Origin of the sequence: Algibacter pectinivorans (genome assembly GCF_900112595.1) — a bacterium.
GTDB classification, from domain to species: domain Bacteria; phylum Bacteroidota; class Bacteroidia; order Flavobacteriales; family Flavobacteriaceae; genus Algibacter_B; species Algibacter_B pectinivorans.
In genome coordinates, this window is sequence record NZ_FOMI01000006.1 from 1 (window position 1) to 46,819 (window position 46,819).

43 protein-coding genes, 1 tRNA gene and 2 pseudogenes are annotated in these 46,819 nt (G+C 34.2%); 29 read left to right on the forward strand and 17 right to left on the reverse strand.

What is annotated here, in order from left to right:
- A pseudogene (locus tag BMY96_RS09805) lies at window positions 1-349 on the forward strand (xylose isomerase); the annotation flags it as partial.
- Window positions 350-486: 137 nt separating this feature from the next.
- Here the strand turns inward: BMY96_RS09805 and BMY96_RS09810 are convergent.
- Entirely contained in the window at window positions 487-1,557 is a 1,071-nt protein-coding gene (locus BMY96_RS09810) for a substrate-binding domain-containing protein (protein ID WP_092851692.1), read from the reverse strand.
- Between the two features lie 186 nt (window positions 1,558-1,743).
- Between BMY96_RS09810 and BMY96_RS09815 the strand changes: the two genes are divergently transcribed.
- From BMY96_RS09815 to BMY96_RS09865, 11 genes are all read left to right on the forward strand, one after another.
- A complete protein-coding gene (locus tag BMY96_RS09815; RefSeq protein ID WP_349267210.1) occupies window positions 1,744-2,574 on the forward strand; it encodes an SDR family oxidoreductase in 831 nt (276 codons plus the stop codon).
- 18 nt (window positions 2,575-2,592) lie between these two features.
- Entirely contained in the window at window positions 2,593-3,768 is a 1,176-nt protein-coding gene (gene uxuA, locus BMY96_RS09820) for a mannonate dehydratase (RefSeq protein ID WP_092851696.1), read from the forward strand.
- Between the two features lie 20 nt (window positions 3,769-3,788).
- On the forward strand, window positions 3,789-4,631 hold the full coding sequence (gene kduI / locus BMY96_RS09825) for a 5-dehydro-4-deoxy-D-glucuronate isomerase (protein WP_092851698.1): 843 nt from the start codon (window positions 3,789-3,791) through the stop codon (window positions 4,629-4,631).
- 3 nt (window positions 4,632-4,634) lie between these two features.
- Window positions 4,635-5,429 (forward strand): gluconate 5-dehydrogenase, encoded by a 795-nt coding sequence (locus BMY96_RS09830; RefSeq protein WP_092851700.1) that lies wholly within the window; start codon window positions 4,635-4,637, stop codon window positions 5,427-5,429.
- Window positions 5,430-5,520: 91 nt separating this feature from the next.
- Window positions 5,521-6,702: a BT3233 family polysaccharide utilization protein gene (locus tag BMY96_RS09835; protein ID WP_092852062.1), complete on the forward strand. Its 1,182-nt coding sequence runs from the start codon at window positions 5,521-5,523 to the stop codon at window positions 6,700-6,702.
- 9 nt (window positions 6,703-6,711) lie between these two features.
- Complete coding sequence (uxaC, locus tag BMY96_RS09840) at window positions 6,712-8,118, forward strand: glucuronate isomerase (protein ID WP_092851702.1); 1,407 nt, start codon at window positions 6,712-6,714, stop codon at window positions 8,116-8,118.
- Between the two features lie 124 nt (window positions 8,119-8,242).
- Window positions 8,243-9,139: a TRAP transporter substrate-binding protein gene (locus BMY96_RS09845; RefSeq protein WP_245750594.1), complete on the forward strand. Its 897-nt coding sequence runs from the start codon at window positions 8,243-8,245 to the stop codon at window positions 9,137-9,139.
- A 2-nt stretch (window positions 9,140-9,141) separates the two neighbouring features.
- On the forward strand, window positions 9,142-9,633 hold the full coding sequence (locus BMY96_RS09850; RefSeq protein ID WP_092851706.1) for a TRAP transporter small permease: 492 nt from the start codon (window positions 9,142-9,144) through the stop codon (window positions 9,631-9,633).
- A 2-nt stretch (window positions 9,634-9,635) separates the two neighbouring features.
- Window positions 9,636-10,940, forward strand: a complete 1,305-nt coding sequence (locus BMY96_RS09855; protein ID WP_092851708.1) for a TRAP transporter large permease — start codon at window positions 9,636-9,638, stop codon at window positions 10,938-10,940.
- A gap of 239 nt (window positions 10,941-11,179) precedes the next feature.
- Window positions 11,180-12,160 carry a thioredoxin-disulfide reductase gene (gene trxB / locus BMY96_RS09860; protein ID WP_092851710.1) on the forward strand — a complete coding sequence of 327 codons (981 nt, stop codon included), beginning with the start codon at window positions 11,180-11,182 and terminating at the stop codon, window positions 12,158-12,160.
- 99 nt (window positions 12,161-12,259) lie between these two features.
- A tRNA-Pro gene (locus BMY96_RS09865) sits at window positions 12,260-12,334 on the forward strand.
- Between the two features lie 225 nt (window positions 12,335-12,559).
- Here the strand turns inward: BMY96_RS09865 and BMY96_RS09870 are convergent.
- The 5 genes from BMY96_RS09870 to BMY96_RS09890 all read right to left on the reverse strand — a co-directional run bounded on the left by BMY96_RS09870 (window position 12,560) and on the right by BMY96_RS09890 (window position 17,350).
- Complete coding sequence (locus BMY96_RS09870; protein ID WP_092851711.1) at window positions 12,560-13,396, reverse strand: GIN domain-containing protein; 837 nt, start codon at window positions 13,394-13,396, stop codon at window positions 12,560-12,562.
- Between the two features lie 147 nt (window positions 13,397-13,543).
- A complete protein-coding gene (locus BMY96_RS09875) occupies window positions 13,544-14,272 on the reverse strand; it encodes a head GIN domain-containing protein (RefSeq protein WP_092851713.1) in 729 nt (242 codons plus the stop codon).
- A 153-nt stretch (window positions 14,273-14,425) separates the two neighbouring features.
- Complete coding sequence (locus tag BMY96_RS09880) at window positions 14,426-16,213, reverse strand: PspC domain-containing protein (protein ID WP_092851716.1); 1,788 nt, start codon at window positions 16,211-16,213, stop codon at window positions 14,426-14,428.
- Window positions 16,210-16,551 (reverse strand): PadR family transcriptional regulator, encoded by a 342-nt coding sequence (locus tag BMY96_RS09885; protein WP_092851718.1) that lies wholly within the window; start codon window positions 16,549-16,551, stop codon window positions 16,210-16,212. The genes BMY96_RS09880 and BMY96_RS09885 overlap by 4 nt, the downstream gene beginning before the upstream one ends.
- Window positions 16,552-16,903: 352 nt before the next feature.
- Window positions 16,904-17,350, reverse strand: coding sequence for a DUF4870 domain-containing protein (locus BMY96_RS09890; protein WP_092851720.1), 447 nt, complete (start codon window positions 17,348-17,350; stop codon window positions 16,904-16,906).
- Window positions 17,351-17,509: 159 nt separating this feature from the next.
- On the opposite strand from BMY96_RS09890, the gene BMY96_RS09895 reads away from it, so the two are divergent.
- From BMY96_RS09895 to BMY96_RS09935, 9 genes are all read left to right on the forward strand, one after another.
- Window positions 17,510-17,965 (forward strand): DUF4442 domain-containing protein, encoded by a 456-nt coding sequence (locus tag BMY96_RS09895; RefSeq protein WP_092851722.1) that lies wholly within the window; start codon window positions 17,510-17,512, stop codon window positions 17,963-17,965.
- Between the two features lie 119 nt (window positions 17,966-18,084).
- Window positions 18,085-18,885 (forward strand): TIGR00266 family protein, encoded by an 801-nt coding sequence (locus tag BMY96_RS09900; protein WP_092851724.1) that lies wholly within the window; start codon window positions 18,085-18,087, stop codon window positions 18,883-18,885.
- Between the two features lie 97 nt (window positions 18,886-18,982).
- Window positions 18,983-20,566 carry a helix-turn-helix transcriptional regulator gene (locus BMY96_RS09905; protein WP_092851726.1) on the forward strand — a complete coding sequence of 528 codons (1,584 nt, stop codon included), beginning with the start codon at window positions 18,983-18,985 and terminating at the stop codon, window positions 20,564-20,566.
- Window positions 20,567-20,759: 193 nt separating this feature from the next.
- On the forward strand, window positions 20,760-23,429 hold the full coding sequence (locus BMY96_RS09910) for a T9SS type A sorting domain-containing protein (RefSeq protein WP_092851728.1): 2,670 nt from the start codon (window positions 20,760-20,762) through the stop codon (window positions 23,427-23,429).
- A gap of 310 nt (window positions 23,430-23,739) precedes the next feature.
- Window positions 23,740-23,937, forward strand: a complete 198-nt coding sequence (locus BMY96_RS09915) for a hypothetical protein (protein WP_092851730.1) — start codon at window positions 23,740-23,742, stop codon at window positions 23,935-23,937.
- 217 nt (window positions 23,938-24,154) lie between these two features.
- Window positions 24,155-24,532, forward strand: coding sequence for a hypothetical protein (locus tag BMY96_RS09920; RefSeq protein WP_092851732.1), 378 nt, complete (start codon window positions 24,155-24,157; stop codon window positions 24,530-24,532).
- A 123-nt stretch (window positions 24,533-24,655) separates the two neighbouring features.
- A complete protein-coding gene (locus BMY96_RS09925; protein ID WP_092851734.1) occupies window positions 24,656-25,456 on the forward strand; it encodes an MbnP family protein in 801 nt (266 codons plus the stop codon).
- A 125-nt stretch (window positions 25,457-25,581) separates the two neighbouring features.
- A complete protein-coding gene (locus BMY96_RS09930) occupies window positions 25,582-26,628 on the forward strand; it encodes a cytochrome-c peroxidase (RefSeq protein WP_092851736.1) in 1,047 nt (348 codons plus the stop codon).
- Window positions 26,606-27,610 (forward strand): transporter family protein, encoded by a 1,005-nt coding sequence (locus BMY96_RS09935; protein WP_175473551.1) that lies wholly within the window; start codon window positions 26,606-26,608, stop codon window positions 27,608-27,610. The genes BMY96_RS09930 and BMY96_RS09935 overlap by 23 nt, the downstream gene beginning before the upstream one ends.
- Before the next feature lie 114 nt (window positions 27,611-27,724).
- Here the strand turns inward: BMY96_RS09935 and BMY96_RS09940 are convergent, their stop codons facing one another.
- Window positions 27,725-28,663, reverse strand: a complete 939-nt coding sequence (locus tag BMY96_RS09940) for a LysR substrate-binding domain-containing protein (RefSeq protein ID WP_092851738.1) — start codon at window positions 28,661-28,663, stop codon at window positions 27,725-27,727.
- Window positions 28,664-28,765: 102 nt separating this feature from the next.
- Here BMY96_RS09940 and BMY96_RS09945 point away from each other — a divergent pair, with 102 nt between their 5' ends.
- Window positions 28,766-29,248, forward strand: a complete 483-nt coding sequence (locus tag BMY96_RS09945; protein WP_092851740.1) for a Dps family protein — start codon at window positions 28,766-28,768, stop codon at window positions 29,246-29,248.
- A gap of 127 nt (window positions 29,249-29,375) precedes the next feature.
- Here the strand turns inward: BMY96_RS09945 and BMY96_RS09950 are convergent, their stop codons facing one another.
- From BMY96_RS09950 to BMY96_RS09975, 6 genes are read right to left on the reverse strand one after another with little or no spacing between them, the layout of a single operon-like run.
- A complete protein-coding gene (locus tag BMY96_RS09950; RefSeq protein ID WP_092851742.1) occupies window positions 29,376-29,765 on the reverse strand; it encodes a hypothetical protein in 390 nt (129 codons plus the stop codon).
- Between the two features lie 55 nt (window positions 29,766-29,820).
- Entirely contained in the window at window positions 29,821-31,152 is a 1,332-nt protein-coding gene (locus BMY96_RS09955) for a DUF58 domain-containing protein (RefSeq protein ID WP_092851743.1), read from the reverse strand.
- Window positions 31,153-31,209: 57 nt separating this feature from the next.
- The gene (locus BMY96_RS09960; RefSeq protein ID WP_175473552.1) at window positions 31,210-32,280 is read right to left on the reverse strand and encodes an AAA family ATPase; all 1,071 of its coding nucleotides are present in this window, start codon (window positions 32,278-32,280) and stop codon (window positions 31,210-31,212) included.
- A 2-nt stretch (window positions 32,281-32,282) separates the two neighbouring features.
- Window positions 32,283-33,488, reverse strand: a complete 1,206-nt coding sequence (locus BMY96_RS09965; RefSeq protein ID WP_092851744.1) for a DUF4350 domain-containing protein — start codon at window positions 33,486-33,488, stop codon at window positions 32,283-32,285.
- The gene (locus BMY96_RS09970) at window positions 33,488-34,147 is read right to left on the reverse strand and encodes a hypothetical protein (RefSeq protein WP_139205237.1); all 660 of its coding nucleotides are present in this window, start codon (window positions 34,145-34,147) and stop codon (window positions 33,488-33,490) included. The genes BMY96_RS09965 and BMY96_RS09970 overlap by 1 nt, the downstream gene beginning before the upstream one ends.
- A 59-nt stretch (window positions 34,148-34,206) precedes the next feature.
- The gene (locus BMY96_RS09975; protein ID WP_092851747.1) at window positions 34,207-35,196 is read right to left on the reverse strand and encodes a stage II sporulation protein M; all 990 of its coding nucleotides are present in this window, start codon (window positions 35,194-35,196) and stop codon (window positions 34,207-34,209) included.
- Between the two features lie 24 nt (window positions 35,197-35,220).
- Here BMY96_RS09975 and BMY96_RS09980 point away from each other — a divergent pair, with 24 nt between their 5' ends.
- Entirely contained in the window at window positions 35,221-35,940 is a 720-nt protein-coding gene (locus BMY96_RS09980; protein WP_092851749.1) for an RDD family protein, read from the forward strand.
- Between the two features lie 252 nt (window positions 35,941-36,192).
- The gene (locus tag BMY96_RS09985; protein WP_092851750.1) at window positions 36,193-36,801 is read left to right on the forward strand and encodes a trimeric intracellular cation channel family protein; all 609 of its coding nucleotides are present in this window, start codon (window positions 36,193-36,195) and stop codon (window positions 36,799-36,801) included.
- Between the two features lie 109 nt (window positions 36,802-36,910).
- Here BMY96_RS09985 and BMY96_RS09990 read toward each other — a convergent pair whose 3' ends face one another.
- Window positions 36,911-37,615: a peptidylprolyl isomerase gene (locus BMY96_RS09990; protein WP_092851752.1), complete on the reverse strand. Its 705-nt coding sequence runs from the start codon at window positions 37,613-37,615 to the stop codon at window positions 36,911-36,913.
- A 5-nt stretch (window positions 37,616-37,620) separates the two neighbouring features.
- On the opposite strand from BMY96_RS09990, the gene BMY96_RS09995 reads away from it, so the two are divergent.
- The 5 genes and pseudogenes from BMY96_RS09995 (at window position 37,621) to BMY96_RS10015 (ending at window position 44,280) form a co-directional block, all read left to right on the forward strand.
- Complete coding sequence (locus BMY96_RS09995; RefSeq protein ID WP_092851754.1) at window positions 37,621-38,262, forward strand: NUDIX hydrolase; 642 nt, start codon at window positions 37,621-37,623, stop codon at window positions 38,260-38,262.
- A gap of 78 nt (window positions 38,263-38,340) precedes the next feature.
- Entirely contained in the window at window positions 38,341-39,138 is a 798-nt protein-coding gene (locus BMY96_RS10000) for a lysophospholipid acyltransferase family protein (protein ID WP_092851755.1), read from the forward strand.
- A 40-nt stretch (window positions 39,139-39,178) separates the two neighbouring features.
- Window positions 39,179-41,322: pseudogene (gene recQ / locus BMY96_RS10005) on the forward strand (DNA helicase RecQ).
- Between the two features lie 89 nt (window positions 41,323-41,411).
- A complete protein-coding gene (locus BMY96_RS10010; protein WP_092851757.1) occupies window positions 41,412-43,703 on the forward strand; it encodes a type IA DNA topoisomerase in 2,292 nt (763 codons plus the stop codon).
- Window positions 43,690-44,280 (forward strand): pseudouridine synthase, encoded by a 591-nt coding sequence (locus BMY96_RS10015; RefSeq protein ID WP_092851758.1) that lies wholly within the window; start codon window positions 43,690-43,692, stop codon window positions 44,278-44,280. The genes BMY96_RS10010 and BMY96_RS10015 overlap by 14 nt, the downstream gene beginning before the upstream one ends.
- A 221-nt stretch (window positions 44,281-44,501) precedes the next feature.
- Here the strand turns inward: BMY96_RS10015 and BMY96_RS10020 are convergent, their stop codons facing one another.
- The 3 genes from BMY96_RS10020 to BMY96_RS15995 all read right to left on the reverse strand — a co-directional run.
- On the reverse strand, window positions 44,502-45,143 hold the full coding sequence (locus BMY96_RS10020; protein WP_092851759.1) for a DUF8845 family protein: 642 nt from the start codon (window positions 45,141-45,143) through the stop codon (window positions 44,502-44,504).
- Between the two features lie 4 nt (window positions 45,144-45,147).
- Complete coding sequence (locus BMY96_RS10025; protein ID WP_092851761.1) at window positions 45,148-45,642, reverse strand: RNA polymerase sigma factor; 495 nt, start codon at window positions 45,640-45,642, stop codon at window positions 45,148-45,150.
- A gap of 217 nt (window positions 45,643-45,859) precedes the next feature.
- Window positions 45,860-46,819 (reverse strand): hypothetical protein (locus tag BMY96_RS15995; protein ID WP_217639594.1); only part of this gene is annotated, 960 nt, incomplete at its 5' end.

The window sequence follows — 46,819 nt, forward strand, 5'->3', positions numbered from 1 at the left end:
TATGTTAGTATTTCTAAAAGCCGGAGGTTTACAAGGTGGAGGTGTTAATTTTGATGCTAAAATTAGAAGAAACTCAACCGATATGGAGGATGTTTTCTACGCACACATTGGTGGAGCAGATACTTTTGCTAGAGCTTTATTAATTGCCGATAAAATTATAACAAATTCTCCTTACGATACATTAAGAACAGAACGCTACAGCTCATTCGATTCAGGAAAAGGAAAAGATTTCGAAAACGGAAAATTAGGTTTACAAGACTTGTACAAACTAGCTCAGGAAAATGGCGAGTTAAAACTACAAAGTGGTAAACAAGAGTTGTTCGAGAATATTATTAATCAGTATATTTAATCGTACAAATTAGTATATAAATTTTAAGCCTCTTCAAAAACTAATTTTTGAAGAGGCCTTTTTTTTTATCTAATCAGATAAAAAAAGATTGTTTATCGGTACTAATTGAGTCTAGTTCGGTGTTATAAGACTTTATACTATTTATCAACGATATTAAACTCATGTCGTTCGTTGTACTTTACGTTTTCCTTAATTAGTATATCAATAGGAACATAATGTTTAGGGTTCAAAATTTCATTTTTAAGCAAGTACTCCGTTAAAAGTCGTATAGCTTCATAACCTTGATCAAAAGGTTTTTGAGATATTAAAAAGGATACCTTATCATGTTGTAAGCATGCTATGTTTTGCGGTGTATTATCAAAGCCAATACATTCTAATTGGTTTAAATAGTCTTGTTCCATACAATCTACCACAATATAAATTCTACTCGAAGGAACAAAAACACCTTTGATTTCGGGGTGTCTTTTTAAATATGAGTTAATTTTTTCTCTGGTTTCGTTAGAGCTATCTAAGTTCTCAATTTTTAAAGTTTGAGTTGTGGAGTTTAAATTGTTTTTAATAAAAAAATCATTAAAGCCCTTAATTCTATTAGATACTGCGTTGTTTTTTGTAATATTATGTCTGGCCTGTATAATTAAAAATGCATCGGGTTTGGGTAAGCTTAAATGCATAAGTTTACCGGCAATATAGCCAGCTTTATAGGAGTCTTGTCCCACAAACGCAATATTGTTAAAACCGTCAATATCTATGTTAACAAAAAGATACGGGATGTTAAGGGATTCTAATTGATTTACAATCTTTTTGGTTTCTGTCGAAAAATTAGGAACCATTATTACAGCAGTTGGGTTAGTTTCAAGTAAGGCATTAAAAGTGTTTAAATACGAGTTTGGGTCGTATTGATTGTAGCCAAAATTAGTGACTTGAACACCAAAACTTTTTACATCTTCTGCGCCTTTTAAAATACCTAAATGAGGAGACTTCCAAAATAAATCTAAATCATTATGTTCAGGAATTAAAGTAGCAATAACATATTTGTTTTTCATTGCTAGTGCACTTGCAATGGGATTTACGGTAAAGTTATGATGCTTTAATATTTTTTTAATTCTAGCTTCTGTTTTTTTAGATACTCCACCTCGATTGTGTAACACTCTGTCTACCGTCCCTTCAGATACTTGGGCTTCTTTGGCGATATCTTTAATTGTAATCATATAAAAAATATTAATGGCTCTACTTTTTCAATTACAAAATTGAATAATAACGTTTTGTAATTTTAAGCAATTTAGGTATAAAATTTAATATTTTGTGTGCGCACACTATTTTTTTGTTATATTTGTGTGTGCGTACACGAAAACAATTAGGTTTTTACGTTGTAAAGCTTTAATAAATACAAGAAAATAATGAGTAAAGTAGTAGTTTTAACAGGTGCAGGAGGTGTTTTATGTAGTACTTTGGCCAAAGCTTTAGCTAAAGAAGGACACAAAATTGCAGTTTTAGATTTAAGAAAAGAAGCAGCAGATGAAGTTGCTAACGAAATTAATAACGCTGGCGGAACTGCTATTGGAGTTGCTGCTAATGTTTTAGAAAAGGAGTCTTTAGAGTTGGCTAAAACAGAAGTTAATAATAAATTGGGGGCTTGCGATATTTTAGTTAATGGAGCAGGAGGTAACCATCCTTTGGGTACAACAAGTAACCCGCACTTATTAGCTAAAGATCTTGAGGATACTACCGAAGGTTTTAAAACTTTTTTTGATTTAGATCCTTCCGGAATTCAATTCGTATTTAATTTAAATTTTATTGGTACACTATTACCAACGCAAATTTTTGCTAAAGATATGGTAGGCAAAAAAGGATGTAGTATTTTAAATATCTCGTCTATGAATGCCTTTACGCCATTAACAAAAATACCGGCATACAGTGGTGCAAAAGCGGCGGTTTCTAATTTTACACAATGGTTAGCTGTACATTTTAGTAAAGTGGGTATTCGTGTAAATGCATTGGCCCCTGGGTTTTTCTTAACCGACCAAAACAGAAGCTTATTAACCGAAAGCGATGGTAGTTTAACACCGCGCGGAAATCAAATTATAGACCAAACGCCTATGGGTAAGTTTGGCGAGCCTGAAGACCTAGTAGGAACGACATTATGGTTATGTGGCGAAGGGTCGGCCTTTGTAACGGGAGTTGTAGTGCCAATTGATGGCGGATTTAGTGCTTATAGCGGCGTTTAATATTTTTAATTTTTTTTTATGGAACAGACATGGAGATGGTACGGACCAAATGATCCCGTATCCTTATCAGATATAAAACAGTCAGGTGCAACAGGTGTTGTTTCTGCATTACATCATATTCCCAACGGCGAGGTTTGGACAATTGATGAAATTCAAAAAAGAAAAAACACAATTGAAGGTGTTGGATTAACATGGAGTGTTGTTGAAAGTATTCCGGTACACGAAAACATTAAAACACGTTCTGGTAATTTTCAAAAATATATTGAAACCTATAAACAAAGTATAGCAAATTTAGCACAATGCGGTATTACTATTGTGTGTTATAATTTTATGCCGGTTTTAGATTGGACACGAACCGATTTAAGTTTTCAAGTTGAAGATGGCTCTAAAGCATTACGTTTTGATGTTATAGCTTTTGCCGCCTTCGAACTTTTTTTACTAAAACGTCCAGGAGCAGAACAAAGCTATACTAAAGCGCAACAAAAGGCAGCAAAGGTTTATATTGATAAGCTTTCAGAAGCGGATCAAAAACAACTTGTAAATAATATTATAGCAGGCTTGCCAGGAGCCGAAGAGGGTTATACGTTAGAGCAATTTCAAACTATTTTAGATACCTATAAAAATATCGATGCTACGGCGTTGCGTAATAATTTGGTGTCTTTCTTAAAAGAAATTATTCCTGTGGCGTCTCAAAATCAAGTCTTAATGTGTATTCATCCAGACGATCCACCATATCCTATTTTAGGATTGCCACGAGTAGTAAGTACAGAGGCCGATTATGCGCATTTATTTGAAAATGTTCCAGACCGTGCCAATGGTATTACATTCTGTACAGGCTCTTTAGGTGTAAGAGAAGATAATAATCTTGTTCAAATTTTTAAACGCTTTGCAGATAGAGCACATTTCCTGCACTTAAGAAGCACTAAGCGCGATGACGCTGGTAATTTTTACGAGGCAAATCATTTAGATGGCGATGTAGATATGTATAGCGTTGTTAAAGCTATTTTAGAAGAAGAAAAAAGACGCAAAGCGTCAGGTTATGCAGATATTGCTATTCCTGTAAGGCCAGATCACGGTCATCAAATGCTTGATGATTTAAATAAAAAAACAAACCCAGGTTATTCCGGGATAGGTAGGCTAAGAGGATTAGCAGAACTACGTGGTTTAGAATATGGGATAAAGCAAACTATATAATAAACAAACAACAACTTATCATGAAAACAAGTTACGAAACGCGCTACGCGTCCAGTCCAAAAGCAGTAAAAAAATACGACACACAGGAGCTAAGAGAAGAGTTTTTAATTGAAAACTTAATGCAGGAAGATCAATTAGTTTTGGTTTACACACATTATGATAGATATATGGCAGGTTCTGCGGTGCCTGTTGCAGGTCCAATAGCTTTAGAGACTATAGATCCTTTAAAATCTTCTTACTTTTTAGAAAGAAGAGAAATAGGTGTTATTAATGTAGGTGGCGATGGTACGGTTGAAGTTGATGGAGAAGAATTTCAATTAACTTTAAAAGATGCGTTATACATTGGTAGCGGAAAAAAAGATGTGATCTTTAAAAGTAATGACAAAAATAATCCAGCAAAGTTTTATTTAAACTCAGCGCCAGCACATACTAGCTTACCAACAAAAAAGGTAAGTAAAGCAGATGCTAATAAAATAGAATTAGGATCGTTAGAAACAGCTAATCACCGTACAGTAAATCAACAAATTATTGGTGGTATAGTAGAAACTTGTCAGCTTCAAATGGGAATGACCGAGTTAAAAACAGGAAGTGTTTGGAACACCATGCCAGCACACGTACACGATCGTAGAATGGAAATTTACTATTATTTAGATATTCCTCAAGATCAGGCTGTTTGCCATTTTATGGGCGAGCCTCAAGAAACGCGTCATATCTGGATGCAAAATCACCAAGCAGTAATTTCTCCACCATGGTCTATCCATTCGGGTTCAGGAACTTCAAATTACACCTTTATTTGGGGAATGGCAGGAGAGAATTTAGATTATGGTGATATGGATGTTGCTAAAATAACCGAATTAAGATAAGCTATGAGTACATCGTTATTTGATATAAAAGGAAAAAATGCTTTAGTAACCGGAAGTACCCATGGTTTGGGAATGGCTATGGCCAGAGGTTTAGGTTTAGCAGGTGCAACGGTAATCGTTAATGGTAATTCTTCGCAAGAAAAAATCGATAACGCTGTTGCGGAATATAAAAAAGAAGGTATAAACGCTGTTGGTTATAAATTTAATGTAGCTAATGAAGACGAGGTTATTGCAGCAGTTGCAAAAATTGAAGCAGAAGTAGGTCAAATTGATATCTTAATTAACAATGCCGGTATTATAAAGCGTACACCATTAATAGAAATGGAAGTGGCCGATTTTAAACAAGTTATTGATATCGATTTGGTAAGTCCGTTTATAGTTTCTAAGCATGTTGTAAAAGGTATGATTGCTAGAAAAGAAGGTAAGGTTATTAATATTTGCTCTATGATGAGCGAATTGGGTAGAAATAGTGTTGGGGCTTATGCAGCAGCAAAAGGCGGACTAAAAATGTTAACCCAAAATATGGCAACAGAATGGGCAAAACATAATATCCAGGTTAATGGTATAGGTCCAGGATATTTTGCAACATCGCAAACAGCACCAATTCGTGTTGAAGGTCATCCTTTTAACGATTTTATAGTAAACAGAACTCCTGCAGCTAAGTGGGGAGATCCTAACGATTTAGCTGGTGCAGCCATATTTTTGTCGGCTAAAGCAAGCGATTTTGTTAACGGACATATTTTATACGTAGATGGCGGTATATTGGCAACAATAGGTAAACCATCAAACGAAGATTAGTAAATACTGCGCCTAATTCATGCCTTTAATTAAGTTAAAAGCTGGGTTATGCGCTTTACCTTTTACTCGTAAAACATTAAAAACTAAACAAATGAAAAACATACTATTTTGTGCTTTATTAACTGGGGCTTTTTTAACTCAAGGCTGTAAGGAAGAAGCATCAGGACATACGGTAACTGTTAAAAATGTATTGGAAGTGTCCCGTTCAAATGAAACGGTAGAGATTAAAAAATCAGATTTAACGTTAAAAGAAGGCGAAAGCTTCGATAACTTAGCGGTTCAAGATGTAACAACTAAAGCTATTTTAGTCTCTCAATTTGTAGATGAAGATCAAGATGGTAAGGCCGATGTGCTTTTATTTCAACCAAAAATAGAAGCTAAATCAGAAAAACAATTTAATTTAGTTTCGGCTAAAGGTACCACGGCTCAAGAAGTAACCGAGTTTTGTTATTCTCGATTTGTTCCAGAAAGAACAGATGATTATGCTTGGGAAAACAATAAAGTAGCCTTTAGAACTTATGGTCCAGTTGCTCAAAAAATGGTTGAGAACGGCACCAAAGGAGGAACACTATCCAGTGGTATTGATGGCTGGTTAAAAAAAGTAGAATATCCCATTATTAATAAGTGGTATGCTAAAAACGATAAAGCACCGGGTGCTTATCATTTACCGTCGCCAGAAGGTTTAGATAATTTTCATGTTGGTGTAAGTCGCGGTATTGGAGGAACAGCGGTAAAAAGCGATTCAACGTATTATGTTTCTAAAAATTTTACTAATTGGAAAACTATTACAACAGGACCAATTAGAACAAGTTTTATTTTAGATTATGCCGACTGGGATGCTAACGGAAATATGATTTCTGAAAAGAAACACATTTCTTTAGATTACGGTAGTAATTTAACTAAATACGAAATAGAGGTTGGTGGTACAAATTCTATTTATTCAGGTTTAACCTTACATGAAAATGACGGTGTGCCAACAGAAAATGTAAACGAAGGATGGATATCCTATTGGGAGCCTCATGGCGATTCAGAGCTTGGTACTGCGGTAGTGGTGCCTCATGGAAATATGATGTCTTCGGAGTATTTTGTTACAAGTTTAAAAGATCAAAGTAATTTATACGCTCAAATAAAAGTAAACCAAGAAAAAGCTGTTTTCTATTCAGGTTTTGGATGGAAAGAAGCCAATGAGTTTACTACAAAAGAATCTTGGGAAAATTACATTAAAGATTTTACCTTAAAAATTAATAACCCTTTAGAAGTATCCGTACACTAGAAATTTGTTATGAGTTTAAAACCTTTTATTACAGAAAATTTTTTATTACAGTCCGAAGTTGCTCAAGTTCTATACCATGATTATGCCAAAGATTTACCAATAATTGATTATCATAATCATCTATCTCCAAAAGATATAGCTGAAGAGTTACCGGTAAACAACATTACCAAAGCTTGGTTGCAAGGCGACCATTATAAATGGCGTGGTATGCGAGCAAATGGTATTGAGGAAAAGTATATAACGGGTGCTAGTACTTCGGAAAAAGAAAAGTTTTTAAAATGGGCAGAAACAGTGCCTTATACGTTAAGGAATCCGTTGTTTCATTGGACGCATTTAGAGTTAAAGGCCTATTTTGGTATTAATGAGCTTTTAAGTCCTAAAACAGCCAATGGTATTTACGAAAAAGCAAATGCCATTCTAGAAAATAAAACCCCAGCCCAATTATTAGAAGATATGAAGGTTGAAGTGGTTTGTACAACAGACGACCCAACGGACAATTTAACTTATCATAAGCAAATAGCAGAAAACGATAATATTTCAACCAAAGTATTGCCAACCTTTAGAGCAGATGCTTTGTTTTTTATAAATAAAGATAACTTTTTAAGCTATTTACAAAATCTAGAAGCTAGTGCCAATTTAAAAATAACTACATTAAATGATTTCTTAAGCGTTTTAGATACGCGAATAGAATTTTTTAATAATCATGGGTGTCGCTTATCCGATTTTGGTGTAGGTGAAGCGCTTACTATGGTAGATTATAATGAAGCCGAAGTTTCCAAGATATTTACTAAAAAATTAAATGGAAGTAACCTAAGCGATAACGAGGTTAATAAATATCGTTCGTTTTTGTTTATTTACTTAGGTAAAAAATACCACGAATACGATTGGATACAACAATATCATTTAGGACCTATTCGAAATAATAATTCATTACTTCTAGATCAAGTTGGACTAGATGCTGGTGTAGATTCTATTGGCGATTTTCCAATGGCCGAGTTTATGTCTAAATTATTCGATACACTAAATGCAACCAATCAATTAGCAAAAACCATTACCTATAATTTAAACCCATCGCAAAACGAAGTGTTTGCTACCATGATGGGGAACTTTCAAAATTCGGATGCGCCAGGGAAAATGCAATGGGGCTCTGGTTGGTGGTTTTTAGACCAAAAGGACGGTATGGAAAAACAGCTTAATACCTTGTCAAACATGGGCTTATTAAGTCGTTTTGTAGGTATGTTAACCGATAGTAGAAGTTTCTTATCCTTTCCTAGACACGATTATTTTAGACGAATTTTATGTAATCTTCTTGCCGAAGATGTTAACAATGGCTTGGTGCCAAACGACATAGAATTTCTAGGAAAAATGGTTCAAGATATTTGTTATAATAATGCAGTAAACTACTTTAAATTTTAAATACTGAACTAAACTAAATTAAACTTGAAAAAACACCACCACAATTATGATGAATAGAATGTTTTATTGCCTATTACTGGTGTTTCTTTTTACAAGCTGTAAGAGGAATAGCGATGTAAAAGTTATGTATCTAGCACATACCTTACCGCAATCGCACCCAGTTCATAAAGGAATCTTAGAGTTTAAAAGAGCTCTAGCCGAAAAGTCCGGAGGAAAAATGGATATCAAGATTTTTCCAGATGGCCAATTAGGTTCCGAACGAGAAACGCTCGAGTTATTGCAAATTGGAAGCGTAGCCGTTACTAAAGTGAGTGCAGCGACCTTATCTAATTTTGTACCCGAATATCATATTCTAGGAATTCCTTATTTATTTAGAGATAAGCAACACCAATTTGATGTTTTAGAAGGTGAGGTAGGGAAATCTATTTTAGAAAAAGGAAGTAAATTTTGGTTACGCGGCTTGTGTTATTATGATGCAGGAAGCAGAAGCTTTTATACCTCAAATAAACCCATACGTACTCCCGATGATTTAAAAGGTCTTAAAATTAGAGTCATGAATAACCAAATGGCTATTAATATGGTAAACTCTTTAGGTGGTTCGCCAACGCCTATGGCTTATGGCGAACTATATACGGCTATCCAACAGGGTGTGGTTGATGGTGCAGAAAACAATCCGCCTTCGTTTGTGTCGTCAAATCATTATGAGGTAAGTAAGTATTATACTCTAGACCAGCACTCATCGGTTCCAGATGTATTATTAATTGGTACAAAATATTGGGAAAGTTTAACCGAAGAAGAAAAAGTTTGGGTACAAGAAGCGGCCAATATATCGAGTCAAGCTCAAAAGAAATTTTGGAGTGAATCTGTTGAAGAATCTATGGCTGTTGCTAAGGCTGCTGGGGTAGAAATTATTATTCCGGAGAAATCCTTATTTCAAGAAAAGTCTAAACCTGTTTTAGAAGCTTTTCAAAAGGAACACCCAAACATGGACAATTTAATTAACAAAATTAAAAATCAGTAATTATGAAAGCCGTAGATGTTCTTTTTAATAAAGTATGTAGAGTCATGGAGATTATCCTAGTTGCTATTTTTGGGTTGTTAGTTTTAGATGTTTTAGGACAAGTATTTTCTAGATATGTTCTAAATACATCATTTGCCTTTACAGAGGAGCTCGCAAGATTCTCATTAATTTGGTTGTCTATTTTAGGAGCAGCCTACCTTAATGCTAAAAGACAGCATTTATCAATGGATTTTCTGTATCAAAAGTTTTCCGTAAGTGGTCGGAAAAAAGCATTGTATTTTATAGAAGTATGTATCTTTCTATTTGCCTTAGTAGTTATGGTAATAGGTGGGTTTAATTTAGTGTATACTACATTGCATTTAGGTCAGTTATCAGGAACTTTAAGGATTCCATTAGGTTATATTTATGCTATTTTACCTATGAGTGGTTTACTTATTATGTGGTTTTCAGTGTATCACATTTCAAAAATTAATGCTAACAAAATAACCGAATAGACATGAGTGTAGAAGTAATAAGTATTATCGTTTTATTTGCAAGTTTTTTTACGTTATTAATGTTAAAAGTACCGGTAGCTTATAGCATTGGTATTTCAACCACATTAAGTTTACTACTTAATATTGATAAATTACCAGGATTAACCACTATTGCACAACGAATGACCACCGGTATTGATAGTTTCGCACTATTAGCCATACCGTTTTTTGTATTGGCAGGCGAAATTATGAAACGTGGTGGTATTGCTAATCGCCTTATCAATTTTGCTAAATCTTTAGTGGCAAGTTTACCAGGAGGTTTAGCTTATGTAAATGTATTAGCTTCCATGTTGTTTGGAGCTATTTCGGGTTCGGCTATTGCAGCAACATCTGCCATAGGTAGTATTATGACTGATAGAATGGAAGACGAAGGATATCCAAGAGAATTTAGTGCCTCGGTTAATATCACTTCGGCAACAACAGGTTTGCTAATTCCACCTAGTAATATTTTAATTGTATATGCATTGGCTAGTGGCGGAACCGCCTCGGTAGCTGCCTTATTTATTGCTGGTTATTTACCAGGTATTTTACTAGGGCTTGCCATTATGGCGTACATAGCTTTTGTAGCTATAACTAGAAAATTTTCTAAGGGTAGTCGTGCACCTATATCTTTAATATGGACCTATTTTAGAAAGGCATTTTTTAGTCTTTTATTATTGGTTATTGTTGTTGGTGGTATTGTAGCTGGAGTTTTTACAGCAACCGAAGCGTCTGCAATTGCGGTGTTGTATGCTGCAGTATTAGCACTTGTTTATGGAGACGTTAGTACAAAGGATTTTCCAGATATATTATTAACCAGTGCTAAAACAACAGCTGTAGTAATGTTTTTAATATGTACATCTATGGCGATGTCTTGGTTGTTTTCTTTCGAAGGTATTCCTGAGCTTATAAGTGGCTTTTTATTGGAGCAATTCAGTAATAAAATAGTTATATTTTTAGTAATAAATATTGTATTATTAATTATTGGAACCTTTATGGATATGACGCCAGCGGTATTAATATTTACACCTATTTTCTTACCTGTGGTAGTGGCTTTAGGTATGGATCCTGTTCACTTTGGTATTGTATTGGTATTAAATTTATGTATTGGTTTATGTACGCCTCCTGTGGGAACGATACTCTTTGTGGGTAGTGGTGTTGCTAATGTATCCGTTACGCAGGTAGTTAAGCCTTTATTGCCATTTTTGCTTATCATGGTAATAGTATTATTACTTATAACTTACATTCCGGCAATATCCATGTATTTACCAGGTTTATTTGAACTTTAAAGCTGTTTTTTAGTTTAACTTGTTTTATAGAGGCTTACTATGTGGTTTAAAGGTCTAATAGGTAGCGCTAAACTATTAAATTTTGTTTGTTTTTAGAGGTAACAAAAGAATATTAAAAATAAGAAGCATGTTGATTTTTTAATAATGAAGAGTTATGTTGTTATAGAAACTGTTGATAACTTAACTGTAAGGTTTCAATCAAAAATTCTACTTTTGTACTACTAAAATTAATAGGAATTATGTCTGATACAATAGAAAAAGTTAAATGTTTAATTATAGGTTCTGGACCAGCGGGTTATACAGCCGCAATTTATGCAGCAAGAGCCAATATGAACCCTGTTTTATACCAAGGTACACAACCAGGAGGGCAATTAACAACTACTAATGAGGTTGAAAACTTTCCTGGATATCCAGAAGGTGTTACGGGTCCGGAAATGATGATGCAATTACAAGCGCAAGCACAACGTTTTGAAGCAGATATTCGTGATGGCTGGGTAACAAAAGTAGATTTTTCTGTTGATGTGCATAAGGTGTGGGTTAATGAAGAGAAAGAAATTCATTGTGATACGGTTATTATTTCAACCGGAGCATCTGCAAAATATTTAGGATTAGATTCTGAGCAGAAATATTTAAAATTAGGAGGAGGCGTTTCAGCATGTGCTGTATGTGATGGCTTCTTTTACCGAAACCAAGAAGTTGTTATTGTTGGAGCGGGCGATTCGGCTTGTGAAGAAGCCCATTACTTATCTAAACTTTGTAAAAAGGTAACTATGTTAGTTCGTAGAGATGAGTTTAGAGCTTCAAAAATTATGGCGACTCGTGTTAAAAACACCGAAAATATAGAAATCTTATTTAACACTGAAACCGATGAGGTTTTAGGTGATGGACAAGTAGTAACAGGTGTTCGTGTGGTTAATAATAAAACTAACGAAAAACACGATATTGAAGCTACAGGGTTTTTTGTAGCTATTGGCCATAAACCAAACACAGATATTTTTAAAGGCTATTTAGAGTTAGATGAAACGGGATATATTATAAATACTCCAGGAACATCTAAAACAAATGTTGAAGGCGTTTTTGTATCTGGTGATGCGGCAGACCATGTGTATAGACAGGCAATTACAGCAGCCGGTACAGGTTGTATGGCAGCTTTAGATGCAGAACGTTATTTAGCTGCTAAAGATTCTACATTCGAGGTATCTACATCTAGTTATAACTAACTATTAGTAGTTTGCAAAAATTTTAAGCCGGAGCATTTGCTTCGGCTTTTTTTGTTTTGTAATTATTTTAAAAAATACGTTCTTTGGTATTGTTTTAAACGGGATGTGGCGCAGTCCGGTTAGCGTACACGGCTGGGGGCCGTGTGGTCGCAGGTTCAAATCCTGTCATCCCGACAAAATGGTATTAGCTATCTAATTTTTAATTTAAGTTAGGGTAGCTAATTATTTGTTTCGACTATAAGCTATTTTTCCAGAAAATAATTATTAAGACGCGGTAACAAGGCGTGCGAAGCATTTCTTAGATGAGTAGACATGGTAGCTTTAATGGCGTTTTGAATTTGTTTTGGGCTTGCAGCAGCAAATTATACTTTGCCTGTTTTATTCTAGAATAAATGGCTTTTATTTAACCTTCTTTTGAAGTTTTGATGTATCAGCAAGCTTGTTAATAATAATTTTAGGATTCTGATATAAATAAATAGAACTCGCTCCAGAGGCCTCAATAGTAATATCGTCTAGAACTTCTAGGTGTACATCGCTACTTATATTACAAATGACTTCGCAAGTGTTTATTGTAAAGTTTTTTCCGTTAAACGCAGTATTATTATCTAGTTCTGCTTTAACTGTTTTACTAGAACCCTCAATGTTTGCTGTGGCACGTTGATATAAATTTGTTGTAAAAACCGAGGTGTTAATTAAGGCATCAATCTTGCTGTTGCCGCTCATAGAAAGTAAACAGTTTTCGCTAGTTAAATTTAACTTCACTTTAGATTTGTCATCCATATCAATCGAAAAAACATTCGATTCTATAGTTAATCCTACTTTTGATGAACCTCTTGTTTTTAAAGATCCATTTTCAATATCCATTGTAGCTAGCGATAGTATTTCGGCATCATCAGTCGTTTCAATGTGTTTTAAAACGTCATTATAAGTGACTTTAATGTTTAGCCTCTTTTTTGATGTTATTCGTGCTTTTTTATTAAAGGTAAGTACACTATCAATAACTTTAAAATCAATATAGTCATGCAGGTTTTCATCTGTTTCAATTTCAACAAATGGGTTAGCATCATAAATAATTTCAACTTCAAAGTCTTCATCTAAAATAATAGTATGGAACGCTTCAATATTGGTTTGTTGTATTGTTACAATTCTATTGCCCTTAACTTTCTCTGTACTTTGCGCTTTACAAAGGGTAATAGATAGTAAGCTTAAAAAAAATATGGAAAGAATGTTTTTCATTTTTAAACGAATTAATTGTTTTTTTGTTGCGCTCTATACTTATTAGACAATAACAGGTAAAATAAGTCACTATCAAATATAAAACAAAAACCATCTCAATCCTTTAAAAAAGACCAAGATGGTTTAAACAATGGTTGGTTTGATTGGTTATTTTTGTTTTACACTGCCTGCCGAACTATCACTTTTATTGACTGTTTTTGGGTTGCCATAGTAGTTTATATCGCCACCACTTGTAGCTCTAGCTGTTAATTCTTTTGATGTGTTTACGGTAATATCTGCGCCACTAGTTGCTTTTACTTCGCTAGATTCTGCCATTAAATCGGCTGCTTTAATATCGCTTCCGCTGGTAGCTTCAGCAAGTAATTTAACCGTTTTTCCAGAGAGTCTTAAATCACTGCCGCTGGTGGATTTGCAATTTAAAACCGATGTATTTACATCAAGCGTCATATCACTTCCGCTAGTTGTTTTTAAATCTAAGCGCTCAACATGTATGGTATTTGTGGAATACACATCGCTACCACTAGTAGCTGTAATGCTCGATATATTTTTAAAGCTTATATGTACTTTTTTGGCTTTGGCTCTACCTATGTTTTCTTGGGTATGAATTTTTAAAACACCATTTTCAACCTCGGTTAAAATAATGTCGTGTAAGTTAGAATCGGCTTCAATGCTTATACTTTCAATATCGTTTTGCGTTACATAAACATCTAAACCTTCGGTAGCCTTAATGGCGGTAAACGATTCGGTAATTCTGCGGTCTTGAGATATAATATCTCCGTTTCCGCGAACACCAGTGTTGTAATTCATATCGAAATTACACGAAAAAAGGGTTAAACTTAATACGGTGGCAACAATGAATTTGATTAATGTGGTCATGACGGTTCGTTTTTTGATTGATGATTAACTGTTGTACAAATATCTTTCTAAATAGCTTTAATTAGAAACTTAAATATCTGAATTGTCGATTTTTATTGATGAACTGTTAGGTAAACTCATCCCAACATGATATCGGGATTTTTGTTTTAATATTTAATCTTCTGCGTCTATTTCTACACCTTCGGCATTTATGTTTAGGTTTACGTCCTCAGATTCGGCCTTAATACCATTTTTATCTATTTTTAAATGGCCTTCGTTGGAATGAATTTCAATACCATCGTCATTTATTTTAACACTAGGTGTATTCACTTTAATTTTAATATTTTCCTCTGGGCAGTCTAAACATTCAGCATCTTCAAACATAATTTTCATGTAATGATTGGTATCATCTCTGGAAATTATATTGCCATCATACGTGCGGTAATCCAAATGCCCTTTGGCGCTATTATTAAAATATGTTACTGCGCTTTCTGGTAAATAAAGCACAACATCAACCTCTTGGTCGCTAAATTTATTATCTGGATGTGTGGTTAAGTACGAGTCCAGCAACAAAGTGTTGTTTTTAAAATCGAAATTATAATTAATGTTTTTTGCACGCTCAATAGCGCTATCATAATCTCTACCATCGGCTTTTTTTCTAATAGCTACTCTAGCCAACGAGTCTGTAGTCGATTTTACAATAATATCAATATCGGCAGAATATAGTACCTTATCACCATTGTCGTTATAGGCTAGTTTAAAATTATCATGACGCCCATAATCCGAATTAAAATTATCGTTGTTCACCATTTTTATGGTAAGTGTATCTTTTGCGGTAATTGGAAGCTCGGTTTTTTCGGTGTAGCTCTCCTCGTAGGCATGTTCGCTAGCTTGTCTTACACCAAAAATAATAAGTGCTATAATCGAGATAATCCATAAACCAAGTAACGAAAATTTAGCAAGGTTACCAATGGATTTCAAGTTGTTTATTAAAATCTTTAGTCCTAAATAGAATAAGAAAAAGAAAGGAATTCCAACGGCAAAAAAGGCACATAAAGACACTAACCAAATTGGGGTTTCACCGGTATTAGCAATTTCTACAAGGTCTAGGCCAGGTATATGAATTACATCGGCAATACCAACAGAAAATAAGGCTACAATAAGTGCAATTAAGGTGGCAGCACTAGTTATAATTAGCAACACGCCAATAAATTTTGAGAACACCTTAAAGAAAAACATAATAATGTCGCCTATGGTTTCAAAAAAAGATCTAGAAGACGATTTTATAGAATTCCCTGTTTTCTTAACATCTATATTCTTAGCCGCGTTCGATACCGAGTCGGATACGTTTTTGGCCACATCACCAACGGTTTCAGTTACGGTTTCAAAGCCGTCTTTAATTTTTTTTTCAATGTTACTAATGTTAACAGGCTCGCCCGTCATCATTATTTTCTCGGCAGTAGTTTTAGCTTCTGGGACTAAAATCCAAAGTAAAATATAAAGTAAAATACCGGTACCTGCACCAAAAATTAAAAGGATCCATGCTAATCTAATCCATATAGCATCAACACCAAAATAGTGCGATAACCCAGACGATACGCCACCCACATAAGAGTTGTCTGTATCTCTAAAAAGCTTTCTAGAAGTGGCAGATTTTGTTCTGTAACTGGCCTGTGGCTCATCCTCAAAAATCTCGTCGTCCACCAAGTAATCTTCAGGTTGTCCCATTACCGAAATCACTTCATCTACCTCGGTAATTCTAATAACTTGCTTGTCGTTTTGCACACGCTCATTAAAAAGTTCGGCAATACGCGCTTCAATATCGGCTATAATTTCAGACCGCCCTTGCGTGTCCGTAAACGAACGTTTTATAGCCTCCAGATAGCGTTGCAATTTTAAGTACGCATCTTCATCTATATGAAAAAATATACCTGCTAAATTTATGTTGACTGTTTTATTCATTTCTTTGGTGTTTTTTGGCTTGTTACTATAGTTACTGCGTTGTGTAATTCACTCCAAGTGGTATCTAGTTCCTTTAAAAATAATTTTCCGGTTTCGGTTAAACCGTAATACTTTCTTGGTGGTCCAGAGGTCGATTCTTCCCATCTGTAATTTAAAAGTCCTGCGTTTTTAAGTCGGGTAAGCAAAGGGTAAATGGTCCCTTCAACCACCAGCAACTTGGCATCTTTTAAGGTGCTTAAAATTTCTGCTACATAAGCATCGTCGTCTTTTAAGACCGATAGTATGCAGAATTCCAAAACCCCTTTACGCATTTGTGCTTTTGTGTTTTCTATCTTCATGTTCTAAGGCGTTTTAATGTTGTGAAACTGTTCATTTTTTGATTGATTTGATTGATTGTGTATTGATGAAATTTTATTTTGTCACTTCGAGTAGTTTCGATTTTTATCGAAATTGTATCGAGCTTTTGGGCGCCTGCCTGCCGGCAGGCAGGTTACCACACCCTTCGACTACGCTCAGGACAGGGGGTCGGGCTTTCCGTTACAAGTCCTCGCACCTCCTGCGTCGGGCTGTGGGCTTTCCACTGCAATCCCTAACGCGGGTTAGTCCGTAGTTTTGGCTGCTCTGTTGTATTCATGGTTTTCTTTTTAAGGTTTCAGTTTCCCCTCTAAAAAGAGGGGGTTAAGGGGTGTGTTATTTTAAAAAATTAATAGTAAACGGGTATTTATACACCTCGCCATCTCTAGCCTTTAAGCTAGCTACAATTATTAAGGCCAATTCAATAATAAAACCAATTACTGCTAGAGCACCTAAAGCGCCACCAATGTATAGTAGAGGCGAAGGCTTACCAATAGTAATACGGAAACTCTCAAAGGCACTAAAATCTATAAAATCGATACCACTAAAAATTTTAAAAACAAAAAACGGAATGGTTAAGGTGCCTAAAATAATAGCGTACAAAAACACGCTTAACTGAAAATTAATAACCGCTTTCCCGTTTCTATCTATAAATTCCGATTTGTCCTTATTCACACTCCATAAAAGAATAGGGCCAATAAAATTCCCAAACGGAATAAAGAACCTACTAAACGTAGATAAATGAATAATAGTGGCTATGTTTTTTTGATGATTGTCTAACATGATTTTTTTCGATTGATTTAAAACATATAATAGTTTCTTATGCAAATATATATCTAAAAGAAGGTACTTTGTTACGCATAGTACTAAAAATTAACATAACATTAACATTTATAGATGCCATTTATTTTCATAACTTCGTAAAAATTTAAAACTAAAATAATGGCATTAACACCAAAGAAATTAAATACTTACACCATGTTCAAGCTGCCATCGGCATACCTTTGTGGCGTAAGAACAAGACATATAGATACCGAAAAATGTATAGTAGGTGTTAAATTTAAATGGATAAACCAAAACCCATTTAAGTCTATGTTTTGGGCTGTACAAGGTATGGCAGCTGAGTTTTCTACTGGTGCAATAATGATAAGTAAAATTCAAGACTCTGGTAAACGCATTTCTATGTTAGTAACATCCAATAAAGCCACATTTACTAAAAAAGCATTAGGTAAAATAACATTTACTTGTACAGATGGTAAGGCTGTAGACGACGTATTAAAAAAAGCGATAGAAACTGGCGAAGGACAAACCCTTTGGATGGAATCTGTTGGTGTTAACGAAGAAGGTGTAGTGGTATCAACCTTTGGTTTTGAGTGGAGTGTAAAATTAAAGAGTTAAGTCGTTTGCCGTAAAGTCGTAAAGTTGATTTACAACTAAACAATAAATAGTAAATAAAAATTGTAACAAAACCCAAAACAAATCAACATATAAGCGAATCAACAAAAAAACCTAACAAAATGACTTCACACGAAATAGACTATCGCATCTACGGCGAAGAAATGCAATACGTAGAAATTGAACTGGACCCACAAGAAGGCGTTGTAGCCGAAGCTGGAAGTTTTATGATGATGGACGATGGTATTAAAATGGAAACCATTTTTGGCGATGGTTCGCAAAACGATACAGGGTTTTTAGGTAAAATATTAGGTGCCGGAAAACGAATTTTAACAGGAGAAAGTTTGTTTATGACAGCTTTTTATAACGATTTAGTCGGTAAACGTAATGTATCCTTTGCATCACCATATCCAGGAAAAATAATCCCAATAGATTTATCGCGTTTTGGCGGCAAATTTATTTGTCAAAAAGATGCCTTTTTATGTGCTGCTAAGGGGGTAAGCGTAGGTATTGAGTTTTCTAAAAAACTAGGACGAGGACTTTTTGGAGGCGAAGGCTTTATTATGCAAAAATTAGAAGGCGATGGTATGGCATTTGTTCATGCTGGTGGTACCATGGCTATGAAAGAACTTAAAGCAGGCGAAATATTACGTGTAGATACTGGCTGCATTGTAGGTTTCGATCAAACGGTAGATTACGATATCGAGTTTATTGGAGGTATTAAAAACACCGTTTTTGGAGGCGAAGGTTTGTTTTTTGCTAAACTTCAAGGTCCTGGTACCGTATATATTCAATCCTTACCGTTTAGTAGGTTGGCGGGTCGTGTGTTGGCATCGGCACCTAGAGCAGGAGGAAAGAGTAAAGGCGAAGGAAGTGTGCTTGGAGGTCTTGGTGATTTGCTTGATGGCGATAATAGATTTTAAACTTATAAAAAATAAGATTTTTGTTAAAGGCTGCACCATTTGATGCAGTCTTTTTATATTTTAGCATGTATTATATTTATACCTTAACCCTAAGACCTTGCGTTTAAAATTCCTATTTAACCTATTATTTTTATCCGTTTATTTATTTGGTATTCCTGGTATTTCTCAAAATAATCATGAGGGTCCAAATTTAAAATATATTGATTCGGCAAATAATATAATCGATAAAAACCCTAATAAAGCAGCTTTATTTTTAGATTCAATTGCGCTACCCCTAAACCAAAACATTAAAGGGCATCTTGCCTGTTATTACGAGCTAAAAGTTTTAATTAACGATAAAAATAACGAAACCGTAAAACGGTATCAAAATAGCATTTTGGCATTAAAATATGCAGAGCTTGAAAAAAATTATGATGTGGCAGGTTGGGCTTCATTAGAGCTTTTTTATAACTCTTATATCGTAAAAAAAGATACTAGTGCATATAAGTATCTAGCAAAAGCCGAAAAGTTTTATAAACTTGCCAATAACGAGCCTGGGATTGTTGAAGTTACCCAAATGAAAGCGCTAGAAGCTCTAGGAGAAAAAAAATATACCCAAAGTAATGCGATATTATTAAATAATTTAGAACGTTATAAAAGTATTAAAGATGATGCTTACTACCATATGTATGCTTTATTTTTATTAACTACCAATTATCTAGATTTAAATAATTTAAATGCTGCACATAAACACTTTAAAAGCTTAAAGGCCTTAAAAGATAATCCTACTATTCAACCTAATTTGCATAAACGGCATTTAGCAACAGCATATGGCAGCTTAGGTGAATTTCATTTTAGTAAAAAGGCTATCGATTCAACATTGTTTTACTTGTCTAAATCTGATGAGGTTAGAGATGGAATGAACGATAATGATAAAAGAAATTATTATAACCTATATATTGATTATTACGATTATAAAGGAGACTTTAAGGCTAAAAATAGCTATGTAGATTCTTTAAGAATTTTAGAAAATGAGGTGTTGAAAAAAACGATGAATGCCAGCTTGCTTATTGGCGATTCATTAATGCAAGCTGAAACTGAATTAGGTAAAGAGCGCAAGTGGAAAAACATTAATAAACTATGGATTATAGTTTTAATCATTGTTGTGCTAGTCGTATTGTTTTTTTATATTATTAAACATAAACGCGCCTTAAAAATGGAGGATAGTTATGCAAAAAATAAGGACGAGTTTAGTTATTTAAAATCCAATCATGAAAAGCTTAAATTAAAAGTTCATGGTTTGGAAGAATATATAAGCGATGTAAAAAAGGAAATTAAGACTATTTCTTCTATTGATGGAGGTCAAAACCAGCAATATAAAGTCAAGGAGTTATTTAAAAACTTACATGTTAATGCGCCACTTCTTTTGGATAAAAACGAGGATCATTTAAAATTGGTAAATGAACTTAATATTGAGTTTTTTACAAAAATTAAAAAGAATTATCCTCAATTAGTAGATTCCGAAATTATAATATGCTATTATTTATTTGTAGGTTTTAAAAGTAAAGAGATCGCTGTGTTTTTAAAATCCACTACGCGTGCCGTTGAAGGTAAGCGTTATCGTATTTCTAAAAAAATGAATCTTCAGGAAACCGAATACACTTTGGTAGATTTTCTTCAAAACGAATTTAAAAACATATAACCTAAGCTTTTTATTAGCCACATTTAATTTTTCACCTTTAAACTTAATGTGTGTAGTGGGTGTGTAGTGTTTTATAGCACTTGTTTTATAAGGTTTTTGATATTTGTTGTGTTGTAAAAACCGCTACTCTAAACCTAGTTTAGTTGATGCAGAAATAGCACAATAATCTATCTTAAATTTAATTAAATAAAAAATGAAAAAAATCTACGCAATTTTATTTACGGTGTTTTTCTCTGTTTTATCTTTTGGGCAAAACGATAAAAGCTGGAGTAAAAAAGGAACGAGTAAAAAGGAAACTTTTTACAATGTTCAAGCAAAATTTAACAAATACTGGGAAAACAAAACGCCAGCAAAAGGACAAGGTTATAATATTTTTAAACGTTGGGAGAAAAAGGTAGCCGATAAGGTGTATCCATCGGGGGATTTGTCATTACTTTCATCCAACTATGCTAATTACATAGAATGGTCGCAAAAAAATAAAGCTTTAAACAAAACAAGTGCGAAGTCTAATGCTTCAAGCTGGTCTACTTTAAATGGTAATTCGGTAGCGTCGGGCTACGATACAGGTTCTGGTAGATTATCATTTATAACCTTCGACCCTATAGATGCCTCCACGTTTTATGTTGGCGCTCCAGATGGTGGCTTATGGAAAACTACAGATGGCGGTAATAACTGGACAACGAATACCGATTTTTTAAGTGTTATAGGTTGTTCTGGGTTGGTAATACACCCAACAAACACATCTACCATGTATTTAGCAACAGGAGATAGAGGTGGAGATAGAAGAAGTATAGGTGTACTAAAAACCACAGATGGTGGTGCTACATGGAATCCTACAGGCTTAACTTGGACTGCGGCCGATAATTACAGAATTACAAAAATTGTTATGGACCCCAATACACCAAATACCATGATGGTAGCAACCGATGGTGGTGTATATAGAACTACCGATGGGTGGGCAACCCATACATTAACCACTAATGTAGAAGCGTTTTATGATATTGAATTTAAACCAGGAGCAGCCGTTGGAAATTCCAATACCGTTTATGCGGCTAGCGTTTATAACGATTCCGAAGGTTATATTTATAAATCGACCGATAATGGTGTAACCTGGAGTATTGCTTCGGGTATTCCAACAACCGATGTAAGTCGAATTGAAATGGCTGTATCGGCTGCAAACGTAAATGTGGTTTACGCCATTGCAGGAAACCTAGAACGTGGCTTAAGGGGTGTTTATAAATCGACCGATAGTGGATCTAATTTTTCATTGGTGTACCACACAACAGCTACAACTCCTAATATTTTACATGCTAGTGATAATCCACCTTCAGCACCAACTCCAGGTTGGAATGGCGGACAAGCAGACCATGATTTGGCAATTGCAGTATCTCCATTGGATGCCAACTTAGTAACCATAGGTGGTATAAACCAGTGGCAATCTACAAATGGTGGCACCAGTTGGGAAAGAATAACGTATTGGTTGGGTGTAAAAGATGGTTACCCTGGGTCTCAATACCCATCAACTGAAACGAAACCATATATCCATGCAGATATTCAATATATTGCGTATTCTCCGCACGATGATACTACTTTATATACAACTTGCGATGGAGGAATATCAAAAGGGATTTCAAACGGACAATCGGCATGGGAAGATATTACCAATAACATAGCAGTTGGTCAGCAAACAAATATTGCACTTTCTGCTACAGACCCAAATAAATATTTTGCAGGTTTACAAGATATAGGCTCTATTATGGCAACTAGCGCAGGTATGTGGTCTGTTTTAAGTGGTGGTGATGGTGAAGATGGTTTTATAGATCGTACGGATGATAATATCATTATTTCATCTACAACAAATGGGCAGTTTTACCGCACAAGTTATGGTGTGGTATCGTATTTTCCATCAACAAATGGCGAGTGGTTTAGCCCCATTCATCAAGATCCAGTTGAAGCAGATTGGGTTTATTTAGGCGGAAGACCAGCATTATATAAAAGTACCGATATGCTAACTAAACCAAATGGCGATTCGGCTCCAAATTGGACGGCCTTAGGCACGCCTGCTGCTGGTAAAAATATTTTACGTTTTGAAATTGCACCAAGCAATAATAAAGTTATGTATGCCATTACAGAAAATAAACTTTCAAAATCTACAGATGCTGGAGTGAACTGGACAGATGTAACAGGTACTTTACCTGTTGGGGCGGCATCACTAAAAAACTTAGCTATATCCAATGCTAACCCTAACGAGGTATGGGTTGTGTTTTCTGGATATAACGCGTCTAGTAAAGTATTTAAAACAAATAATGGCGGAACCTCATGGACAGATGTTTACTCTAGTACACTGCCAAACTTACCTATAAATACTATTGTACATCTTAAAAATAGTACCCAAAATGGGGTGTTTATAGGAGCCGATATTGGAGTGTATTATATTGATGATTCTCAAACGGCGTGGACAGAAGAAGCCACCAACTTACCTAGAAACGCAGTTCAAGATTTAGAGGTGTTTTACACATCGCCTACAAGCGCAAAGTTAAGAGCTGCTACTTATGGTAGAGGTTCATGGGAAACAACTATAGACTTTACTACTTTAGAAGTTAATGAAAACACTATGTTAGCTTCTGAAGCCCCCAGGTTTCATCCAAATCCTGTAAAACAAGGGTTTGTAAATGTGAAGTTGAACAACCCAAACTCAAAATTCGATTTCGAAATTTATAACAACATTGGCCAAAAGGTATCTTCTGGAACAATTGACCGTAACAATACTGTTATCGACCTAAAAAATAACACTAGTGGATTCTATTTTATAAAGGTGAAAAATGAGAATAAAGTGTACAGTCAGAAAATAATAATTGAGTAGAAAGCAAATTGAATTAAGCGGTAATAGGGTTTAATTGAATTTGATTAATAGCTTTTTCCTCATTAAACCAATCCTGTATAGTTCGCTATGCAGGATTTTTATAATAAAGCTAATCACTTATCTAGACTAATGTTTTAGTTTAAGCGTTTATTGTGTTTTAGAACTTAATGTAAAGTTTGCATGGTATTTATGTTAATATTACTTAAAATTATAGAATTTGATTATTTTTTTAGTAAATTTAGACATCAAAAAAATATAGCCTATAAAACAAATTTACCTATCATTTTAACCTAAAAACCCAGTAAAGATCATGGCAAGAGCAATGCTAGATTACACCAAAACGATACTTAATAAAGTTAGTTTTGATGCGTCGTTGTTTTGCAAAGAAGTACAAAAGGCATTAAATAGATTGTTGCCTTATGAGATTGAAGAGCTTAAAATTTATATTCATTCTCTGGTATTGCAAAACCCAGAATTAAATCAATGTATGGTTTTATTAGACCATTAATTTATAAAGCGACCAAACGGTCGCTTTTTTTTTGGATAAGTTGCATTGGTGCATCAAAATTATGTAAATGGATTTTAAACCAAAAAACAGAATCTTATTGTAAGTGATTAAAACTATAAGATTTAAGGTAGAAAAGTGTTAAAGTTTTACATTAAGCCTAATTTTTATTATTAAATAATTTAATCTTTTTACATTTGTACTAACTATAATAGTTATTTTGAAAAGGACTTTAGTTTTTATATTACTTATAGCTTTTGTTATAAAGCCAATATATAACCTTGGTTATTTAGCATATTACGAAATAAATGTGGAATATATTACCGAAATGTTCTGTGTAAATAAAGAAAAAGTGGAACTTGCTTGTAATGGTAAATGTCATTTATCTCAACAATTACAAACGGATACAAACTCGCAAGAAGATAATAAAACTTTAGTCTTGTTAAACGAATATTTGTTTGGTTTATACTTTCAAGAATACGAAAACTTCAAATATAAGGAAGTCAAAATCTCTTTAAATAAAAAAGTAAATTCATTATGTAATAACAGTTATGCCTATCTCTACGAGCATAACCATTTTCGCCCACCTATGGTGTAAATTGATTTCTTAAAACAGGCTAGCCAGCCTTAAACATTATTATTAAAAATCAATATTTTAACAATTTAGCAGCCGTCATTAAATTAAAGACGATTGGGCTGTTATAACTTTATACCATAATTAATGAAAATTTTAAAATATACATTAGGACTTTTATTATCTATATTTATTGCTTCTTGTTCATCAGACGACCATGATACGATGGAGGATTTAACAGGACAAACAGGTAGTTTAATACTTAAATTCGATAACGGAATAGGCAATCAAGACTTTATTTTTGGTACAACATATACCAATTTTAAAGGTGAAACATATCAACTAGAAACTTTAAAATACTTAATATCTAATGTAAGGTTAACAGATAACCAAGGTAACACTTACACATACCCAGAAGAGGAAAATATTTTTATTGTAAGTGAAGCAAATGGAAATGCTGCAGGCGAAATATATATTACTTTAAACAATATAGATGCAGCAAATTATACACATGTTACCTTTGGAATTGGAGTAGATCAAGAGCGCTATGCCTCAGGAGCAGATGGTCAAGGCGATTTTTTAACCACCGCACAAGATGAAGGCATGATGTGGTCTTGGGCAACTGGATATAGATTTATGCGACTAGATGGAACTTATTCATCGCCAACCAAAACTAATGCCGCATTAAATATACATATGGGTAGCGTTGGTACTTCTGTAGACAACTACAAAGAAACTACTTTAGCTTTTCCAAACGAGGTGTTGGTAAGAGAAGCTAAAGAGCCCTCTGTACATATTAAAGCAGATATAGCTCAGGTTTTCGATGGCTTAACCTCTGTGAGTTTCGATGCTGGTTATGCCCAAGTACATACCGATGAAATTACAACCGGAGTTATAGCAACAAACATGAGTGGTATATTTTCTGTACACCACGTACATAACGACTAATTTATTACAGGCTAGTTTCCTCGATAACTAATATCGAGGAAACTTATTTGTTTTTACAAATAAATAAATGTCTTTTTTAATACCAAAGCACCAGTTATTAGGTCTTTGGTTTAACGTTTATTAAAATGAAAAAATTAGTTTTTATAATACTAGTAGCTCTTTATGTAATGTCCTGTTCTAAATCATCTTATACCAATGATTATGTACCTGTTTACCTAAATGTAGAGCAACCAGATAATTTCCCGGAAATAGTTTATAATTTAGATGCTAATCCAGTAACACAAGCTGGTTTCGAACTAGGTAAAAAGTTGTTTTACGATGGTAAATTATCGGCAAACGATGCTATTCCTTGTGCGTTTTGTCATGAGCAAGCCTTCGCTTTTACCCATCATGAGCATACGGTAAGCCATGGCGTTAACGGAGGTATTGGTACGCGTAATGCACAACCCATGCAAAATTTAGCCTATCAATCTGAGTTTATGTGGGATGGTGCGGCAACACATTTGGATTTTCAACCAATTATTCCTTTAACGAGCGAGGTTGAAATGGGGGAAACCTTAGGTAACGTATTAAATAAGCTTAATGCCGATACGTATTATAGAAAGCAGTTTCCAAAAGCCTTTGAAGATGGCGAAATAAATAGCGAAAATTTATTAAAGGCGCTTTCGCAATTTATGGTTATGATGGTTTCCTCTAATTCAAAATATGATAAATACGTACGTAACGAAGACGGAGGCGAACTAACCGAAATTGAATTAAATGGTTTAAATAATTTTAAAAATAAATGTGCAACTTGTCATGCTACCGATTTGTTTACAGATCATAGTTATCGTAACAATGGTTTGTCAATAAATCCAAAACTAAATGATAAAGGGCGTTATAATATTTTTGAAAACCCCAAGGATTTATACAAATTTAAGGTGCCAAGTTTGCGCAACGTAGCGCTATCATTACCATACATGCATGATGGTCGTTTTTCTAGTCTAGAAGCTGTTTTAAATTTTTACGATTCAGGTATGACCGATAATGGTAATGTAGATGAACTATTTAAAAGAGAAGATGGTACTTTAGGAATTACACTCTCCACCTACGAAAAAGAAAGCATAATTGCATTTCTTTATACTTTAACAGATAACGAATTTTTAACAGATGAAAGATTCTCAGAATTTTAACAAAATAAGCCTATTTGTAATTGCTTTTATAATGAATATTCATGCTATTAAGGCTACCGAAATAGACCCGCCGTTTGATACCTATAAGCATGTTTTTGAGCCTTTTGGAGTAACGTGCGATTTGTGTGGGTGTTCTACAAGTTCTGGAAGCTTTGGTTTTGGCACGCTTAGTAATTCTAATTTTGTTGGTATTCGTTATATCTATCAAAGTTTTGAGTCTAAAGACGGTATTTTTTCTAATTCCCCAACAACTAAAGAAACTTTTAATACGTATCAATTATGGGCGCAATTACCTATTAACGATGTTTTTTATTTAAGTTTAAATGTACCTTATCAAGATTTAAACAGAGCATATGAAAATGGGTATAAAGAGAATTTAAATGGCTTAGGAGATAGTAGTATAATGGGGTGGTATAAATTGCAATTTTATAAAAAAGAAAGTGACTCTTTAACTTTTAGTACAGAACGTATGGCATCTGGACACTCATTACAATTTGGCGTTGGTGTAAAACTGCCAACCGGTAAGTTTGAAGAAGCATTGGCAGATAATGTTAATCCTGGTTTTCAGGTTGGTACAGGCAGTGTTGATGGTGTTTTTGCTATTGGATATAATTATGGAAGTAATAAGTTTGGCGTTAATACGTTAATGACATATTACTTAAAAGGTGAAAATAAAAACGATTATCAATTTGGAAATCAGTTTAGCTATTCGACAAATTTTTTCACTGCATTTTCAAAAAAAAATTATAATATTATGCCATTTATAGGTTTTTCGGGAGATGTTTATGATAAAATTACGCAATACAACGAAACCTTGGCCGATACCGATGGAAAGATATTAAGCGGTACAATAGGTTCTGAGGTTGCTATCGAGAAATTTATTTTTGGAACTAATTACACATTACCTTTAAGTCAAAATTTATTTGGCGGTAATGTGAAATCTAAAAACCGCTTTTCAATTTATGTAAACTTTGCATTATAATGTATTAGTTGTATAATAAAAAACAAGTAAGCCTATAGCAAAAAAAGATTCGCAATTAATTAGTGTTATTGTGAATCTTTTTTTTGCTTTATAAGAAATGGTAATTAGAATATTTTACTTAGGCAAGGGGCTAATAATTTTTACATTCTGAAAAGCAATCGCGCCACGTACCACTCCCGAAATAACATCTTGTAAGGCTTCAATAATTTGCATTTTTAAGCCGCTTTTGTGGTAAATTAAGCTGACTTCTCGTGCTGGTGTTGGCTCATTAAAGTAACGTAGATTTTCTTTTTCTTTTTCGCTAATTTCTAAGGTATGTAAATAGGGAAGCAGCGTCATGCCTAGTCCTTCGTTAGAGAGACGTATTAAGGTCTCTATACTTCCACTTTCTAATTGAAAAGTTTCTTCGGTTTGGCTTTTAAATACTTTACATAGGTTTATTACGCCATCTCTAAAACAGTGGCCATCTTCTAACAATAACATATCATCTACATCTAAGTCTGCAATATCTATAGTTTTATTTTTATGTAGACGATGGTTTTTAGGTATATAATTTACAAAAGGTTCAAAATATAGTACGCGTTCTTTTATATTTTCGTCTTCCAAAGGTGTTGCGGCAATCGCAGCATCTAAATGGCCATCTTTAATTCGCGCCATAATTTCTTCGGTTGTTAATTCTTCAATTTTAAGCTTTACTTTAGGGTGCTTTTTAATAAAGTTTCTTAAAAACATGGGCAGAAGTGTAGGCATAACCGTAGGTATAATACCTATTTTAAATTCACCACCTATAAACCCTTTTTGCTGATCTACAATATCTTGAATTCGGTAAGATTCATTAACAATATTTCTAGCTTGCGTTACTATTTTTTTTCCAACATCTGTGAGCTCTATAGGTTTTTTGCTTCGGTCGAAAATTAAAACATCCAGTTGGTCTTCAAGCTTTTGAATTTGCATACTTAACGTAGGTTGTGTAACAAAGCATTTTTCGGCAGCTTTAGTAAAGTTTTGATTTTCGGCAACAGCCAAAACATAGTACAATTGGGTAATAGTCATTGGTATCAATTTAGGCTATAAAAATATAAAAAGTATCAATAAAACTTATTGAAATAGCTGTTAATTATAAATTAAATTTGTTGTAAGAAAATAACAAAGATTATGACAACATTAAATAGTATTGGTTTAGATAGTGGCAAGACAAAGGCTCTAGCTGAAGATTTAAATAGCTTATTGGCTAACTTCCAAATTTATTATCAGAATTTAAGAGGGATTCACTGGAATATAAAAGGAAAACGATTTTTTGATTTACACGTTAAATTTGAGGAGTTGTACACCGATGCAAATATGAAAGTAGATGAAATTGCCGAACGTATATTAACTTTAGGAGAAACGCCTTTACATACTTTCGAAGATTATTCGGCCAAGGCAAGAGTTCCGGTAGGAAAAAATATTTCGGAAGATGAAAAAGCCGTGCGATTAATAGTAGAATCGCTAACAGAACTTTTAAGTATTGAAAGAGCTATTTTAGATAAAGCAGGAGAAGCGAACGACGAAGGAACAAACTCTATGATGAGTGATTTTATTACCGAGCAAGAAAAAACTGTTTGGATGATGAAAGCTTGGTTAAATGAAACCGTCTAACTATATAGTTGGTTTTTACAATTTACAACTTTGATTACTAGCTATTAAAGCGATCTTATTTTAAGGTCGCTTTTTTATAAAAAATGGCAATAATTTGTATTATTAATTAACAGTTTTTTAAAATTTATTAAAAACCGCTTTCTGCAATTATAACATTTTGAAATGTAGGTGCGTTTTCGGTAATTTTTCCTATGCCTTTTTTATTGATTTTTAAAGTCACATCTTTAGTTGTTGTAAATAAAAGCACAGACCAAAAATGGGTTTTAAGGTAGGGTTTTAAAAACGTGAAAGCTTCATCTAATGTAAGTTCGCTTTCCTCATCCTCTGTATCTCTAGATTGGTAACGTAATTTTACTAAAACTTTTAGGTCTTTACCGGAAGACAATGGTCTAACAAATATGTTTTTTAAGTTAGGTTTGCCAATGGTTTTAGCCAAGGTTAATTTGGCAAAACGACCTTCTTGGTAACTTTCTTTTACTTGTTCCCAGAATTCAATAAAGGTTTCTTGATATGGCATAAACTAAGGTTTAATAAAATATTGTTTTGAAGCCTCAAAAATAGCATTAAATATTTTATAATAAACCACGAGCCTTAATTTCTAAATATTTATTAATGGTGTCTATGGTTAAATTTTCTGGAGTGGTTAAAATGGAATAAATGCCATATTTTTTTAACTCGGTTACAATAAGGCGTTTTTCGAAGGCAAATTTTTCGGCAATAACCTTATCGTAAACTTGCTCGATAGTTTCGGCTTTGTTGTTTATTAGGTTATTAAGTTCGGTGTTTTTAAAAAACACAACCACTAATAAATGATTTTTTGAAATGGCTTTTAAGTAGGGTAGTTGACGCTCTAAACCATCTAAAGTTTCAAAATTGGTGTACATTAAAATAAGACTGCGTTGGGTAATATGGCGTTTTATACTCGCGTACAAGCGGCTAAAATCGCTTTCAAAAAAATCGGTTTTTACGTTGTAAAGCGCTTCTAGTATGAGTTGCATTTGCGAACTACGCCTCTCGGCAACTACAACATTTTCAATACGTTTAGAGAACGACAACATACCGGCCTTATCATGCTTTTTTAAAACCACATTGCTCATTACTAAGGTCGCATTAATGGCATAATCTAGAAGACTTAAGCCGTTAAAAGGCATTTTCATAATACGGCCTTTGTCGATAATGGAATAAACGGGTTGCGATTTTTCGTCTTGAAACTGATTTACCATTAGCTGGTTTTTCTTGGCCGTAGCTTTCCAGTTAATGGTGCGTAAATCGTCGCCTAAAACGTAATCTTTAATTTGCTCGAACTCCATAGAATGCCCCAAACGGCGTACTTTTTTTAAGCCATATTCTAACGCGTTTTTATTGATGTTTAAAAGCTCGAACTTTTTTAACTGCTTAAAGCTTGGGTAGGTTGGTACCATGGTACCGCCATTAAAAGTGAAGCGTTTAGCCACTAAATTTAAAACAGATGATGCATAAACATTTAAATCGCCAAAATAATATTCGCCGCGTTCGGTTGGTTTTAAATGATACTGAATGCTTCTTGTTTTACGAGAAGTTACAGATTCTTTAATTTTAAAATCTCTTATTTGAAATTGCTCGGGCACTTCATCTATAACTTCAAGATAAATGGTAAACGGGTAATTGTTAGTAATATCAATATGAATTTGGTTTTTATCGCCATTTGAAAATTTATCAGGTAGATTTCTTGTAGCATCAATTTTATGTTTACCCATGAAAACAATTAGAAAATCTACGATAAAAAGTAGGATTAAAACTAAAATAGATAGTTGCGCAACATTAAACAACACAGGAATAAAATAACTTAAGGCAAACAAAACCACAATGGCAATGCCAGTATAGAAAAAACGCGGTTGTATGTAGAAGGGTTTGAAAAGTTTCAAAGTTGTTAGTTGTTACGTTTTAGTAAGACTGAAAACTGCGATTGCCACTGAACACTATTAACGCGGTATCTCAACCGTTTCAATAATTTGCTTAATAATTTGTTTGCTAGAAACGCCTTCCATTTCGCGCTCTGGCGTTACAATAACTCTGTGATGTAAAACAGGAATGGCGGCACGTTTAATATCCTCTGGTGTAACAAAGTCTCTGCCGCTCATGGCTGCAAATGCTTTGCTCGATTTTAAAATGGCTATAGATGCTCTAGGGGAAGCACCTAAATACAAAAACTGATTGCTTCGTGTGGCTACAATGAGTTGTGCAATGTATTTTAGTAAATGCGTTTCAACCAAAACTTGAGATACTAAATTTTGATATTCTGTTATTTGATTAGCCGTTAAAAAAGATTCTATTTTATCGGTTTTAACATCATCTCTTAAGGCGTGCTCGCGCGATAAAATTTCAATTTCCTCTTCTAAATTAGGATAGTCAACATCTATTTTAAATAAAAAACGATCTAGTTGAGCTTCGGGTAATCTATAAGTACCTTCCTGTTCTACTGGGTTTTGTGTTGCTAAAACCATAAAAGGCGAATCTAAATTAAATTTATTACCATCAATAGTAATTTGCTGCTCTTCCATAACCTCAAATAAGGCGGCTTGAGTTTTTGCAGGTGCTCTATTAATTTCGTCAATAAGAATCATGTTAGAGAAAATAGGACCTTTTTTAAATTCGAATTCCGAATCTTTAAGGTTAAAAACCGAAGTTCCTAAAATATCACTTGGCATTAAATCTGGCGTAAATTGTATTCTGCTAAACCCAACGCTTAAAGACTTTGCTAATAATTTGGCTGTTACCGTTTTTGCAACACCAGGAACACCTTCTATAAGTGCGTGTCCTTTGGCTAGTAACGATGCAATAAGCATATCTACCATATCTTTTTGGCCAACTATAATTTTACCCACCTCTAGCTTTATTTTTTCAACACTTTCTTGAAGCTCCGATAAATCTAAGCGGTTTTTAAATGTTAAATCTTCGTTAGTGTTCAACGCACTACTATCAATGGATGATAATGCATCTTCTGGCTGAATTGGTGTATTTTGTGGTTCTAATTGTTCGTTATTCTCGTCCATAATTATTTGGTGTAAAATGCTTCAATATGTCTGTTGAGCTTTATTAAATTTTCTTCAAAAAACTCATTTTTAGATCGCATTAAATTAATATAGTTTACCAGCTTTTTAATGTCGTCTAATTTTTTTCCGGTTTTAGTAGCTAGTTTTTCGGTGAATTGCTCGTCTAAAACATCGGTGTTTAAATTTAAATCGCGACGAATTTTTTCTAAAAAGTACGTTATTTTTTTATCGATTAAATTTTTGTGGTCTTTAGTGTCAAAGTATAAATTGGATACCGTTTTAACAAAGGCTACCGTCGTGTTTTGCAACGGTTTAACTATTTTAATAATACGCTGTCTCCGTTTTGCGTTAAAAATCATAAACAATATACCAAATACGATAGCCGTAAACCACGCCCATCTAAAGGATAATTGCTCTAAAAACCAACCCAGATTCGATTCCTGCTCAACATCGCCATCGTAACCTGTTTGTATTTTGGTGTAGGAATCGAAATAGACGTTATTATCTGGTAAATAGGATAGTGCACCTTCAATATATTGGTAGCGGTCTTCTTTTAAAAGATGATAATTGGTAAATATTTTAGGCTCTAAATGCAAATAAATAGTGCCATCCCCAAAGGGCACCTGTAAAAAGTTAGGGTGCTTGTAATCTATTTTAGAAAATCCTAACACGGAGTGATTTATAGAATCGAAATCGGAAAAATATTGATCGCTTACATTTCTATCGAGCGTTATCGCCGGTATGTTTAAGTGTTTTAAGGATAAAAATGAAATGCTATCTTTTTCGTTGTCAATGTATTTAACACTAACCTCTAGGGTGTCGTGAAGTTTTTGAGGGAAGTAATAATCCGAAAGAAACAGGGTGTTACCGGCATCAACAAAACTTAGTAACTCATCAATAGAGTCGTCTTCTAAATAATCAGAATTTCCAATAATAATATAGTTTCCTTGGGCTACATGTTCGCCATAGCCATCTTCAGAATTGGCACTTAAGTAACTCGATGGCTGGTGGTAAACTGTTCTTACTTTGTAATCTTTAAATAGTTTAGGAAGCTCTTTGTAAAGTACGCTAACACCGTAGGGTTTGTTGCTTTTTTCATCGAAAGACTCTTCCCAATCCACCACTTTGGTACGTTTTACACCAATAACAACCGATGCTGTAATAATTAGCACCACGATAATAAGTATAACAGGCAATGTCTTTTTCATTAATTTACCTGTTTTAAAAAGTTAGAAAAATTTCCTTTAGCCTTATTGTATTTGTCTAGGTTTAGCGGGAATTCGCCATACCAAATGTAATTGTACAAATACGAGGTGTACTCAAAATCTTTGCTAAAAGGTTGGTTGCTTACCTCGTTTAAATATTCGTTGTTAGTTTTATCGTCTTCAAATTTTATGTGGTTTTTTAGGCTTAGTGTTTTTAAAACTAATAGGTAATAATACCGAATAGCTAAACGGTAATCCTTTTCGTTTTCAGCATGTTTAATTAAGGTGTTAATATCGGCGTTTTCAATATTTTCGGCCGTTATTTCGCTGTAGGTATTAATGGCTTTATTTCGGTTTGATGTAAATAAACCAGTTCCACCTTCGTTAAGTAAAATGTAAACTAAAAATATTACAGCAAGCGCAATGGCTAAGTAAAACAACCAAGAAAGCGGCCCCAGATTTAAGCTAAAAGTATTTGTGTTATTTTGTTCTTCTCTTTTTACTTCGCCGTTTTTATAATCTTCATATTTGCCAGAGCCTGTTGGTGTTTTCGAGACTATTTCATCCCCTTCGTAATTATATTTACTACGAGTGTAACGGGATTTAAAGTCTTCATCAAAAGTTCTTATTTGTTGTGGTGTTTGTATTGGTAGTGCATACAAAGGTTTAAACACACAGGCTACAAGACATAAAAAAAGAAAGATATGTAGGTGCTTTGTTTTCAAATATGCGAAAGACTTAAATTGGGGGTTGTAGTAATTTGTTTTTGTATTTTAAACGGATAAATTAAATAGTAATAACTAATAATACTAAGCGTAATTAAAATAATAGCAACCGATAACCAATGCGGCATAATGTTAGAGTAGCGGGTAATAAATCCCTCTAAAAAACCAGCAGCAAAAGTAAAAGGAAAGGTGCTAATTAAAATTTTAATACCAGTTTTGGCTCCCAGTTTAAAAGAAGTGTATCTAGAATGTGTTGCCGGAAATAAAATACTTGCACCCAAAATTAAACCTGCAGCACACTCAATTACAATTGCAAAAATTTCCATGGCGCCATGTATCCATATACCTCGAACACTTTCCCAAAGCACACCTTTATCGTAAAAGAAATATTGGAAGGAGCCTAACATAATGCAGTTTTTAAACATAATATAAAGGGTACCAATGCCTAAAAATACGCCTAAAACAAAGGCGATAATGCCAACTCTTAAATTGTTTATGGTTATGCCAATAAAACTGCCCCAATTGCTCCCACTTTTATATACCGCTACAGGATCGCCGGCTTCAATATTTTCTAACGACATATTTACATAGTTATCACCCAAAACGGAACGTACAAATTCCCCATCGTTGGCAGCCGAAATAGCTCCAATAAAGGTAAATACAGAAAAAATAATAAAAGCGATGTAAATAAATTTTCGGTATTGGTAGCAAATTAAAGGCACCTCGGTTTTCCAAAACTCAATAATTCTATTGGTATCTGTACTTTTTGTTTTGTAAATTTTCTGATAAGCGTTTGCCGATAGCTGATTTAAATACGCAATAACCTTACTTTTAGGGTAGTAGGTTTGTGCGTAAGCCAAATCGTTAATAACATGAATGTATTGCGAAGCCAATTCATCGGGATTGTCAAAATCATTATTAACGATTGCTTTTTCGAAACTCAACCATTTTTCCTTATTTTGCTTGATAAATGCAACTTCTCTCATATATTTGATAAATTAAAATATAAAATGTCAGAGTTACAAATTAACACGACTCAAAATGTAAAAATAACGTTCAATGCCGCAGGAGCTGGCGAGCGTTTATTAGCTTTTGTAATAGATACGGCTATTAAAATTGGCTATATGTTGGTTTTAAATTGGACTTTTGGAGCCTTCGATAATATGGATCAATGGTCGCAAATAGCCATAAATACCGTGCTTAGTTTCCCTGTAATGCTCTATACTTTGGTGTTAGAGTCTGTTTTGCAAGGCCAGACCATTGGCAAGCGCATATTAAAAATAAGAGTCGTAAAAATAGATGGGTATCAAGCCTCATTTTCAGATTACGTAGTACGCTGGTTTTTTAGAATTGTAGATGTTTATATTTTCGGACTCGGTTTTTTCGTTATGCTTTTTAATAAAAAGGGGCAACGTATAGGCGATATGGCTGCCGGAACAGCAGTAATAGCATTAAAAAACAATGTAAATATTAGTCATACTATTCTCGAAAATTTAAAAGATAATTACAAGCCTACGTACCCCAACGTAATTAAATTGTCCGATAACGACGCCCGAATAATAAAAGAAACCTTTCAGGTAGCCCGAGTTGCTCGCGATTATCAAACGCTAATTAAATTACGTCAAAAAATTATAGAAGTAGTAGGTATAAAAACTGTAATCCAGAGCAACGACGTTGAGTTTATCGATGTTATTTTAAAGGATTATAGTTTTTATACTCAGAGCATGTAGTTAGTGAACTACTTTTTTTTAAAGTGTCCGAATCACGCATCCCGAGCATAGTCTCCGGATCTAATAATAAGAATACTAAATTCATTTTTAGGGCGTTACCACACGGGTCGGGCTTTCGTCAGTCGCTTTTTTGTGTTGCATATGTGCAACAACACAAAAAGAGCTTCAACAAATGCCTCAATCCCTAACGCAAACAGTAACTATAATTAATATTTTTAAGTAGAAATAAAATTTTACATCTCATACAAATAAATGTTTTATACCATAGATATTTTAGGAACTATAGCTTTTGCTATTTCGGGCGTGTTAATAGCTATTAATAAGCGTATGGACTTATTTGGTATTCTTATTATTGCCTTTGTTACGGCAGTAGGAGGTGGTACATTACGCGATTTGCTCATTGGAAACACGCCTGTTGGTTGGATGAAAGACATTACATATACTTATGTTATTTTAGGGGCTTCGGTGTTTGCCATTCTGTTAAGAAGTAAAATTAATTATTTAAGAACCTCTCTGTTTTTGTTTGATACTATTGGTATAGGTTTATACACTGTTGTGGGTATAGAAAAAGGTCTTAACTCAGAGTTGCACCCTATAATTTGTATTGCTTTAGGGACCATGACAGCTAGTTTTGGAGGTGTAATTCGCGATATACTTTGTAATGAAATACCTGTAATTTTTAGAAAGGAAATTTATGCCACAGCCTGTATTTTGGGAGGTGTTACGTATTTTGCGTTGCGCGAATTTCCAATACAATACAATTATGTTTTTGTTATTGCCGGAATTGTAGTTATCGTAACAAGGCTGCTGGCCGTTAAATTTAAAATAGCATTGCCTAGAATTTATTCCGATAAAGTGTGATTGTTTAGTAGTGCTTTTAGCAAAATTAAATAACAAATGTTAGGTATCTCCAATCTTTCAACCTCACACTTCAAACTATCATCTCCCGTCTTCGGTCTTCACCCTTCCCTCAATCAATAATTTCCACTTTTTTAATATAAATGTTTTGTGCTGGCCAATCGCCATCGTCGGTTTCAACGGCTGCAATTTTATCAACCACATTCATACCACGGGTAACGTGTCCAAAAATAGTGTAATCGCCGTCTAAAAAGTGAGCGCCCCCTTTTTGGCATACAATAAAAAACTCGTAAGGCGAGGCTAGTTTATGTGGGTTTCTAATATCGCTACTAGGCATAGAAATAACACCACGGTCGTGTTTAAAACCACGTTTAGTGTCTGGTGGTAGCAAGTATTTTCCAATATAGCCACGCTTTCTAGCCGTTTTAACATCGTCGCTATTTCCGCCTTGAATCATAAAATTATCTATAACTCTATAAAACTGCGTGTCGTTAAAATAGCCTTGTTTTGTTAGCCAAATAAAATTAGACCTATGAAACTTGGTTTCGTTGTATAACAGGATATCAATCTCTCCAAAACCTGTTGTTAGCCGTACTTTATTTTCTTTATGGTGTTTATCGTACTCCAAAAAGAACTCCATAGCACTTCTAGAATTTAACTTAGGAAATTCGCGCTCTGGTTCTTGGTTTGTATCTTTTTCAACGGTTTTCTTAATTGGTTTTTCAACCTCGGTTTTAGGTGTATTTTTCTTTTTAGTTTGTTTATCTTCACAATTCAGAAAAAAAGCAAAAAAACAGAAAAATAATACGGCGCGCATAGACTATGAGGTTTGAAGAATTTTTAAAATCAGTTTCAAAAATAAAAAATATACCGCTACCAGCCGAAGCTTCTCACTTTAAAATGGTGCCGGAGTTTAGGCAGGAGGTTTTAAAAGAACAAGGAAAAGCAATTAAAAAGGCTAAACAAGCGGGGGTATTGGCTTTATTTTATCCTGATAAATTCGAAAATACTAAATTCGTTTTAATATTAAGAAACACCTACAAAGGTGTGCATTCGGCTCAAATAGCATTTCCTGGAGGTAAATTAGAAAAGGAAGATGCAACATTGCAAGATACAGCTTTAAGGGAAGCGCTCGAGGAGGTTGGTGTACCCACTGAAACTGTTAAAATTGTAAAGAAAATATCTCAGGTATATATTCCACCAAGTAATTTTTATGTGCATCCTTTTATTGGAATTACCACAAACACACCGCAATTTGTTAAGCAAGACGACGAAGTTGAGGCTGTAATAGAGGTGGATTTAGAACATTTTTTAGATGAGCGCGCATTAGTGTTAAAAAAAGTAAAGACCTCTTATAGTGTTGAAGTAGAGGTGCCTGCTTTTAAATTAAACGATTATATAGTTTGGGGCGCAACCGCCATGATGCTTAGTGAAATTAAAGACTTGCTAAAACAACTTTTCTAGTATTCTAGTTTTATTACATTTGCACACAGAATATTATTTAATTTAAGTAACTTACTAACAAAACCTGAAGCAAGATTTATGGGATTATTTAAAAAAAATCCATTCGGACATATATTGTTTTTAAAGAAATGGCTTATTCGAATCTTTGGCGCTTTAACACACAGGCGTTTTAGAGGATTTAATGAGTTGCAAATCGAAGGGTCTGAAATTATTAAAGATTTACCAGATTCTAATGTTTTGTTTATTTCAAACCATCAAACGTATTTTGCCGATGTTGTATCTATGTTTCATGTATTTAACGCAAGTTTAAGCGGTCGTACAGACTCCATTAAAAATTTGGGTTATATCTGGAATCCTAAATTAAATATTTATTACGTTGCTGCTAAAGAAACCATGAAAGCAGGGTTATTGCCTAAAATATTGGCTTATATGGGGTCTATAAGTATTGAGCGCACATGGCGATCTGAAGGTAAAGACGTAAAACGCCAGGTAAAAATGAGCGATATTTCTAATATAGGAAAAGCGCTTGATGATGGTTGGGTTATCACGTTTCCGCAAGGTACAACCACACCGTTTAAGCCAGTAAGAAAAGGTACTGCTCATATTATTAAAAAATACCAACCTATTGTAGTTCCTATAGTTATTGATGGTTTTAGAAGGTCTTTTGATAAAAAAGGGTTGCGAATTAAAAAGAAAAACATCCTACAATCTTTTGAAATTAAGAAGCCTCTAGAAATTGACTATGAGAATGAATCTTTTGATGATATTGTAAAAAAAATAGAATACGCTATAGAGCAACATCCTTCATTTTTAAAGGTGATTTCAAAAAAAGAATTGGAAGCGCTAGACGAACTAAATAAAAAAAGAGAGTGGTAAAACATTAAATTGTTAATGTTTTTTATTTCTGGATGCCTACATGCCTAAAGCTACAATTAATACACCCTTATTCGATACTCTAAAAACCTATTTTGGTTACGATAGTTTTAGGTTAAATCAGCAACAAATTGTTGAGTCGGTTTTAAATAAAAAAGACTGTTTGGTTATTATGCCAACAGGAGGTGGTAAATCCATTTGTTTTCAGCTTCCGGCACTTATGTTTAAAGGGGTAACTATTGTTATATCTCCTTTAATTGCTTTAATGAAAGATCAAGTAGATGGTTTACTAGCCAATGGAATTGCTGCATCTTATTTTAATAGTAGTCAATCTTCAGAAGAACAAGCCCAAATTATAGAACGTGTTATTACGGGGAGTTTAAAATTACTTTATGTCGCTCCAGAAAGTCTTGCAGGTCTTCAAAATATTTTAAATGAAACGTATGTAAGTGTGTGGCTATCGATGAGGCGCACTGTATATCCTCATGGGGGCATGATTTTAGACCATCATATCAGCAGTTAGGTTTTTTAAAATCTACACTTCCTAATACACCATTTATAGCATTAACAGCTACTGCCGATAAGGCAACCCGCGATGATATTAAAAAACAACTACGTATTGAACATGCACAGCAATATATATCATCTTTCGACAGGCAAAATATAGCTCTAGAAGTACGAGTAGCTAACGATAGAATTGCGCAAATTGTCAAGTTTATAAAAAGTAGGCCTAATCAATCTGGAATTATATATTGTTTAAGTCGTAAAACAACCGAGCAATTATCTAAAAAATTAAAAACCAATGGCATTCCTGCCGAAGCTTATCATGCGGGTTTAAATTTTGAAAAGCGAAGTAAAATACAAGAGTCTTTTGTTTACGATAAAACTCAAATTGTCTGCGCAACCGTAGCTTTCGGCATGGGTATTGATAAATCGAATGTGCGTTGGGTAGTGCATTATAATATGCCTAAAAACATAGAAGGCTACTATCAAGAAATAGGTCGTGGTGGGCGAGATGGTTTAAAGGCTCATGCCTTATTATTTCATAGCTATGCCGATGTTATTCAATTGCGAAATTTTGCTAGTGGCGCTGCCAACGAAGAGGTTCAGATCGCTAAGCTAGACCGCATGAAACAGTTTGCCGAAGCTACAACATGCCGGCGTAAAATTCTTTTAAGTTACTTTGGCGAATTATTAGCCGAAAATTGTGGCAATTGCGATGTTTGTAATAACCCGCCACAGTTTTTTGATGGGACTATAATTGCTCAAAAAATACTTTCGGCAATCTATAGGTTAAAAGAAAAAGAAGCTATGGGTATGATTATCGATGTGCTTCGAGGGTCACAAAATGCAGCTGTTATAGAAAAAGGGTATCAAAACATTAGGACCTTTGGTATTGGTAAGGAGATTTCATGGAAACATTGGCAACATCTAATTATTCAGCTTATAAATCAGGGATTTTGTGAAATTGCCTTCCATAAAAACAATGCCTTGCAGTTAACCCAGTTTTCAAAAAATGTGTTATTTGATGGAGCCAAAGTGGCCTTAACAAAACCTGTTGAAATTCCAGAACTTATAGCAACGGCCAAAAAAGGCAAGAAAACTAGAACAAAACAGGCTAAGCCTAAGTTAAGACAGAAAAAGAGCGATGATAGCTTGTTTGAGCGTTTACGATTATTGCGTTATAAAATTGCACAAGAAGAAGATATACCTGCTTATTTGGTGTTTAGTGATGCCACATTAAAAGAAATAGAGCGCGAACGTCCGTTAAGCGATGCCGATTTTTTAAATATTAGTGGAGTAGGGCAACGAAAATTAGAGGTCTATGGTGATGAGTTTATAGCAGAAATCACCCGCTTTTTGGGGTCTAAAATAAAGAAGCCTAAAAAGCGAGATACCACATTGGTAACTTACGATTTATATAAATTAGGACGTTCCATTGAAGAGATTTCTACAGAGCGGAAACTTGCTACAACAACCGTTTACTCGCATATTGCTAAATTGTATAGTTCTGGTAAGGCTATAAATATTTTCGATTTTGTTTCTAAAAGCGAAGTTGAAGCCGTTAAAAAGGCTAAAGAAAAATTAGATAACCCTAAAGCTTTAAGACCTTATTTTGAATACTTTAATGAAGACTTAGATTATTTTAAAATTAGATTAGCCTTAAGTGTTATTGAAAAGGTTTAGGTTTTATTTTGGTTAATAACTCCTAACAATTCTCCTTTAAAATCGGCGCTAAAAGTTATATTTTGCACCTTTCATTAAAAAAAATATACGTGAAAGTCTGTATAGCCGAAAAACCAAGTGTTGCCCGCGAAATTGCTACTGTATTAGGAGCAAATACCAAGCGCGATGGCTATTATGAAGGTAATGGCTATGCGGTTACTTACACTTTTGGACATTTATGTACCTTAAAAGAACCCGTAGATTATAAACCCTATTGGAAAAGTTGGGATTTAAATAATTTACCCATGCTTCCTGAAAAGTTTGAAGTTAAAGTGTCTTCAAATTCTGGGATAAAAAAGCAATTTAATATTGTAAAAAGTTTATTTGACAAGGCAGAACTTGTAATAAATTGCGGGGATGCGGGACAAGAAGGAGAGCTTATTCAGCGTTGGGTAATGAGTGAGGCTAATTATAAAGGCGAAGTAAAACGTCTTTGGATTTCATCCTTAACTACCGAAGCTATAAAAGAAGGTTTTGATAATTTAAAACCTTCTGAAGATTACGATAATTTATACTATGCAGGCTTTTCCAGATCTATTGGCGATTGGCTTTTGGGTATTAACGCCACTAGGTTATACACTGTAAAACATGGCGGGTACAAGCAAGTGCTATCGGTTGGTCGTGTGCAAACACCTACTTTAGCCATGGTTGTTAACCGGTTTAAGGAAATTGAAAATTTTAAACCGCAACCTTATTGGGAGTTGCAAACCCTGTATAGAGAAACTTTGTTTAGCTATGAAGACGGACGTTTTCTTAAAAAAGAAGATGGCGAAGCTTTAGCAAGTAAGGTAAAAGAAAGCGATTTTGAAATTAAATCGATTAGCAAAAAGAAAGGAAAAGAATACGCACCAAAATTATTCGATTTAACAGGATTGCAAGTGTATTGTAATACCAAATTTGGCTTTTCGGCCGATGAAACTTTAAAGATTGTACAAGCTTTGTACGAGCGTAAGGTGGTTACTTACCCAAGAGTAGATACCACGTTTTTACCAAGTGACGTGTACCCGAAGGTGTCTGGAATTCTTCAAAAGTTAACTAATTACTCAAAGTTGACCCAACCATTATTGGGAAAAAAAATAAAGAAATCATCTCGTATTTTTAATGATAAAAAAGTAACCGATCACCATGCTATTATTCCAACGGGTATGCAAACGAACTTGCAATACAACCAACAACAAGTTTACGATATTATTGTAAAACGTTTTATTGCCGTGTTTTATGATGATTGTATCGTGTCCAACACAACAGTTTTAGGACATGCGGCTAAAGTGGTTTTTAAAACTACAGGAAAAGAAATTATAGAAAAAGGCTGGCGTATTGTTTTTGAAGATCCCGATAAAAAACAAAAGGAATCGGGCATTTTACCAACGTTTGAAAAAGGTGAAAAAGGGCCACACGAGCCCTCCTTTTTAGAAAAGGAAACCAAGCCGCCAAACCAATTTACCGAGGCCTCTTTATTACGAGCTATGGAAACTGCTGGTAAACAGGTGGACGATGAGGAGTTACGCGATTTAATGAAGGAAAACGGTATTGGTAGACCATCTACACGTGCTAATATTATTGAAACACTTTTTAGAAGAAAATATATAAAGCGTAATAAAAAGCAGGTGTTGCCTACTATAACAGGTATTCAGTTGATTGATACTATTAAAAATGATTTGTTAAAATCGGCAGAATTAACAGGCTCTTGGGAGAAACAATTAAAAGATATTGAAAAGGGCGAATATAGTGCTGGCGCTTTTATAAAAAATATGAAGCGTATGGTTGATGCTTTGGTTTATGAAGTACGCAGCGAAACAAAACGCGCCAACATATCTTACGCTACAACAGTTAAAAAGCGAGAGGCCAAGGTTGAAGCCAAAAAGAGTGCGGGCATTACGGCTGAAAGTTGCCCAAAATGTAAGCAAGGTAAAATTATTAAAGGTAAAACAGCCTATGGTTGTACTGCTTATAAATCGGGCTGTAATTTTGTAATGCCTTTTAACTTTTTAGATAAAAAAATATCTGAAAAACAGTTTTTAAGGTTACTTACAAAAGGATCTACGGTTAATTTAAAAGGTTTTAAAACAGATGCAGGTGCGGTTGAAGGTTTAGTGCGTTTTGATGAAAATTATAAGCTAAAGTTAGAACCTAAACAGGCTAAGGTGAAAGCTAAACCAAATGAGTTAGCTTGCCCTAAATGTAAAACAGGAACCGTTATTAAAGGGAAAACAGCTTATGGCTGTAGCGCTTATAAATCGGGTTGCGATTTTAAAGTTACTTTTGATGCTGTTAGAGCGAAAATGAACGGACAAACACCAACTAAAGCGCTTGTGCATAGTATTTTGAATGGAAGCGTATAAAACTGAGCATAGGCATTTTATAATCTTTAAGCCCTTTGGGTATTTAAGTCAGTTTGCGAGTAACGACTCCAAACAGCAATCGAAAAAATTTTTAGGACGTTTACATGATTTTCCGGAAGGAATTATGGCGATTGGTAGGTTGGACGAAGCTTCGGAAGGTTTGTTGCTACTCACAACCAATGGTAAAATGAGTGCGCATATTAACAGCCAGAAGGTTGATAAGGAATATTACGCTCAGGTTGATGGCGATATTACCGAGGCTGCTATTGCCCAATTACAAACAGGTGTAGATATTCGGGTAGAAGGTGAGATGTATAGCACAAAGCCGTGTAAAGCTTTTAAACTAGAATCTATTCCTGTGTTACCTAAACGTGCTAAAAAGATACGAGATGACAGACATGGACCAACCAGTTGGGTGTCTATAACTTTAAACGAAGGTAAATTTAGGCAGGTTAGAAAAATGACTTCGGTGGTTGGTTTTCCTACGTTGCGATTAGTTCGAGTTAGAGTAGGAGGTATTCATATAAATACTATGGATGCTGGTGAGGTTATTGAGGTTACCGAGTTTGACTTGTGAAATTTCAAGTGTAGCGGAACTACTGAAGCTATACGTATATTCTAGATAAAAGGAGATTTACCCGCGTTATGGATTGTAGTGGAAGGCCCACAGCACGATGAAGGAGGTACGAGTATTTGTAGTCTTTCGACCTTGCTCAAGACTGGCTCCAAGCCCGAACGCCTGTCCTGAGTGAAGTCGAAGGGTGTGGTAACCTGCCGGCAAGTAGCATCCCAAATACTTTAAGATTCTAACTTTTTTAACTCTTTGTAATTGTGGTTTAAACGCTTTAAAAGAATACCATAAATAAGCCAATAAAATAATAGTAATACTCCAATTACAATGCCTATTACAACTAAGGTTACCATAAAAATAACTGCGTAAAATTTAAATACTTCGCCGTTTGCCGAGGCTAATTCTAACTGGCTTGAAAATTCGGGATTATGATTAAAGTTATAAAAAACCCCAATAAAAGCGCCAATAAAAAGCGATGCCAGGTTGAAAATAACGTACTGTTTTACGGTTCTTCTAGTTTTTAAGATATTCTCCATTAGGGTTTTGGAGCTATCGGTAGTCGAGATGTTTTTGTAGTTTTTATAAAATAAATAGAAAAAATAGATTAATACCGCATAACTTATTACAGTTATTGGAATTAATATATGGTTTATGTTTAATTCGTCTATTTTATTAGCATATACACTTCCTTTAAATGCAAATGAAATGGATAACCAAAACCCGAATTCTAGCAGACTGATTATAAATATCCATTTTACAATGGAGGACGATTTCTTTAAAATCATCTTGTATATATCATTATAGGAAAGCTTAGGGTAATTGTTGTTCCCCTTATTCCAGTCTTTTTTTAATAAATCTAATTCATCCATAATGTTACGGATTTAATATGGCTTTAAGTTTCGTTTTAATTCTATTCATTTTTACTCGTGCATTTACGGAACTTATACCAAGTGTTTCACTAATTTCTTTATAGTCTTTGTCTTCTAAATACAGAAAGACCAAGGCTTTTTCAATATCGTTTAGTTGATGTACTGCTTTATATAGGGTTTTTAACTGTTGTTCTTCGGTATCATCATAATCTTCTGCCTTAATTTTAAATTCTACACCTGCGTAATCTTGTGTATTAATGGTACGTTTAGATTTCCGGTAGAGCGTTATTGCTGTGTTTAACCCTACGCGATACATCCAGGTACTAAATTTTGCATCGCCCCTAAATTTTGGGTATGCGCGCCAAAGTTGTATGGTTATTTCTTGAAATAAATCGTTATGTGCGTCGTAATTATTAGTGTACAAACGGCAAACTTTGTGCACAATATTTTGATGCTTTTCTAACAACTCTACAAAACTATGTTCTAGCTCTTTATTCAATGGTGTGGTTTAGTTACTTTATAAGTAGTTTAAAACTTAAAATTGTTACAAGTAAACAAAAATTAATTTTACGATTAGTGTTTTTTTATAAATATTGATTTTGAAGTTAGCCTAATTGATAGAAAAAAAATAGCCGTTTAAAACGTTAATTGTTTTAAACGGCTTGATTTTTATTGTGTTAAGTTTTACAGGCAAATACCAGACTAGAAATAAAAACTTAATCGATACACTTTAATTTATCCATAAAAAATTCTTTATACTCTATAAAATTAATGTCTTTTGTGCCTTTCGTACCTCTTAAAACAATAGATTTAATTGGCGAACTTTTTAGAACGCTTTTTTGATCGTTAGTTAAAATGGCTTTAAAATGGAATACATCACCACATTCTATATCCCAAGAATGATAGAACGTTACTGTACGATTATTTTCTAAGGTTATTTTTAAACTAGAACGCTGATTTGGTAGGTAAGACGCGCAACCTAAGTCTTCGGATAAATTAAAAAACACATTTGATTTAACACCTTGTTGGTATAATTCGGCTGTTAATTTATTCGATATACTATATTCCTCAGTTCTTTTGGTGGTTATGTTATAGAATCTATCATAATCATTAATTTGATAATGACACTCATTTCTATATTTCATTCTTTCGGCTAAAGCCATGGCTTCTGCATTCATTTCTTCTTCTGGTTGAGCATTCAAGGCATTTTGAGCTAAAGCAGTAGTTCTTCTTAAAGCTTCAAGTTCTTTTCTTTCCTTTTCTATTATTTTTGCAATAGAATCATTTTGTTTCTTTAATTCAATTAGTTTTTGAGCTTCTTTTTTTCTTGCTTTCGCAATAGAGTCGTTTATGTTTGCTTGTTTAATTTGTTGACTTATCACTGCACGTTCTGCTTTTATAGCAGATTCTCTACGTTTTTTAATCTCTAGCACCTTTTTAGATTCAAGTTTTGTCGTCGCTTTATCTTCGGCTTCTTTTTGCTTTTGAAATTCTAGTTTTCGTTTAGCTTCAAGTGCCGCTTTTTCTTCAGCTTCTTTTTGCTTTTGAAATTCTAGTTTTCGTTTAGCTTCAAGTGCCGCTTTTTCTTCAGCTTCTTTTTGCTTTTGAAGTTCTAGCTTTCGTTTAGCTTCCAGTGCTGCTTTTTCTTCGGCTTCTTTTTGCTTTTGAAGTTCTAG

Excerpts from the sequence above, each read along its gene's own strand:
- BMY96_RS09850 (WP_092851706.1), top strand. The coding sequence starts at position 9,142 with ATGAAAGCCGTAGATGTTCTTTTTAATAAAGTATGTAGAGTCATGGAG.
- BMY96_RS10015 (WP_092851758.1), top strand. The coding sequence starts at position 43,690 with ATGGAAGCGTATAAAACTGAGCATAGGCATTTTATAATCTTTAAGCCC.
- BMY96_RS09960 (WP_175473552.1), bottom strand. The coding sequence starts at position 32,280 with ATGGACGAGAATAACGAACAATTAGAACCACAAAATACACCAATTCAG.
- BMY96_RS10000 (WP_092851755.1), top strand. The coding sequence starts at position 38,341 with ATGGGATTATTTAAAAAAAATCCATTCGGACATATATTGTTTTTAAAG.
- BMY96_RS09925 (WP_092851734.1), top strand. The coding sequence starts at position 24,656 with ATGAAAATTTTAAAATATACATTAGGACTTTTATTATCTATATTTATT.
- BMY96_RS09935 (WP_175473551.1), top strand. The coding sequence starts at position 26,606 with ATGAAAGATTCTCAGAATTTTAACAAAATAAGCCTATTTGTAATTGCT.
- BMY96_RS09875 (WP_092851713.1), bottom strand. The coding sequence starts at position 14,272 with ATGACCACATTAATCAAATTCATTGTTGCCACCGTATTAAGTTTAACC.
- BMY96_RS09965 (WP_092851744.1), bottom strand. The coding sequence starts at position 33,488 with ATGAAAAAGACATTGCCTGTTATACTTATTATCGTGGTGCTAATTATT.
- BMY96_RS09835 (WP_092852062.1), top strand. The coding sequence starts at position 5,521 with ATGAAAAACATACTATTTTGTGCTTTATTAACTGGGGCTTTTTTAACT.
- BMY96_RS09990 (WP_092851752.1), bottom strand. The coding sequence starts at position 37,615 with ATGCGCGCCGTATTATTTTTCTGTTTTTTTGCTTTTTTTCTGAATTGT.
- BMY96_RS09945 (WP_092851740.1), top strand. The coding sequence starts at position 28,766 with ATGACAACATTAAATAGTATTGGTTTAGATAGTGGCAAGACAAAGGCT.
- BMY96_RS09910 (WP_092851728.1), top strand. The coding sequence starts at position 20,760 with ATGAAAAAAATCTACGCAATTTTATTTACGGTGTTTTTCTCTGTTTTA.
- BMY96_RS09810 (WP_092851692.1), bottom strand. The coding sequence starts at position 1,557 with ATGATTACAATTAAAGATATCGCCAAAGAAGCCCAAGTATCTGAAGGG.
- BMY96_RS09940 (WP_092851738.1), bottom strand. The coding sequence starts at position 28,663 with ATGACTATTACCCAATTGTACTATGTTTTGGCTGTTGCCGAAAATCAA.
- BMY96_RS09890 (WP_092851720.1), bottom strand. The coding sequence starts at position 17,350 with ATGTTAGACAATCATCAAAAAAACATAGCCACTATTATTCATTTATCT.
- BMY96_RS09985 (WP_092851750.1), top strand. The coding sequence starts at position 36,193 with ATGTTTTATACCATAGATATTTTAGGAACTATAGCTTTTGCTATTTCG.
- uxaC (WP_092851702.1), top strand. The coding sequence starts at position 6,712 with ATGAGTTTAAAACCTTTTATTACAGAAAATTTTTTATTACAGTCCGAA.
- BMY96_RS09995 (WP_092851754.1), top strand. The coding sequence starts at position 37,621 with ATGAGGTTTGAAGAATTTTTAAAATCAGTTTCAAAAATAAAAAATATA.
- BMY96_RS09880 (WP_092851716.1), bottom strand. The coding sequence starts at position 16,213 with ATGAATAAAACAGTCAACATAAATTTAGCAGGTATATTTTTTCATATA.
- BMY96_RS09885 (WP_092851718.1), bottom strand. The coding sequence starts at position 16,551 with ATGAAGATAGAAAACACAAAAGCACAAATGCGTAAAGGGGTTTTGGAA.
- trxB (WP_092851710.1), top strand. The coding sequence starts at position 11,180 with ATGTCTGATACAATAGAAAAAGTTAAATGTTTAATTATAGGTTCTGGA.
- BMY96_RS10020 (WP_092851759.1), bottom strand. The coding sequence starts at position 45,143 with ATGGATGAATTAGATTTATTAAAAAAAGACTGGAATAAGGGGAACAAC.
- BMY96_RS09930 (WP_092851736.1), top strand. The coding sequence starts at position 25,582 with ATGAAAAAATTAGTTTTTATAATACTAGTAGCTCTTTATGTAATGTCC.
- BMY96_RS09980 (WP_092851749.1), top strand. The coding sequence starts at position 35,221 with ATGTCAGAGTTACAAATTAACACGACTCAAAATGTAAAAATAACGTTC.
- BMY96_RS09830 (WP_092851700.1), top strand. The coding sequence starts at position 4,635 with ATGAGTACATCGTTATTTGATATAAAAGGAAAAAATGCTTTAGTAACC.
- BMY96_RS09845 (WP_245750594.1), top strand. The coding sequence starts at position 8,243 with ATGTATCTAGCACATACCTTACCGCAATCGCACCCAGTTCATAAAGGA.
- BMY96_RS09870 (WP_092851711.1), bottom strand. The coding sequence starts at position 13,396 with ATGAAAAACATTCTTTCCATATTTTTTTTAAGCTTACTATCTATTACC.
- BMY96_RS09855 (WP_092851708.1), top strand. The coding sequence starts at position 9,636 with ATGAGTGTAGAAGTAATAAGTATTATCGTTTTATTTGCAAGTTTTTTT.
- BMY96_RS09950 (WP_092851742.1), bottom strand. The coding sequence starts at position 29,765 with ATGCCATATCAAGAAACCTTTATTGAATTCTGGGAACAAGTAAAAGAA.
- uxuA (WP_092851696.1), top strand. The coding sequence starts at position 2,593 with ATGGAACAGACATGGAGATGGTACGGACCAAATGATCCCGTATCCTTA.
- BMY96_RS09915 (WP_092851730.1), top strand. The coding sequence starts at position 23,740 with ATGGCAAGAGCAATGCTAGATTACACCAAAACGATACTTAATAAAGTT.
- BMY96_RS09975 (WP_092851747.1), bottom strand. The coding sequence starts at position 35,196 with ATGAGAGAAGTTGCATTTATCAAGCAAAATAAGGAAAAATGGTTGAGT.
- kduI (WP_092851698.1), top strand. The coding sequence starts at position 3,789 with ATGAAAACAAGTTACGAAACGCGCTACGCGTCCAGTCCAAAAGCAGTA.
- BMY96_RS09895 (WP_092851722.1), top strand. The coding sequence starts at position 17,510 with ATGGCATTAACACCAAAGAAATTAAATACTTACACCATGTTCAAGCTG.
- BMY96_RS09900 (WP_092851724.1), top strand. The coding sequence starts at position 18,085 with ATGACTTCACACGAAATAGACTATCGCATCTACGGCGAAGAAATGCAA.